52 protein-coding genes (1 of these 52 running past the window's edge) are annotated in these 57,671 nt (G+C 55.3%); 39 read left to right on the top strand and 13 right to left on the bottom strand.

The window, feature by feature from the left end; translation table 11 throughout:
• Positions 1 to 635 carry the 3' portion of a lipoprotein NlpI gene (gene nlpI / locus G5367_RS08165; RefSeq protein WP_005344691.1) on the top strand. Its footprint begins 301 nt before the window's first position, so 635 of the gene's 936 nt are visible here — the last part of the coding sequence; its start codon lies off the left edge, out of view; it ends in the stop codon at positions 633 to 635.
• A gap of 600 nt (positions 636 to 1,235) precedes the next feature.
• Positions 1,236 to 2,213 carry a helix-turn-helix domain-containing protein gene (locus G5367_RS08160; RefSeq protein ID WP_421294119.1) on the top strand — a complete coding sequence of 326 codons (978 nt, stop codon included), beginning with the start codon at positions 1,236 to 1,238 and terminating at the stop codon, positions 2,211 to 2,213.
• 94 nt (positions 2,214 to 2,307) lie between these two features.
• Here the strand turns inward: G5367_RS08160 and G5367_RS08155 are convergent, their stop codons facing one another.
• The 3 genes from G5367_RS08155 to G5367_RS08145 all read right to left on the bottom strand — a co-directional run bounded on the left by G5367_RS08155 (position 2,308) and on the right by G5367_RS08145 (position 7,464).
• Positions 2,308 to 4,689: a beta-glucosidase gene (locus G5367_RS08155; RefSeq protein ID WP_421243951.1), complete on the bottom strand. Its 2,382-nt coding sequence runs from the start codon at positions 4,687 to 4,689 to the stop codon at positions 2,308 to 2,310.
• Positions 4,690 to 5,109: 420 nt separating this feature from the next.
• The gene (locus G5367_RS08150; RefSeq protein WP_421236086.1) at positions 5,110 to 5,571 is read right to left on the bottom strand and encodes a serine protease chaperone; all 462 of its coding nucleotides are present in this window, start codon (positions 5,569 to 5,571) and stop codon (positions 5,110 to 5,112) included.
• 15 nt (positions 5,572 to 5,586) lie between these two features.
• On the bottom strand, positions 5,587 to 7,464 hold the full coding sequence (locus G5367_RS08145; RefSeq protein ID WP_421243950.1) for a S8 family serine peptidase: 1,878 nt from the start codon (positions 7,462 to 7,464) through the stop codon (positions 5,587 to 5,589).
• Positions 7,465 to 7,904: 440 nt separating this feature from the next.
• On the opposite strand from G5367_RS08145, the gene G5367_RS08140 reads away from it, so the two are divergent.
• Complete coding sequence (locus G5367_RS08140; protein WP_216979026.1) at positions 7,905 to 8,717, top strand: MetQ/NlpA family ABC transporter substrate-binding protein; 813 nt, start codon at positions 7,905 to 7,907, stop codon at positions 8,715 to 8,717.
• Positions 8,718 to 8,807: 90 nt separating this feature from the next.
• Here the strand turns inward: G5367_RS08140 and G5367_RS08135 are convergent, their stop codons facing one another.
• Entirely contained in the window at positions 8,808 to 10,658 is a 1,851-nt protein-coding gene (locus G5367_RS08135) for a DUF3413 domain-containing protein (protein ID WP_005344698.1), read from the bottom strand.
• Between the two features lie 48 nt (positions 10,659 to 10,706).
• A complete protein-coding gene (locus tag G5367_RS08130; protein WP_005344699.1) occupies positions 10,707 to 10,934 on the bottom strand; it encodes a YejL family protein in 228 nt (75 codons plus the stop codon).
• Between the two features lie 73 nt (positions 10,935 to 11,007).
• On the opposite strand from G5367_RS08130, the gene yejK reads away from it, so the two are divergent.
• The 5 genes from yejK to G5367_RS08105 all read left to right on the top strand — a co-directional run bounded on the left by yejK (position 11,008) and on the right by G5367_RS08105 (position 17,470).
• Positions 11,008 to 12,057 carry a nucleoid-associated protein YejK gene (yejK, locus tag G5367_RS08125; RefSeq protein ID WP_337073030.1) on the top strand — a complete coding sequence of 350 codons (1,050 nt, stop codon included), beginning with the start codon at positions 11,008 to 11,010 and terminating at the stop codon, positions 12,055 to 12,057.
• A gap of 395 nt (positions 12,058 to 12,452) precedes the next feature.
• Positions 12,453 to 13,634, top strand: a complete 1,182-nt coding sequence (gene malE / locus G5367_RS08120; protein ID WP_005344703.1) for a maltose/maltodextrin ABC transporter substrate-binding protein MalE — start codon at positions 12,453 to 12,455, stop codon at positions 13,632 to 13,634.
• 75 nt (positions 13,635 to 13,709) lie between these two features.
• Positions 13,710 to 15,362: a maltose ABC transporter permease MalF gene (malF, locus tag G5367_RS08115; protein WP_421243949.1), complete on the top strand. Its 1,653-nt coding sequence runs from the start codon at positions 13,710 to 13,712 to the stop codon at positions 15,360 to 15,362.
• A 12-nt stretch (positions 15,363 to 15,374) separates the two neighbouring features.
• The gene (gene malG, locus G5367_RS08110) at positions 15,375 to 16,265 is read left to right on the top strand and encodes a maltose ABC transporter permease MalG (protein WP_041209357.1); all 891 of its coding nucleotides are present in this window, start codon (positions 15,375 to 15,377) and stop codon (positions 16,263 to 16,265) included.
• Between the two features lie 68 nt (positions 16,266 to 16,333).
• Positions 16,334 to 17,470: an ABC transporter ATP-binding protein gene (locus G5367_RS08105; protein ID WP_421243948.1), complete on the top strand. Its 1,137-nt coding sequence runs from the start codon at positions 16,334 to 16,336 to the stop codon at positions 17,468 to 17,470.
• Positions 17,471 to 17,570: 100 nt separating this feature from the next.
• Here the strand turns inward: G5367_RS08105 and ppk2 are convergent, their stop codons facing one another.
• Complete coding sequence (gene ppk2 / locus G5367_RS08100) at positions 17,571 to 18,386, bottom strand: polyphosphate kinase 2 (RefSeq protein ID WP_421243947.1); 816 nt, start codon at positions 18,384 to 18,386, stop codon at positions 17,571 to 17,573.
• A 114-nt stretch (positions 18,387 to 18,500) separates the two neighbouring features.
• On the opposite strand from ppk2, the gene G5367_RS08095 reads away from it, so the two are divergent.
• The gene (locus G5367_RS08095) at positions 18,501 to 19,307 is read left to right on the top strand and encodes an alpha/beta fold hydrolase (protein ID WP_421243946.1); all 807 of its coding nucleotides are present in this window, start codon (positions 18,501 to 18,503) and stop codon (positions 19,305 to 19,307) included.
• A gap of 79 nt (positions 19,308 to 19,386) precedes the next feature.
• Here G5367_RS08095 and G5367_RS08090 read toward each other — a convergent pair whose 3' ends face one another.
• Genes G5367_RS08090 through G5367_RS08080 form a run of 3 tightly spaced genes read right to left on the bottom strand, consistent with a single transcriptional unit; the run spans position 19,387 to position 21,559 of the window.
• Positions 19,387 to 20,193, bottom strand: coding sequence for a MipA/OmpV family protein (locus tag G5367_RS08090; protein WP_421243945.1), 807 nt, complete (start codon positions 20,191 to 20,193; stop codon positions 19,387 to 19,389).
• Positions 20,194 to 20,229: 36 nt separating this feature from the next.
• Positions 20,230 to 21,300: an AI-2E family transporter gene (locus G5367_RS08085; protein ID WP_236346777.1), complete on the bottom strand. Its 1,071-nt coding sequence runs from the start codon at positions 21,298 to 21,300 to the stop codon at positions 20,230 to 20,232.
• A 25-nt stretch (positions 21,301 to 21,325) separates the two neighbouring features.
• Positions 21,326 to 21,559, bottom strand: a complete 234-nt coding sequence (locus G5367_RS08080) for a sulfurtransferase TusA family protein (protein ID WP_421243944.1) — start codon at positions 21,557 to 21,559, stop codon at positions 21,326 to 21,328.
• Between the two features lie 121 nt (positions 21,560 to 21,680).
• On the opposite strand from G5367_RS08080, the gene G5367_RS08075 reads away from it, so the two are divergent.
• Positions 21,681 to 23,135 (top strand): M48 family metalloprotease, encoded by a 1,455-nt coding sequence (locus G5367_RS08075; protein ID WP_367949397.1) that lies wholly within the window; start codon positions 21,681 to 21,683, stop codon positions 23,133 to 23,135.
• Positions 23,136 to 23,235: 100 nt separating this feature from the next.
• Here G5367_RS08075 and G5367_RS08070 read toward each other — a convergent pair whose 3' ends face one another.
• Entirely contained in the window at positions 23,236 to 23,718 is a 483-nt protein-coding gene (locus G5367_RS08070; RefSeq protein ID WP_421243943.1) for a TlpA family protein disulfide reductase, read from the bottom strand.
• Positions 23,719 to 23,778: 60 nt separating this feature from the next.
• Here G5367_RS08070 and arsC point away from each other — a divergent pair, with 60 nt between their 5' ends.
• Positions 23,779 to 24,129: an arsenate reductase (glutaredoxin) gene (arsC, locus tag G5367_RS08065; protein ID WP_108612511.1), complete on the top strand. Its 351-nt coding sequence runs from the start codon at positions 23,779 to 23,781 to the stop codon at positions 24,127 to 24,129.
• The gene (locus G5367_RS08060) at positions 24,126 to 24,509 is read left to right on the top strand and encodes a DUF2069 domain-containing protein (protein WP_107684428.1); all 384 of its coding nucleotides are present in this window, start codon (positions 24,126 to 24,128) and stop codon (positions 24,507 to 24,509) included. Before arsC ends, G5367_RS08060 begins: the two co-directional genes overlap by 4 nt.
• A 28-nt stretch (positions 24,510 to 24,537) precedes the next feature.
• Here G5367_RS08060 and G5367_RS08055 read toward each other — a convergent pair whose 3' ends face one another.
• Entirely contained in the window at positions 24,538 to 25,176 is a 639-nt protein-coding gene (locus G5367_RS08055; RefSeq protein WP_421243942.1) for an ACP phosphodiesterase, read from the bottom strand.
• Positions 25,177 to 25,562: 386 nt separating this feature from the next.
• Here G5367_RS08055 and G5367_RS08050 point away from each other — a divergent pair, with 386 nt between their 5' ends.
• The gene (locus tag G5367_RS08050) at positions 25,563 to 26,345 is read left to right on the top strand and encodes an ABC transporter substrate-binding protein (protein ID WP_005344726.1); all 783 of its coding nucleotides are present in this window, start codon (positions 25,563 to 25,565) and stop codon (positions 26,343 to 26,345) included.
• 66 nt (positions 26,346 to 26,411) lie between these two features.
• Complete coding sequence (iadA, locus tag G5367_RS08045) at positions 26,412 to 27,542, top strand: beta-aspartyl-peptidase (protein WP_421243941.1); 1,131 nt, start codon at positions 26,412 to 26,414, stop codon at positions 27,540 to 27,542.
• 104 nt (positions 27,543 to 27,646) lie between these two features.
• Here iadA and G5367_RS08040 read toward each other — a convergent pair whose 3' ends face one another.
• Positions 27,647 to 28,549 (bottom strand): lysine exporter LysO family protein, encoded by a 903-nt coding sequence (locus G5367_RS08040; RefSeq protein ID WP_005344728.1) that lies wholly within the window; start codon positions 28,547 to 28,549, stop codon positions 27,647 to 27,649.
• A gap of 533 nt (positions 28,550 to 29,082) precedes the next feature.
• Here G5367_RS08040 and G5367_RS08035 point away from each other — a divergent pair.
• The 11 genes from G5367_RS08035 to G5367_RS07985 all read left to right on the top strand — a co-directional run bounded on the left by G5367_RS08035 (position 29,083) and on the right by G5367_RS07985 (position 40,194).
• Positions 29,083 to 29,853, top strand: coding sequence for an ABC transporter ATP-binding protein (locus G5367_RS08035; protein ID WP_005344729.1), 771 nt, complete (start codon positions 29,083 to 29,085; stop codon positions 29,851 to 29,853).
• Between the two features lie 49 nt (positions 29,854 to 29,902).
• On the top strand, positions 29,903 to 30,676 hold the full coding sequence (locus tag G5367_RS08030) for an ABC transporter substrate-binding protein (protein ID WP_181222260.1): 774 nt from the start codon (positions 29,903 to 29,905) through the stop codon (positions 30,674 to 30,676).
• Positions 30,677 to 30,891: 215 nt separating this feature from the next.
• On the top strand, positions 30,892 to 31,632 hold the full coding sequence (locus tag G5367_RS08025; protein ID WP_421243940.1) for an ABC transporter permease: 741 nt from the start codon (positions 30,892 to 30,894) through the stop codon (positions 31,630 to 31,632).
• 93 nt (positions 31,633 to 31,725) lie between these two features.
• Positions 31,726 to 32,418, top strand: coding sequence for an ABC transporter permease (locus tag G5367_RS08020; RefSeq protein WP_005337302.1), 693 nt, complete (start codon positions 31,726 to 31,728; stop codon positions 32,416 to 32,418).
• Positions 32,419 to 32,594: 176 nt separating this feature from the next.
• Entirely contained in the window at positions 32,595 to 33,254 is a 660-nt protein-coding gene (locus tag G5367_RS08015) for a TIGR01621 family pseudouridine synthase (RefSeq protein ID WP_213388810.1), read from the top strand.
• Positions 33,255 to 33,280: 26 nt separating this feature from the next.
• The gene (locus tag G5367_RS08010; RefSeq protein ID WP_213388808.1) at positions 33,281 to 33,949 is read left to right on the top strand and encodes an HAD family hydrolase; all 669 of its coding nucleotides are present in this window, start codon (positions 33,281 to 33,283) and stop codon (positions 33,947 to 33,949) included.
• Positions 33,950 to 34,173: 224 nt separating this feature from the next.
• Positions 34,174 to 35,310 (top strand): 4-hydroxyphenylpyruvate dioxygenase, encoded by a 1,137-nt coding sequence (gene hppD, locus G5367_RS08005; RefSeq protein ID WP_213388806.1) that lies wholly within the window; start codon positions 34,174 to 34,176, stop codon positions 35,308 to 35,310.
• Positions 35,303 to 36,454 carry a homogentisate 1,2-dioxygenase gene (locus tag G5367_RS08000; RefSeq protein ID WP_213388803.1) on the top strand — a complete coding sequence of 384 codons (1,152 nt, stop codon included), beginning with the start codon at positions 35,303 to 35,305 and terminating at the stop codon, positions 36,452 to 36,454. The genes hppD and G5367_RS08000 overlap by 8 nt, the downstream gene beginning before the upstream one ends.
• Before the next feature lie 10 nt (positions 36,455 to 36,464).
• Positions 36,465 to 37,460: a fumarylacetoacetate hydrolase family protein gene (locus G5367_RS07995; RefSeq protein WP_213388802.1), complete on the top strand. Its 996-nt coding sequence runs from the start codon at positions 36,465 to 36,467 to the stop codon at positions 37,458 to 37,460.
• A gap of 139 nt (positions 37,461 to 37,599) precedes the next feature.
• Positions 37,600 to 38,235 carry a maleylacetoacetate isomerase gene (maiA, locus tag G5367_RS07990; RefSeq protein WP_005344739.1) on the top strand — a complete coding sequence of 212 codons (636 nt, stop codon included), beginning with the start codon at positions 37,600 to 37,602 and terminating at the stop codon, positions 38,233 to 38,235.
• Between the two features lie 462 nt (positions 38,236 to 38,697).
• The gene (locus G5367_RS07985; protein WP_421294110.1) at positions 38,698 to 40,194 is read left to right on the top strand and encodes a C69 family dipeptidase; all 1,497 of its coding nucleotides are present in this window, start codon (positions 38,698 to 38,700) and stop codon (positions 40,192 to 40,194) included.
• Positions 40,195 to 40,366: 172 nt separating this feature from the next.
• Here the strand turns inward: G5367_RS07985 and G5367_RS07980 are convergent, their stop codons facing one another.
• The gene (locus G5367_RS07980; protein ID WP_421294108.1) at positions 40,367 to 40,891 is read right to left on the bottom strand and encodes an acyloxyacyl hydrolase; all 525 of its coding nucleotides are present in this window, start codon (positions 40,889 to 40,891) and stop codon (positions 40,367 to 40,369) included.
• A 1,233-nt stretch (positions 40,892 to 42,124) separates the two neighbouring features.
• Here G5367_RS07980 and G5367_RS07975 point away from each other — a divergent pair.
• The 14 genes from G5367_RS07975 to G5367_RS07910 form a co-directional block, all read left to right on the top strand.
• Positions 42,125 to 42,499 carry a hypothetical protein gene (locus G5367_RS07975; protein WP_213388798.1) on the top strand — a complete coding sequence of 125 codons (375 nt, stop codon included), beginning with the start codon at positions 42,125 to 42,127 and terminating at the stop codon, positions 42,497 to 42,499.
• Positions 42,486 to 44,294, top strand: coding sequence for a polysaccharide biosynthesis/export family protein (locus G5367_RS07970; RefSeq protein WP_421243938.1), 1,809 nt, complete (start codon positions 42,486 to 42,488; stop codon positions 44,292 to 44,294). Before G5367_RS07975 ends, G5367_RS07970 begins: the two co-directional genes overlap by 14 nt.
• A 65-nt stretch (positions 44,295 to 44,359) precedes the next feature.
• Positions 44,360 to 45,160, top strand: coding sequence for an ABC transporter permease (locus G5367_RS07965; RefSeq protein ID WP_213388797.1), 801 nt, complete (start codon positions 44,360 to 44,362; stop codon positions 45,158 to 45,160).
• An 11-nt stretch (positions 45,161 to 45,171) separates the two neighbouring features.
• A complete protein-coding gene (locus tag G5367_RS07960) occupies positions 45,172 to 45,822 on the top strand; it encodes an ABC transporter ATP-binding protein (protein ID WP_213388796.1) in 651 nt (216 codons plus the stop codon).
• Between the two features lie 15 nt (positions 45,823 to 45,837).
• A complete protein-coding gene (locus G5367_RS07955; protein ID WP_213388795.1) occupies positions 45,838 to 47,040 on the top strand; it encodes a sugar transporter in 1,203 nt (400 codons plus the stop codon).
• A 270-nt stretch (positions 47,041 to 47,310) separates the two neighbouring features.
• Positions 47,311 to 48,324, top strand: a complete 1,014-nt coding sequence (locus G5367_RS07950) for a hypothetical protein (protein ID WP_421243937.1) — start codon at positions 47,311 to 47,313, stop codon at positions 48,322 to 48,324.
• 17 nt (positions 48,325 to 48,341) lie between these two features.
• The gene (locus tag G5367_RS07945; protein WP_421243936.1) at positions 48,342 to 50,555 is read left to right on the top strand and encodes a glycosyltransferase; all 2,214 of its coding nucleotides are present in this window, start codon (positions 48,342 to 48,344) and stop codon (positions 50,553 to 50,555) included.
• A gap of 28 nt (positions 50,556 to 50,583) precedes the next feature.
• The gene (locus tag G5367_RS07940) at positions 50,584 to 51,258 is read left to right on the top strand and encodes a glycosyltransferase family 2 protein (protein ID WP_421243935.1); all 675 of its coding nucleotides are present in this window, start codon (positions 50,584 to 50,586) and stop codon (positions 51,256 to 51,258) included.
• 35 nt (positions 51,259 to 51,293) lie between these two features.
• Entirely contained in the window at positions 51,294 to 52,460 is a 1,167-nt protein-coding gene (locus G5367_RS07935) for a nucleotide sugar dehydrogenase (protein WP_421243934.1), read from the top strand.
• Between the two features lie 95 nt (positions 52,461 to 52,555).
• Positions 52,556 to 53,458 (top strand): glycosyltransferase family 2 protein, encoded by a 903-nt coding sequence (locus G5367_RS07930; RefSeq protein WP_213388790.1) that lies wholly within the window; start codon positions 52,556 to 52,558, stop codon positions 53,456 to 53,458.
• Positions 53,459 to 53,728: 270 nt separating this feature from the next.
• The gene (locus G5367_RS07925; protein ID WP_421243933.1) at positions 53,729 to 55,567 is read left to right on the top strand and encodes a glycosyltransferase family 2 protein; all 1,839 of its coding nucleotides are present in this window, start codon (positions 53,729 to 53,731) and stop codon (positions 55,565 to 55,567) included.
• Positions 55,555 to 56,580 (top strand): glycosyltransferase family 1 protein, encoded by a 1,026-nt coding sequence (locus tag G5367_RS07920; protein ID WP_421243932.1) that lies wholly within the window; start codon positions 55,555 to 55,557, stop codon positions 56,578 to 56,580. The genes G5367_RS07925 and G5367_RS07920 overlap by 13 nt, the downstream gene beginning before the upstream one ends.
• 26 nt (positions 56,581 to 56,606) lie before the next feature.
• Positions 56,607 to 57,536, top strand: a complete 930-nt coding sequence (gene galU, locus G5367_RS07915) for a UTP--glucose-1-phosphate uridylyltransferase GalU (RefSeq protein WP_213388787.1) — start codon at positions 56,607 to 56,609, stop codon at positions 57,534 to 57,536.
• A 1-nt stretch (position 57,537) separates the two neighbouring features.
• The coding region (locus G5367_RS07910) for an NAD-dependent epimerase/dehydratase family protein (protein WP_421294176.1) at positions 57,538 to 57,671 on the top strand (134 nt) is incomplete at its 3' end.

Below are 57,671 nucleotides of genomic sequence, written 5' to 3'. Positions count from 1 at the left end.
CCCTGCGGGAGAAACCGGATTTCGCTGAAGCCTACAACTTCATCGGTGTCTATCTGGTACAGCAGCAGAACTACGACGAAGCCTATGAGGCATTCGACTCAGCCCTCGAGCTGGCACCCGATTATGACTATGCCTACCTTAACCGCGGTATTGCCCTCTATTACGGTAATCGTCCCGAGCTGGCAGCGGCCGATATGAAGCGTTTCTACGAAGCGCAGCCGGAAGACCCTTATCGGGTGATCTGGCTCTATCTGGCCGAGCAGAAGCTCAATCCCGCTGCGGCCATGAGCCGGATGCGCGAGCGCCTCAACAAGTACGATGACGATGCATGGAACTGGGATCTGGTGCGTCTCTACACCGGTGAGATCAACGCGTCCCAGCTGATGGGCAATGTGGTGAAAGGGGTGAAAGATAACCGGGAGCTGGCCGAGCGCCTGTGTGAAACCTATTTCTATCTGGGCAAGTTCGAGTTGGGCAAAGGCAACCGCAAGGAAGCCATCAGCTACTTCAAGCTGGCGCTCTCCAACAACGTCTATGACTTCATCGAGCACCGCTATGCTCTGCTCGAACTGGAGTTGATGGCGCGCAAACCCTTGCCGCCGGGTGCCCAGAGCAAAGGCGAACAGCCCTCCTGAATGGAGATGGCGATTACCCGGTGATAAAAAACCTCGGTATGAGGCTAATGCCAGTCAGTAAAGCCTGACTGGCATTGTTTTTATCTGCTTTTTCACACCCACTCCCGTGGCTTGGCTCCATGTCACAGTGAGCTTCGTGTCGCTAATCCACACAACCCCACCAGTTTTTCCAACTCTGCCGCCCGCCTCTGAATAATGAACGGGCACATCTGATCCATGCAGCTCAACAGATGGATGGGGCCGACTCCGTGTGAAACCCGGTCGGCTCGTCGTATGCCTCCTGATATGGGTGATTCTCTTCCCTATCGCGGTGGGCGACTGGTTGACTATCGCTGCTCTTGTCCGATTCCTGCCGGACTGCCTCTCTCATAATGGGTGAGGCTGACGATAGGGAGTAAATATGCGTGCTGGCCCGTGCTTTTACACTCCGTTACATCTGCTCGTCCTGTGACCGCCCCATAATGGTCCCTGGTCTCCTAACCCTGTTCGATGGGAGGTGGATCAGTAGTCGATAAAGTGGAGATCACGAGCAATTTCCTGTCAGCACGGAGGCCTGGACGACGGATGTCACAGAGCGTATCAAACCAGGTGATCAGACGAATGCTGGGAGCCTGCCAGCAGCAGGGAGGCGATCCCGATGCCATTCTGATGGCGGGGGGCCTTACGTCGTTCGACATCGAGCGGGAACAGGGCCGGCTGCCGGCCCACAGCCACTACCGGATGCTGCAACTGATGCAGCCCTATCTGGCCAGTTTTCACGAAACCATCCTCTCCTACGACATCGGCCAGCTCTACCAGCACTATCCGCCGCTCATCAGCCTGTGCCTGAACCAGCCATCGCCGCGGGCGGCACTCGAGGTGCTGCTGGCCTATCGCCCCATCATCGGCAGTTGTGACGAGCTGCGGGTACGGCGGGGGGCGCAGGCCAGCCAATACCTGTATGTCAATCAGGGGCCCGCCAGCCTGGGGGCGAGTCAGGCTATCCCCAACTTCATCATCCTCTACCGGATTTTGCGGGTCTATCTGGCGGATCCCCGGGTCTCGGTGGGCTTCACGGGGCGGCCGCCACCGCGCCATCAGCTGCTGGATCAGTTCTTCGCCACTTGCTGCCGCTGGGAGCAGGGGGAAAACACCCTGACCATCGACAATGCCCAACTCGACTGCCCCAGCCACTGCTACAACGAGCCGCTGGGTCATCTGCAACTGGCCCAGCTGGCGCAGATCTGCGCCGACATCGCCGAGCGGGCCCCCTTTGCCTATCTGGTGGGGGAGCGGATCCGCCACAAGATCCGGGAAGGGGAGCTGGAGAGCGACGAGAGCCTGCTCAAGGAGGTGTGCGCGGCCATGAACGTCAGCCGCTGGACTTTGAATCGCAAATTGCAGGGGGAGGGGAGCAGCTTCTCTACCCTGCTGAGGGAAGCGAGGGTGAGCGAAGCTTGCCGCTTGCTGGGCGAGGGGGATCAACCGCTGCAGAACATCAGTGATCGGGTCGGCTTCTCATCCCAGAGCGCCTTCAACCGCTTCTTCAAGGCCAACACCCGGATGACGCCGCTGGCCTATCGCAACGCCCGCCAATAAGAACGGGACCGGCGCAAGGCCGGTCCCGTGTCGGGTCATTGCTGGGCAACTGTCGGGCAAGGCCGGGCTGGGTGCCCGGCCGTGCCTGCCTCTGTTAGCGGGTGACGGTGGTGACGCTGGCGGGATCCACCCCGGCCGGCAGTGCCAGCGCCCCCGGCGTGGTGTTGCTCACCACGATCTCCTTGCTCACCGTGAAGCTGACCGGCGTGCTGGCGGAGACATCCGACGAGGGGCTGATGTAGGCGCTGTAGCGACCCGGCTCCACGATCCACTGGTTGCTGGCTTCATCGAAGCTGGCGAGGATGCTGGCCGGAATGGTGAAGCTCAGCTGTTCGCTGGCCCCCGGTGCCAGTTGCGCCGTCTTGGCAAAGGCCTTGAGTTCGATGAGCGGTTTCTTCAGCTTGACCTCGGGGGCGGTCACATAGACCTGGGCCGCCTCCTTGCCTGCCACGGCGCCGGTGTTGGTGATGGTGGCGGTCAGCACCAGGTTGCCGGCGCTGCCGTCCGCTAGGGTATTGCTGGCGATGGCGGGGCTGGTGTAGCTGAAGCTGGTGTAGGAGAGACCGAAGCCGAACGGGTAGGAGACCGCCTGCTCGAAGGTGCTGTAGTAGCGATAGCCCACGTAGATCCCTTCGTTGTAGTAGAGATCGTCCGGTTCGCCGTCCCCGTCGGTGTCCTCGCCCGGGAAGGTGCCGGCGGAGGGAACGCTGGCGTAGCTGTGCGGGAAGCTCTGGGCCAGCTTGCCGCTCGGGTTGACCGCGCCGGAGAGCACGTCCGCCACCGCGTGGCCGGTCTCCTGGCCAGCCATGTAGGCCAGCAGGATGCCATCCACCTTGTCGCTCCACTGGGCGGTATCGATGACGCCGTTGACGTTAAGCACCACCACCACCTTCTTGCCCTGGGCGTGGAAGGCGCTGCTCACCGCGTCGATGAGGGCGCGCTCGTCATCGCCGAGCAGATAGTCCCCCTTGCCACTGCTGCGATCCGCCCCTTCTCCGGCCTGGCGGCCAATGCTGATGACGGCGGCTTGCTGGGTGGCGGCCGCATTGGCGATCAGCGCCGCCAGCTCGCCGCTGATCGGCGCCTCGGCGCAGGTGTAGTAGCCCTTGGCGCCAAATTGCCCCTCGTGATAGACCTTGTTGTTCTCGTAAAAATCGCGGTAGTAGCTCTGCAACGCCTCGTTGACCGGGAAGCGTGCTGCCAGTCCCTGCGCGATGGTGGTGGTGCTGGCGGCGTTCACATCCCCGCTGCCGGTGCCGCCCTTGTAGGTGTTGATCTGATTGATGCCGAAGCTGGCCAGGGTGCTGCTTGCCGCCAGCGGCAGGGCCGCGGCCTCGTTGCGCAGCAGCACCATGCTCTCGGCGCCGGCCTGACGGGCCAGTTTGGCATGGGCGGTCAGATCCGGGCTGTTGCTGATGGCCAACTGGCTGTAAGAGGGGCTCTTCATCACCTGGGTCAGGATGTGGATGGCGGCCTCGTTCACCTTGGCCTCGTCGAGATCGCCGTGCGCGATGGATTGCTGCAACTGCTCCTTGACGTTGCCCGGCTCGATCAAATCTTGCCCCGCCAGCACCTGCTTGTAGGCGTTGTTGGCCACGTCGCCGGCAAACCAGTCGGACATGACTAGGCCGTCAAACTTCCACTCGCCGCGCAGCAGGTCGGTCACCGCATCCCTGCGCTCGTTGACATAGGTGCCGTTGACCTTGTTGTAGGAGGTCATCACCGCCCAGGGCTGGGCCTCGTCTACCGCTATCTGGAAGCCGCGCAGGTAGATCTCGCGGAAGGTTCTCGGTTCGCCGATGTCGTTGATCTGGTTGCGGTTGGTCTCGGAGTTGTTGCCGAAGTAGTGCTTGATGGTGGTGCCTACCCCGTTGCTCTCCACCCCGTTGACCATGGCGGCGCCGATTTTGCCGGTGAGCAGGGGGTCTTCCGAGTAGTACTCGAAGTTGCGGCCATTGAGGGGGTTGCGCTGGATGTTCATGCCCGGGGCCAGCAGGATGTCGACCCCGTACTGGCGCACCTCGTCCCCCATGGCTTCGCCGACGGCCTTGACCAGCTTGACGTCCCAGCTGGAGGCGAGCAGCGAGCCGATGGGCCAGGCGGTAGCGTAGTAGCTGGCGCTGTCATCGTCGCGGTTGGCGTTGATCCGCACCCCGGCCGGCCCGTCCGCCAGTTTGAGGGCCGGAATGTCGATGCCGTCCGCGCTGCGCAGCACGCCGTTGATGTAACCCGCCACGCCGGGCACGTCCTGCTTGACGTTGATGGCGCCGTTGGCACTGCCGTAACCGGGGCCGGAGAGCAGGTCCAGCTTCTCGCTCAGGGTCAGCTTGGCCACCATGGCCTCGGCCTGGCCACGGTAATAGGCATCGTCCTTGACCAGGGGATCCGAGTCATTCTGGTTGCAACCGACCAGCAGGCCGGCCAGCGCCAGGCTGACACCCAGTGAAACCGCTTTCAATTTTGTGGTGATAGGCATGAAGACGTCCTCGTAACTGTCTGAATAAAAATAAAAAGGAGATATCGACACCGGGTGGAAGGCATCCGCCCGGGCTGGGCCGCTCTGCTGGCGGCTGCCATTGGATATCGCAAGGAAGGCCGAACGGACCCGTGGGCTGGCGTTTGGCTGCAGGCAGGTTAACAAGCCGGGCGAGGGCCGCCTTGCCCCGGGGGAGCGAGAAATGTGCCGGCGGGAGCAAGGGGGCCGAGTTGTGAGCTAGGTCGCATCGAAAGGCGGTGCCAAACCAAGGGTGGAAGGTGGCAAGAGGGGAGAAGGGCAGGGGAGATTGGGAAAACGGGTGGCCTGATGGCCAATGAAGATGACCGCGGGCAACACGCGAGGGGGCCGGCGGCCCCCTCGAAGATCAGCTGATATGCCCGGGCAATGGCCCGGGACGGCTCACTTGGGCTGTTTGAGGGCCCCGGCGAGTTCAATCTGCACCTTGACCCCCTCCTGCTTGAGCGCCGTGGCGACGGCGTTCAGATCGGTACCCGGCTTGGCTTCCAGCAGGGCGATGCCGCCGCTGCTCTGCTTGAAGCGCAGGCCGTGACGGCTGGCCAGTGCGCTGGCCTGGTCGTCATCGGCTTCCACCAGCAGGGTGCCGCTGACGGTGAGCTCGGGGCTGACGGCCCCCTGCATCAGCACATCGCCACGGTGCAGGGTCTGCAGCGGTTCCTTGCCATCGAGACTGCGGGTGGTTCGCGACTTGCTGCCATGGTCGGGGATGAGGTAAGTCTGGCCATTTACCTCTATAGTGCGGTACTGCTTGCCCTCCAGAGTCACGGCTTCTGCCGCCACAGCATTAAGCACGAGGGGGGCCAACAGGCTGGCCAGCAGTAAGGTAACCGGTTTGTTCATGATAAAATTCCTCGCTTGTTAGCTGTGGTTGGCGTTGTGGCCAAGGATCCGCAAGGACCACTCGATCAGCTTGCCTGGCTGGCGGTTGTTGCGCTCGGTCAGGGTGGTGCGCTCACGGGTCTGGAGACTGAGCAGAGAGACCTCGCGATTACCGTTGGCAACGTCGGTTACTTCCAGTCGCCAGGCTCCTTGTGCCGGTTCACCATAAAACTTGTGGGAGAGCAGGCGCATGTCACGCAAGCCCTTGGTGCGCACATAGCCCATTTTTTGCAGATCGAGCGACTGGCCAACCAGGCTGTTGAACGGGTTCAGCAGTATGCTGCGGGTACCGGCGGGGGAAACCAGTTCGATCAGCAGATCGGGCAGACGCTGGTGATCCAGGCTGACCGTGACCTGTACCGCTTCGACGGTCAGCGGGGTTGCGACTGTGGCGGTCGAACTGGTCGGGCTATTGCCCACATCGGCAATGGCAGAGGAGGCGCGATCCACCGGTTTGACCTTCAGCCATGGCAACTGAACCAGTGGCGGCAGTGGCTGGTGAGTGGCCGCCAGCGCGAGAGCCTTGTTGACATCGATCAGGCCAAAGCCATAGGTGGGACTGAACCACATGCCGGCGGCATTGCGCTCCCACCCTTCCAGTCCCTTGACCTCACGGCGTTTTCCGGTGCTGCTGGTGTAGCTCACCATGACCGGAGGGTGTGCGGCATCAACCCGGGTAGCACTGCGTGCCAGCAGATCCCGTTGGTCCCGCACCGACAGATCGGGATAGGCAGACATTAGCAGCGCCATGGCGCCAGCGGTGCTCGGGGTCGCCGAAGAGGTGCCGTTCATCACACCGTTGTAGTCACAGCTGGCATCCAGTTGCAGGTTGCCGTGCAGCCGGTTGCTACTGGGATCATCGGTACGGTTGTAGCCCATGTCGCAACCGGGTAGATCCGTGGTGACCATGGCGGGGGAGTCGGTGCCATATTCGCCACCGGTGGCGCTCAGGAAGACGTTGCTGCCGACGCTGGAGTAGGAGGATCTGACACCATCTGCGTTGAGCGCACTTACCACCAGGTTCCAGAAGTTACTGTTCGAGGGGTCGATATTGCTGTTTTCAAACGGCAATTTGGGGCCGCTGCCGGTGCGGTTCAGCACATAGCCACCTGCCGCTATTCTGTTGAAGCCGTTGCCGGCAGCCTTGATATAGGCCGCCCCTTGCCGCTTGAGGGTCTGTTGTTCGAACAGACGATCGAGTTGCACCTGATCGAGATCGTTGGCCGGACGGGGATCCACCAGGCTCATGCCGTAGCTCTGGTTGAAGACCCGATTGTCGCGGCTGGCCTCGCTGTCGCCAAGGGCGTAGAGCCAATCCTGCTGTAGCTGTTCACTCTCGTCATCAAGCAGATTGAATCCCTGCAACTGGGCGCGGGGGGCGATCCCCTTGGTGCCTATGGTGTTGTCCACCGCGGCGATAATGCCCGCCACCGAGGTGCCATGGGCGGTATCCGGATTGGTCGGGGTCGGGTCATCGCTGCCGGTTACCACATTTTTTGAACCCGGACGCACGTTGTCCGCCAAATCCGGGTGGCCGATGGCCAAGCCATCATCCACTACCGCGATATTTATACCCTGTCCCAGCACGCCGGTACGGTGTGCCCACCAGAGGTTGAGGTCATTGCCTGCGATTCCTGCCCTGGCACTGAAGCCATCCTGGCCGCTGTTGAGCAGATACCACTGCTGATCCTGCAGCGGGTTGATGCCGAGCAGGCAGCGTTCCGTGCTGCTGCGGCCAGTATCCAACCCGCTCTCCTTACCGCTGAGCGGGACACAACTTTCACTTGCCTGAACGAGTGCAACTGGCAGTGTCGACAGCAGCGCTGTGACCGTCAGCGCTAACGATGTTTGCTTCATTATTTTTAAACTCCATCTTATAGGGCACCTTCCTGGGTGCGAATGGAATCTACACATGGATAATGAAGAGTCAAAAGAGCTCGTTTTCATAAGTTTGATAAGATTCAAAGAAATCTGATCTTTTTTGTGGTAGGTATTCCATTGAGGCTTTCAGTGTGCTCTATTGAGAGCATTTATCATTTGCAATTATTGATCTTTCTGTAATTAACTGGCGTGGGTTGCAACCTGCTTTCGTGACTGTCCGATGCGCCGGCTGTGTGGGCATCATCTTGGCTCCCTTCTCTTTATCACCTGGCTTATTACCTTTCTCGTTTTTGTTGCTTGGCACCGGGCGCTGACTCTGATAGCTTGCTTTAAATGGCCGTTTAGATGTCTGGATTTCCATTTTCGACTCTGACAATCCGGCATCACTCGATAAATCTGCAGACAGGGAGTCTTTTATGTTGCGTGGTACCTTCCGCTTTTGTTCCGTATTGTTGCTGGCAAGCAGTCAGGCCGGCATCGTCCTGGCAGCCGATCCGGCCAAACAGGAGATTGTGATTGGCACTACCGTGGGGGATTTTGCCGACATGGTGACCGACTCCATCAAGCCACAGCTGGAGGCCAAGGGGTACAAGGTCAAGCTGGTGGAGTTTACCGACTATGTCTCCCCCAATATTGCGTTGGCCGACGGGTCGCTGGATGTGAATTGTTTCCAGCACAAACCCTATCTTGAAAGCTTTGCCAAGGATCGGGGGTTGTCGCTGGCACCTATTACCCAGGTGCCAACAGGCCCGATGGGGCTCTATTCCGGCAAGCTGGTCGCTCTCGACAAGGTGAAAGAGGGGAGTACAGTGGCCATCCCCAACGATCCCACCAATCAGGCGCGGGCGCTGTTGATGCTGCAGGATCTCGGCTGGCTTACTCTCAAGGAGGGGATCAATCCGCTCAAGGCGAGCGAATTTGATGTAGTGCGCAACCCGCACAACCTCAAGCTGGTACTGCTTGAAGCTGCACAACTACCTCGCGCTCGGGAGGATGTGGATTTTGCGGTGATAAACGGCAATTTCGCCGCCTCCAGCGGTATCCCGTTCACTGAAGGTCTCTTCCTGGAGCGTAGCTACGACTTTATCAACTGGGTGGTGGTAAAAAGTGCCGATGCGGACAAGCCCTTTGCCAAAGATGTGGCAGCAGCCTACAACTCGGCGGCCTTCAAGGACTATGCGATAAAGCGTTTCGTCGGCTACAAGTACCCGCAAGGGTGGGGGGGCTAAAGCCGGTCAGGGTGGAACGATTACGATATGGCATAAAAAAACGCCCCGGATTCGGGGCGTTTTACTGGGACAAAACCATCAGTGCCAAGGTCAATGATTGCGATAGAATCGGTTCAGCTCGTTCATCACCTGGATCATAGCGCCCATATCGGGAGTGCCATGTTTGATCGGACGATAGCTGTTGCGCTCCAGCAGTTCGAAGTCACCCTGTTTGTTGAAGTGGGTGATGGTGTCGCCTTCATAAATAGCGAAGTCGTTCTGATCCCCGGCCAGTAGCCAGTTACGCGGGCTGGTGTCGAACAGAGAGCGCCCCACACTGTAGTCCCGTGGCGGGTTGCGCACGCCCAGCAGGCTCTGCATCAGGGTCGGGGCCAGATCGAGATGGCTGCTCGGTCGCTCCACGACCTGGCTGCCACGTCCCGGCCAGGCAATTACCATCGGCACCTGAACCTGATAAAGGGAGTAGTTGTTGCCAGCGCCCCAGCTGTTGCTATGGGTATCGTTGAACTCCTGGCCATGATTGGAGGTGATCACCACCACAGTATTGCTGTCCATCCCCTGCTGTTGCAGCTTGGTCAACATATCTTCCAGCAACTGATCGGTATAGAAGACCGAGTTTTTGTAGCGATTCTCCAGTTTCTGCAGGTTTTCCGGCCGATAGGCGGTGGCCGGGTTGAAGTTGGTCAGCTCAGGCTGGAACGGCCCCTTCATGGTCGCGGGAAGTTGATAGTCGCCCGGGCTGGAGAGGTAGACCAGCGAGAACCAAGGGCGCTCCGGGGTGCGCTTCTCCAGCCACTGCTGCCAGTCGATCAGCAGCTTGCCATCATCGACCTGTTCGGAGACAAACACCTGTTTACGCAGACCGGAGAGGATGCTCTTGCGATACTTCTGGGCATCTTCCATCGCACCGAACAGCCCGAACTGGTAATCCTGGCGCAACATCTCGTCAAACAGCACCGGTGGACGCTTGTCGCTGCTGATCTCTTTGTAGTAGTGGCCGGGCAGGCCGTAAAAGAGGCCGAACATGCCCATCAAGTCGTCGTTTCCGGCACTGAGGTGATTGCGGAACGTCAGATGCTGATCCGCATAGCGCTGCAGATTGGGCATGTTGATGTTGTTGAGCATGTCAAAGCGCAGGGAGTCGACCACCACAATCAGTAGATTGCTGTGGGTCTGGGGGGCATTGACATTGAGCGGGCGCAGTGGGTAGTGCATCCTGCTGTCGCCTTCATCTCGCTGGGAGGCCGCCTGCTTCTCGTACTGATCCAGATCCAGCCAGCCATGTTTGGCCAGGAAGGAACGGGCCGTCATGGGGTAGGAGAGCGGGAAGTTGGCGCGCTGCATGGTGATGGGCTGATAGAGAGTGGCATCCGCCCAGCTGTTGACCACGTGGGTCAGGATAAAGCAGATCAGCAAGGCCAGCCCCACCTGATTGCCGTACTGACGGCGTTTGCGCTTGTTGATCTTGCGCCAGACATAGGCCGACAGCAGCAGCTGCAGCAGGAAGATGGTGGGGACGGCAATAAAGATAATGCTCCAGATCGAGCCCTCTTCGGTCTGGGCTTGATCCAGCAGCAATTGCCACACCTGGGCATTGAGGTGGAACTTGAATAGCCGGAACACCTGGGTGTCGATCAGCAGCAGCACCAGTGCCAGTGTCGCCACAATGGCGGAGATGAAACGCAGCGGTTTCTCTTTGGGCAGCAGGAAGCTGAGTGGGAAGATCGTCAACAGGTAAGTGACAAAACTTAAAAAAGAGAAGTGGCCAATCCAGCTTACAACGAGATAGACCACGCCAAGCGTGGTCGACGGCCAGTTGATGGCACCCAGATAGCGGGTGGCAATCAGCATGGCCAGAATGATGTTGAAGAAGGAGAACCAATGCCCCCAGGTGATCAGGCGAGAGACATTATCACGATAGGGGTTACCGGTTTCGACCATAGTGATCCATCTGCGTTGAGAAACGTCAAATCAACAGAGTCGCAGGACTCAGTGTGTGTCATGGCGGTTATCGACCGATGCGGTCAGGGCCTGGACAAACTTTTCTGTGATGGCCTGGCGTTGTGCCGGAGCCATACCATTGATGATATTGGTGGTCAGGTTGCCGAGCACCATCAGACTGAGATCCACCGGCGCTTTATGCTTTTCCAGGGCGGTGATCAGGTCGTTCATCAGGGCGTCAAACTGCTCGTTATTGTACTTTGATACGATGGGCATAATCTTCAGTTCATCTCGGTTCAAAGCGCCTTATAATACTTCACCCTTTCGGCTAACACTATGGCTTTGTGACATGAGTCTCGATATCGACAAGATCATTCTTCACTCCCTGCGCCAGGGCGGCGATGGTCAACCTCACGCCGACACCCGCAGCCAGCTTCTGCCTGCTGACGAGGCAGTACAGGGGCTGATGGCGGAGCTGCACCGCATTTACAATGGCAAGGGGGGCAAGGGCTTTGGCTTTTTTGCAGACCCCGAGGCCGCCGTCGCCGAGCTGGCTGACGGTGAAGAGGCTCCCAAACAGCCTTCTCCCCTGTTTCGCATTGCGCTGGAAAAACTGCTCGACGAGCAGCTCGAATTCGTCCCCTTCTCGGTGGAGATGACCCAGCTGCTGGTCAGGCAACTGGTGGAGCACGCCCTTGACGAGCAGGGGGTACTGCTGTTTGCCAAGTACAACTACGTGGGGGTTGACTACCTGATGATCGCTCTGCTGGAAGGCAAGGAGAGCGTCACCGTCAGCGAAGCGCTGGAGTTGCGTCATATCCAGTATCTCGATATCGGCAAACTCAATCTGGTGGCTCGTATCGATTTGACCGAATGGAAAACCCAACCGGATTCGCGCCGCTATATCACCTTCAGCAAGGGACGTATCGGTCGCAAACTGGGCGATTTCTTTATGGATCTGCTGGGGGCCCGTGAGGGGATGGATGCCAAGGTGCAGAATAAAGGCTTGCTGCAGGCGGTAGAAGATTATTGCGACAGTCGCCAGCTCGAACCGACCGAGCGCAATGACTATAAAAAGCAGGTCTTCAAATATTGCTCCGAACAGGCGAGTGCCGGTGAAGAGATCGAGATCAAGGAGCTGTCAGCAGAATTGCCCGGCGATGGCGATCTCGATTTTTACAGCTTTATCGGTCAGGAGTATGAGCTGGAAGAGCGTTTCCCGGCTGACCGTTCCACCCTGCGCGGCTTGACCAAGTTTGTCGGCTCCGGGGGCGGCCTGACCCTGAGCTTCGAGCAGAAACTGTTGAACTGCAGGGTGTTTTATGACCCGCAGACCGATACCCTGACCATCAAGGGGGTGCCGCCAAATCTCAAGGATCAGCTGCTGCGCCAGTCATAATGTGATCCGGCCTTCATTTTTGGCAAAAAGACACCGCAGTTCGCTGCGGTGTCTTTTTATTTAATGGGGCAGGGGGCAGCGAAACCAACTCGGTGCTTTGTTAACAAATTAAACAGAATTATCCATATGAAAGGGTTTTCAATGAGGTGAAAACCCTTTCAATCGTGTTTTTTTATTTCTATTTGGTAATTTAATTTCTTGCATTGGCGAGAAATATGCCAATAAATGGCGCTAACCCCCTGAAATAAGAAAATGTTTTCAAAACTTTCTGGAAGGAAATACGTAATTGCATTTCAAAAATGCGAGTTGCGTCATGTGAGCCGTTTGCCGCTTGGGATAATATTCATCTCGCACACAATGCTCTTACAGCGCGGAACTAATACAAGGAAAGGCTCATGAAAAAGAAATTGCTGTCATCCCTGATCGGTCTGGCCACTCTTGGTGTCGCTTGCTCTGCTACTGCTGCCATCGATGAAGGCCAGCTGACCATCTGGATCAACGGTGACAAGGGATACAACGGTCTGGCTGAAGTGGGTAAGAAGTTTGAAGCAGAAACCGGCATCAAGGTTACTGTGGCTCACCCGGATCAGGTTGAAGTGAAATTCCAGCAAGCCGCAGCCACTGGCAACGGCCCGGACATCTTCTTCTGGGCTCACGACCGTTACGGTGAGTGGGTCAAAGCCGGTTTGCTGGTCCCCGTGACCCCGAACGCTGCCACCAAAGGCAAATTTGAACAGCTGGCATGGGATGCCATGACTGTTGATGGCAAAACCTATGGTTACCCGGTTGCCATGGAAGCGGTCAGCCTGATCTATAACAAAGACCTTCTGCCCGAGCCGCCGAAAACTTTCGAAGAGATCGCCAAGATTGACGAGACTCTGAAGAAAAACGGCAAGCGCGCCATCATGTGGGCTTATGACACCCCGTACTTCAGCTACCCGCTGGTGGCTGCCAACGGTGGTTACGCCTTCAAGAAAACCGCTACCGGTTATGACGTTAAAGATACCGGCGTGAACAATGCGGGCGCCAAGATGGGCGTGGGTTACATCTCCGAGATGATCAAGTCCGGTCACCTGGAAAAAGGCATCGACTACGGTGTGATGGACGCCAAGTTCAATAAGGGCGAAGTGGCCATGATGATCAACGGTCCCTGGGCTTGGAGCAACCTGGACAAGAGCGGCATCAAGTACGGTGTAGCACCGCTGCCGACCTTGAATGGCAAACCGGCTAAAGCCTTCGTTGGCGTACTGGGTGCCACCATCAACGCCGCCAGCCCGAACAAGGATCTGGCCATCGAGTTCCTGGAAAACTACCTGTTGACCGATGCCGGTCTGGCGCCGGTTAACGCCGACAAGCCGCTGGGTGCAGTCGCGCTGAAATCCTTCCAGAAGACCCTGGAATCCGATCCGCACATCAAGGCCACCATGCTGAACGCCCAGGCTGGCGAGCCGATGCCGTCCGTTCCCGAGATGAGCCGTTTCTGGTCCTCCTTCGAAACAGCCCTCAAGAACGTGACCTCCGGTCGTCAAAGTGTTGATGAAGCACTGGATACCGCTGCCAAGCGTATCGTTCAGTAAGCTTGCACCACCCGGGAGGCCGCAATGGCCTCCCACTCTCTCAAATCTCTCTTGGCGTTATAAAGGTTAATTGGCATGGAAGTAGTACCTTCTGTTGAGTCCTATGCCGGTCCGAAGGATAAGCACACCTGGCTTAAGTGGACCATCGCGGCCCTGGTCGCCATCCTCAACGGCTATGCAGCCGTGATGATGTACGCCAGTGGCGAGTGGGTATTCGCGCTGCTGGATCTGGTGGTGGTATCCGTCGGTCTGTATGTCTTCATGAACAAGAAGACCTATGCCCATCGCTACATCTTTCCGGGTGTCGCGGGCATGGTTGTATTTATCATCTTCCCTCTTGCCTACACCATTGGCATTGCCTTCACCAACTATTCGGGATCCAACTTGCTCTCCATTGAGCAGGCGCGGGACTACCATCTGAAGAAAACCTACAAGGTGGCGGGCGGTGAATTCGATTTTACCCTGCTGGGTGGCGACAACGGCCAGTTCCAACTGCTGCTGACACAGGAGCAGCAATCCTATCTCAGTCAACCGCTGGCTCTGATGAACAACAAGGCTCGCGAGTTGGCAGTGCGTGAGGGTAGGGTTCAGAACCTTGCCCAGGAAGTCCGGCTCGAGCCCGTTACCGGCGACGTCACCGGTAAAGCGACACCGATCCGCGCCATCGTTGACCATCGCACCCATCTGAGCGCGCTCGATCTGGTGCTGCCTGATGGTACCACTCATCTGACCCTGAGCAGCCTGCGCAAGTTTGCCGCCCAGAAGCAACAGTACAGCCGTCTGACGGATGGCGCCGTGCTCAAGTCCGGCGTGGTGATCAAGGACAGCAACTTGCTGCGTGACAACCAGAGCGGTGAGCTGATGCTGCCCAATGGCGAGACCGGTTTCTATCAGTACATCGATGAACAGGGACAGTTTGTCGGCAAAAGCGTGGCTCCGGGCTTTGTGGTGAGCGTGGGGTGGAAAAACTTCGCCCGCATCGTGACGGACCCGGGTATTCAGGCGCCGTTCCTGCAGATCTTCGTCTGGACCGTGATCTTCTCTGCCTGTTCCGTGGCGTTCACCCTGGCTATCGGCATGGTGCTGGCCTGCCTGGTGCAGTGGGAATCTCTCAAGGGACGCGGCTTCTACCGGGTCATGCTGATCCTGCCTTATGCCATTCCGGCGTTTATCTCCATCCTGGTGTTCAAGGGGTTGTTCAACCAGAACTTCGGTGAGATCAACATGTTCCTGGAAGCGGCGTTTGGCATCAAGCCGGACTGGTATACCAACCCCTTCCTGGCCAAAGTGATGATCCTGATTGTCAATACCTGGCTCGGCTACCCCTACATGATGATCCTCTGCATGGGCCTGCTCAAAGCCATTCCGGAAGATCTCTATGAAGCGTCCGCCATGGACGGTGCCGGCCCGGTGCAGAACTTCTTCAAGATCACCGTGCCGCTGTTGATGAAGCCGCTGACACCGCTGTTGATTGCCTCGTTCGCCTTCAACTTCAACAACTTCGTGCTTATCCAGTTGTTGACCAACGGTGCGCCCGACATCATCGGCGCCAGCACCCCGGCCGGTACCACCGACTTGCTGGTGAGTTATACCTACCGGATTGCGTTCCAGGGATCGGGTGGTCAGGACTACGGTCTGGCCAGTGCCATCGCCACAGCCATCTTCCTCATCGTAGGTGCGCTGGCGCTGCTCAACCTGAAATTGTCCAAAGCCGACAAGCAGCTGTAAGGAGGCTTCAACATGGCAATCGTACAACCCAAATCAGTCAAATACCGGGTGTGGGCAACCCACCTGGTCATGTGGGGCTTCCTGGCGTTGATCATCTTCCCGTTGATCATGGTTATCGCCATCTCGTTTCGTAACGGTAACTTCGCCGTAGGGGAGATCATCCCCTCCAATCCGACGCTGGATCACTGGAAGCTGGCACTTGGCATCTCCATCACCAACGCCGACGGCAGCATCACGCCGCCGCCGTTCCCGGTGCTGACCTGGTTGTGGAACTCCATCAAGATCGCCGGCATCACTGCCCTGATGATCGTGACGCTCTCCACCACCTGTGCCTACGCCTTTGCCCGCCTGCGTTTTCGTGGCAAGTCCACCATCCTGCAGGGCATGCTGATTTTCCAGATGTTCCCGGCGGTACTGGCGCTGGTGGCTATCTACGCGCTCTTTAACAAGATTGGTGACTATATCCCCTGGCTCGGTCTCAACACCCACGGTGGCCTGATCCTGGCGTACATGGGCGGTATTGCCCTCCACGTCTGGACCATCAAGGGCTACTTCGAGACCATCGACTCCTCCCTGGAGGAGGCGGCGGCCATCGACGGTGCGACCCCGTGGCAGGCATTCCGTCTGATCCTGTTGCCCCTGTCGGTACCCATCTTGGCGGTAGTGTTTATTCTGGCCTTTATCGGTTCCATTACCGAGGTGCCCATGGCCTCCATCCTGTTGCAGGATGTGAACAATCTGACCCTGGCGGTCGGGGCCCAGCAGTACCTCTATCCACAGAACTACCTGTGGGGTGATTTCGCGGCGGCCGCAGTGCTCTCCGGTTTTCCCATCACAGTGGTGTTCCTGTTGGCACAACGCTGGCTGGTTGGCGGTCTGACTGCCGGTGGTGTGAAAGGTTAAGTTTATGGCCGGGGGAGCTGACTCCCCCCGCTATCACGATTTGCAAAGATTCAAGAGCGGAGCTCGTCATGGCTGAAGTAGTACTCAACAACGTTCGCAAAAATTACGATCCGGCTGTTCACAAGGACACCCTGCGCAACATCAACCTCTCCATCAAGGAGGGCGAATTCATTGTCTTCGTCGGCCCGTCCGGCTGTGGTAAATCCACCCTGCTACGGATGATCGCGGGTCTCGAGGACATCACCAGTGGTGAGTTGACCATCGGCGGTCGCTATATGAATGACGTGCCGCCAGTCGAGCGTAACGTGGGCATGGTATTCCAGTCCTACGCCCTCTATCCCCACATGAACATCTACGAGAACATGGCCTTCGGTCTGAAGCTCAAGAAGATGGACAAGGAGAACATCCACAAGCGGGTGATGCGCGCCGCCGAGATCCTGGGTCTTGAGCCGCTGCTGGACAGAAAGCCCAAGGCGCTCTCCGGTGGTCAGCGTCAGCGGGTTGCCATCGGTCGCTCCATTGTGCAGCAGCCGCAGGTGTTCTTGTTTGACGAGCCGCTCTCCAACCTGGATGCCGCGCTGCGGGTCAAGATGCGGATCGAGATTGCCAAGCTGCACAAGGAACTCAACTCCACCATCATCTACGTGACCCACGATCAGGTGGAAGCGATGACCCTGGCCGACAAGATCGTGGTGCTGAGTCCGCTCAAGGCCGATGCCGCCAGCAACCTGGAGCAGTTCGGTTCACCGCTGGATCTCTACCACAACCCGGACAACAAGTTTGTGGCCGGTTTTATCGGTTCGCCCAAGATGAACTTCCTGGCCGCCGAGCTGATGGAGATTGGCGAGCTGGAGTGCGTGGTCAAACTCTCTACCGGCGACAGCGTGCGGGTGCGGGTCGATGCCCGTCGTGGCGCGGTGGGTGACAAGGTTGAGCTGGGCATCCGCCCGGAGCATCTGGTGCCGCTGAGCCACGCCCATGCCGACAGCAAGCTGAGCGGCGTAGTGCAGGTTGCCGAGCATCTGGGGGCCGAATCATTCGTCTATATGGATGTGGATGGTCACGACTTTACCGTCAAGACCACCTCCGACGTCGATGTGGCGACCGGTCAGAGCTATAGCGTGGGTATTCCGGCCGAAGCCTGCTATCTATTTGATGCCAAGGAGCAGGCGTTCCCGCGCACGGCCAAATATATCCGTACCTGATTTTTGTTGTGCCGGTTTTCCTTTCTTAATAATCAATGCCTTTTTGCCGGTCGTCAGACCGGCTTTTTATTATCTGCTCGCCGCAAATGGCGAGTGTCTGTCAGGTCTCGAGGTCGGCAGTGATATCCGGTACGAAGTGCTGGCTGGTCAGGGGCGGGCGCTCATACCCTTCGGTCTTGATGGGGGGGAGGCTGATGGGCTCATAGTGGATCACCTCATAGGGCACCTTGCCCAGCAGGTGGGCGATGCAGTTGAGGCGGGCACGGCGCTTGTCGTCCGCTTCTACCACGAACCAGGGGCAATCCTCGGTGTCGGTGTAGGTGAACATGTCATCCTTGGCGCGGGAGTATTCGACCCAGCGCGAGCGGGACTGCAGGTCCATCGGGCTGAACTTCCAGCGCTTGATGGGGGTGTTGATCCGCTCCTTGAAGCGCTTCTCCTGCTCCTCATCGGAGACCGAGAACCAGTATTTGATCAGGGTGATGCCGGAGCGGATCAGCATCCGCTCGAACTCGGGGCAGGCGCGCAGAAACTCGCGATACTCGGCGTCGCTGCAAAAGCCCATCACCCGCTCGACCCCGGCCCGGTTGTACCAGGAGCGGTCAAACAGCACCATCTCGCCAGCGGCGGGCAGGTGGGCGACATAACGCTGAAAGTACCATTGGGAGCGCTCCCTGTCTGAGGGGGCGGGCAGCGCGGTCACACGGCAAACCCGGGGATTCAGGGGCTCGGTGATCGCCTTGATGACGCCCCCCTTGCCAGCGGCGTCCCGTCCCTCGAACAGTACCACCACCTTGAGCCCCTCATGCTTGACCCACTCCTGCAGCTTGACCAGCTCCTCCTGCAGGTGGGCGAGGTGGTGTTCATAACATTTCTTGTCTAGGCGTGGCCGCTTCTTGCTCTTGTCCTTCGGCATCTTCTTCTCCTCTTTGAGTCCCTTCTTGCCGTCACTTCAGCTTGCACCAGGGAGAGTCGACTGCCAAGGGGGACGTGATACACTGCCCGCCCATCGCTGGCAACAGGAGATAACATGAAGCATTTTATGGAGATAGCGGGCCGCCGGATGGCCTATCTGGATGAAGGGCAAGGGCCGGTGCTGCTGTTTGGTCATAGCTACCTGTGGGATAGCGCCATGTGGGCGCCGCAAATCGAGGCGCTCAAAGGGAGTTATCGCTGCATCGTTCCCGAGCTGTGGGGCCACGGCGATTCCGATCTGCTTCCGGAAGGCGCCTGCACGCTGGCAACCCTGGCGCGCGATCATCTGGCGCTGCTCGATGCCCTCGGGGTCGACGAGTTCGTGCTGGTGGGCCTCTCCATCGGCGGCATGTGGGGTGTGGAGCTGGCGCGCATGGCACCAGCTCGCCTCAAGGGACTGGTGCTGATGGACAGCTTTGTTGGCCTCGAGCCGCAGATCACCTGCGAGCGCTACCTCGGCATGCTGGCGATGATCGAGCAGCTTGGCACTGTGCCGGCGCCTATCGTCGAACAGGTGGCGCCGCTCTTTTTTGCCAATCAGCCTGATGAGGCGCTGATGAGCGGTTTCAAGGCGCGCCTTGCCGCCTGGCCAAAGGATAAGATTGCCGCCATGGTCGCGGTGGGCCGCAGCTTTGTGACCCGTGAAGATCGCATCGAGTGGCTGGAGGAGATCAGCACTCCTGCCTTGGTGATGACCGGCTGCGAGGACAAGGCGCGCCCGGTGCTGGAGGGCTATCTGATGGCCGAGGTGCTGGGTTGCCCGTTCAGGGAGATCCCGGCAGCCGGCCACATCTCGTCGCTGGAAAATCCGGCCTTCGTCAATCAGCAGCTGAGCGGGTTTCTGGCGGCGCTATCAGCCTGAATGGGCAGCCTGAAGATGGTCGTGAAAAAGGGAGCCGAAGGCTCCCTTTTGTTTGTTCTTATCTCACAGCGCATCACCGTTACCAGATATAGCCGAGCGCAAATCCTGCATAGAGTTCGCCATCGTGCTGGACGATGGGGCTGTTTTTGATGTCCCGATCATACAATTCGTAGTTCATGGCGAACATGCCAATCCAGTTGGGACTGAAGCGGTAGCTGGTGATGAGGGCCGCCATCGGGGAGAGGGTTGAGCCCGTATCCCAGGCTGGACGCTGGGCTGTGGCCTCGCTCTCGGAGATGCCGCCGAAGTAGTAGTTGGCCATCTTGTCGCTGCGCAGCATCACCCCCATCCCCGGCATGATGAGCAGGTTGTTGCGCTGGATGGGGAAGTCGGCCCACAGCAGCAGCTCCTGACCCTTGCTGCGGCCGGTGATATCGCTGTTGGCCCGCACGGTCAGCAGGGCGTAGGGGGTGATGATGTTGCCACCGATCCCGCCTTCCAGCTGCCATTTGCGCTGTTCCATGCCGCTGAAGGCGGGCGAATCCTCGGGATCCAGATTGCCAAAACGCACCCGGCCATAGCCGTACAGGGCGAGGTTCTCATCTTTGTGGAAGTAGTAGCGCGCCCGATCGCCGAGAAACATGAACTGCTTGCCGAAGTAGATAAAGCCTGGGATGGCGTAGGTAGCATTATCCTGCGCCTCATAGCGGGCCTGTCCTCCGATGAGCGCCGCTCCAGCGACAAAGCCTTGTGGCACCGGGCTGGTGGGGCTGTCGCTGGTGAGCAGATCCATGGAGCCAAGGTCGATATCGGCGCGGGCGGGCAGGGCGGCAGCGAGGAGCAGGGCCGTCAGCCCTACCGCTCTGATTTGACGAAAAAAGGTCATGGACACTCCGTTGTCACGATTGCATGGGGAAGCGGGTTATTTTGCGGCGCTCGGCAGATCTTCGCGTTTTGGCCAGGCATTGATCACTGCCTTGACCAGGGTGGCGAGGGGAATGGCGAAGAAGACCCCCCAGAATCCCCACAATCCGCCAAAGACCAGCACGGCGATGATGATGGCGACCGGATGGAGGTTGACCGCTTCCGAGAAGAGCACCGGCACCAGCAGGTTGCCATCGAGGGCCTGAATGACCAGATAGGCCACCATCAGCCAGGCGAACTCCGGGGTGAGGCCCCACTGGAACAGGGCCACCATAGCTACCGGCACCGTCACCACGGCGGCGCCGATATAGGGGATCAGCACCGAGAAGCCGACCGAGACCGCCAGCAGCACCGAGTAGCGCAGCCCCATCAGGGCGAAGGGGACATAGGTGGCGATGCCGACGATGAGGATCTCGATCACCTTGCCACGGATGTAGTTGATGATCTGGTTGTTCATCTCGACCCACACCCGGTTGACCAGGGTACGGTTGCGCGGCAGGAAGCGGCGCAGGCTGCCCATCAAGACCCGCTTGTCTTTGAGCATAAAGAAGACCATCAGCGGTACCAGAATGAGGTAAATCATGATGGCGACCACGTTGACCAGCGAACTGAGGGAGGCGCTTACCAGATGCTCGCCGCCACTGAGGATGCGCTGGCGAATATTGTCGATGACGGTCTCCACCAGACTGACGTCGATGAGCTCGGGGTATTTGTCAGGCAGGGTGCGCACATAATCCTGAGCGTGGGTCAGCATGGCCGGCGCCTCTTTGGCCAGATTGATCCCCTGGCTCACCAGCGTCGGGATAAGACCCAGCAAGGAGGCGACTGCTACCGCAATAAAGAGGATCAGAATGACGCTGGTGGCCAGGGTGCGCGACAGCCCCGCTTTTTGCAGCCGAGCGACCGGCCACTCCAGCAGATAGGCCATTACCAGCGCCACCAGCAGGGGGGCCAGCAGATCGCCAAACAGCCAGATGATGGTGAAGCAGAACACCAGCAACAGGAAAAGGGTAACGGCATCGGGATCGGAAAAACGGGTCTGATACCAGCGCTTCAATACTTCTAACATGACGGCATCCTTACATCACTGGGGCTCAAGATGGTTGTTTCGCCCCGACAACCAACTGCAAAGAGAGGGTATTGTCCGCTTCTTGCTGCATCTCGACATGGTGGCCCTGACGGTGCAGATAGGCTGGAATATCCTGCCGAGAGCCCGCATCGGCCAGCCGGATGGCGACGGTTTGACCGCTTTGGGCCTTACTTAACCATAGCTTGAGTCGGATCAGCGGCTCGGGGCAACGCCAGGGGGTCAGGTCGAGAACTTCCATGGGGGCTCCATCAGGCAGGTGGCCGCTATTATGGCCGTGATAAGGGCGTGAAACAACGCTTGTAGCCCTTGATGGGCAAGGGTATTCTGCCGAGGCCCTTTCTGATGGAGATAGAGATAACGTGGCACGCTTTTCCCCCCTGATGGCATCGCTTCCCCTGCTGGCTTCCCTGATGGGCGCCACGTTTCATGCCGAGGCCAACAATCAGCTTCCCGACATCGGCACGGCCGGGGTGGCGGCCCTGCCTATCGAGCAGGAAGTGCGTTACGGCAACGCCTTTATGCGTTTTGCCCGTGCCGGCTTGCCGATCATCGATGATCCGGTGCTGAGCCAGTACATCGACGATCTGGGTCAGCGACTGCTGACCAACGCCGATGGGGTGCGTTTCCCGTTTACCTTCTTCCTCATCAATGATCCCAGCATCAACGCGGCCGCCTTCCTCGGCGGGCGAGTCAAGGTGCACACTGGTCTATTCCTCTACGCCGACAGCGAGAGCGAGCTGGCCTCGGTACTGGCCCACGAAATCACCCACGTGACCCAGCGCCATATCGCCCGTTACATGGAGGCGCAGGCGAGTAGCTCGGCAGTGACCCTGGCCGGTCTGGTGGGCTCCATCGCGCTGGCGGTGATCAACCCGACCGCCGGTATCGCCGCGCTGCAGACCACGCTGGGCCTCTCCATGCAGTCCGCCATCAACTACACCCGTGACAACGAATATGAAGCGGATCGCATCGGCATGAAGACGCTCTATGATGCCGGTTTCGATCCCATGGGGATGGCCAATTTCTTCCAGAAACTGGCTGCCGAGTACCGTTACGCCAGCAAGCCGCCGGAAATGCTGCTCACTCACCCGCTGCCGGAGACCCGGATCAGCGAGGCCCGCGCCCGTGCAGGCAGTTATGGCCGCCGCGACTTGCCGCCCAGCCTCGACTTCTGGCTGGCCAAGGTACGTATTCAGGTGCGTTTTGGTACCGATACCCCGCAGGGGCTGCTGAGCTACTTCGATACCCGGATCCAGAAGGGGGATTACCCGCTCAAGGATGCCGCCATCTATGGCAAGGCGCTGGCGCTGATCCAGCTCAAGCGCACTGACGAGGCGGATACTCTGATGCAGGAGCTGGCGGCCCGTCATCCGGAAGATCTCTTTATCGTCGATGCCCAGACCGACATCGATCTGGCCAAGGGACGCAGTGCCCAGGCCATCGCCCGGCTCGAGAAGTTCCGCAGCCGGATGCCGGATAACGAAGTGGTGGTGGTCAACCTCGGCAACGCCTACCTCGAGAGCGGCAACTACAAGAAGTCCATCGCCATCCTCGACCCCTATGCCCGTGCCCATGAAGAGAACAATCTGGCCTGGAATCTGCTCTCCGACGCCTATCGCAAGGCGGGCAGAATGACCGAGCTGCATATGGCGCGGGCCGAGATGCTCTCGCTGCGCGGGGATTATCAGGCGGCCATCGACGAACTGATCGTGGCGCGCGGTACCACTAGCGACCGGATGACCCTGGCTCGTCTGGAGGCGCGCATCACCGAGCTGGAGCGGGCCAAGAAGGATCTCGACAGCCTCAAGGGCTAACGAAACCTGGCATTGACCTATCAAACAAGGGCGCACCACGGTGCGCCCTTGTTGTTTATGGCGGTGGCGTGATGTACATGACGGTGATAGCAGCGATGGGCTAGTGACTCATGCTGCTGGCGGTCGCCTTGAGCATCTCGATCTGCTGCTGGTCGAGCTCGCCGACCAGCGTTTGCTTGAGCTTGCCCTCGCTATCAAGCAGATAGCTGGTGGGCAGGCCGCTTGGGCGAGGGAAGGGAAGCTTGGCATCTTCATTGGCAATCAGCAGCGGCACCTTGATCTCATATCGGGTTGCCAGTTGCCCCAGCTCTGCCGGCGTGGTCGGGTCGTAGTTGATCGCTACCACAGCGATCTCGCCTTCCTCCGCCAGCGCGTTGAGGCGCGGCATCTCCCGCAGACAGGGGGCGCACCAGGGGGCGAAGTAGTTGACCAGCAGCGGCTTGCCGGCAAAGTGGCGCAGGCTGACCGACTGCCCTGTTGCATCGGTAAATTCGGGGGCGGGCGTGCAGGCGCCCAGCAGGCCAGCCACAATCAGCCAACAAATTCGTTTCAATTCCTTTCCAATGCCGCTTACCCTGACCATCACTTTCCCCTACAATAGCGCCGTTTCTAGTCCCATCTTGCGATTAATCAGGGAGTTACCATGAGCGAGACCCAAATCTACCACAATCCGCGCTGCTCCAAGAGTCGCGAAACCCTGGCCCTGCTGGAACAGCACGGGATCGCCCCTGATGTGGTGCTCTATCTGGAGCAGGCCCCGAGCGAAGATGAGATCCGCAACCTGCTCTCTCTGCTCGGTTTTAGCGATCCGCGCCAGCTGATGCGCACCAAGGAAGATCTCTACAAGGAGCTGGGCCTCAGTGAAGTGAACGGCGACGCCCTTATTCGTGCCATGCACCAGCATCCCAAGCTGATCGAGCGCCCCATTGTCATCAAGAATGGACAGGCCCGTATTGGTCGCCCGCCGGAGCAGGTGCTGGAGATCCTCAAGTGAGCACCCGCTTCGCACGTTGGCTGACCCTGGTCGGCTTCTTCGGCCTGCTGGGCTGGGTCATCCTCTGGCATCTGTGGCTGTCACCCCATCCTGACCTCAACCCCTGGCTGCTGCCGGTGATCTGGACGGTGCCGCTGCTCTTCCCCCTCAAGGGGATAGTGCAGGGCAACCCCTACACCCACGCCTGGGGCAACTTCGTGTTGATGCCCTATTTCCTGCACGCACTTACCCTGATCACTACAGATGAGGGGGAGCGGTGGCTGGCGGTGGTGGAGCTGCTGTTCACCACCCTCGCCTTTGTCGGCACCATCTATTACGCCCGACTGCGTGGTCGGGAACTTGGCCTCAGCATTCGCAAAAAGAAAGACGAAGCCAACTGATGACAAACGCCCCGCAAGGGGCGTTTTTTTATGGGGAAGCAGGCCTATCCAGAGGGATCACTGTGCCCCTTTGCGCTGCCCGATATTGGGCCAGCTGTTGCTGGCTAAAGTCCATCAGCTGGGGATAGAAGCGCAGAAACCCCGCCTCGCATGTTTGCCACTGCGATTCATCGAGGGTCAGCAGCGCCTCTCCCAGTGGTACCGGGCGGCGCAGGCGGCGACCGATGCCATTCAGCGCTTGCCCCAGCCCCTCCCTGTTGCGGTAGGAGGCGATCCAGTTCTGCTCGGCCATCCGCTTGAGGGGGCGTGGCAGTCCATCCGGCAGGCGTGGGTGATCCGCCAATAGCTGGTCATAACTGCGTTGCAGGAAGCGGGGCAGGGGCTCGGTGCTGAACAGCCCCCAGTGCTGGCTCAGCCAGTGGTCGTAGATCATATCCACCACTATGCCGCCAAAGCGGCGCCAGGGGGCCTCGAAACAGGCGACGGCCGCCTTGTGCTCGAGATGACCATCGGTGAAGGCGTCAATTTTGCGGTGTAGCCAGATCCCCTCATCGAAGTGGGTGGCAAGCCCCGTGGGCAGCGTGCCTTTGACGAAATCGCCGAGCAGATTGCCGGTGAGGGAGCTTCGGGTGTGGGCAGCCAGATGGAGATGGGCCAGAAAATTCATCGGTAGCGGTGGGTCTGTTATGGAATGGCAAGGTGCTTCGAGCCTAACGGATCCCGCCCGCCTTGGCCATGATCGGGATTTTGCTACTGCCCGGCGGCTGCCTCTTGCCGGGCAAAATTCGGGCGTGCTAAGGTGATGCCATCTTTGTCACAGGACGCGACAAACCACCATGATGCGCAAAGCCAGAGGCTTTTTTCTGGCCTTCTACTTCAAGCCTTTCTACCTCTCCGAGTGGTTCGACGAATAGATCGACCCCCTGGAGCAGTTCACTGACGCCCGCTCGGGCGTGATCTCGCTCATCCAGATTTTGCCGCTTTTGGTCATCGCATGCATTCGCCTGCGGTGCCTTGTCCGCGCCTGTGCGCTTTTTATGTAATGGAGTACTCATGATGAAGATCAGACTGACCCTCTCAGCCCTGTTTGTTGCCAGCCTGCTGGCCACCCCCGCCATGGCCAAGGAGTGGAAAACCGTGCGCTTCGGGGTGGAGGGGGCATACCCGCCCTTCTCCTGGACCGATGCGTCGGGTGAGATCAAGGGGTTTGATATCGATCTCGCCAACGCCCTGTGTCAGCAGATGGCGGTCAAGTGCGAGCTGGTGGCGCAGGATTGGGATGGCATGATCCCGGCCCTGCTGTCGCGCAAATATGATGCCATCATCGCCGCTATGTCGATCACCGACGAGCGGCGCCAGAAGGTCGATTTCACCGAGAAATATGCCCATATTCCCAATCGCTTTGTGGCGGCCAAGGGGACCGAGCTGACGTTGACCCCGGAAGGCATGGCGGGCAAGCGCATCGGGGTGCAGCGGGCCACCACCCACGACAAGTACCTGACCGACAATTTTGGCTCGAGTGTTACCATAGTCCGTTACGGCAATGCCGATGAGGCCTATCTCGATCTGAAAGCGGGTCGGGTACTTGCCCTGTTGGCCGATGCCTCGGCCATCGAGCAGGGGCTGCTTGGCAAAGAGGGGGGCGACAAGTTCGACTATGTGGGGCCCGCCCTGACCGATCGCCAGTGGTTTGGTGATGGGATGGGGATCGCCGTGCGCAAGAGCGATAAGGAGCTCAAGGGCAAGCTGGATGAGGCGATCAAGGCCCTGCGTGCCAACGGCACCTATCAGCAGATCAACCAGAAGTACTTCAAGTACGATATATATGGTGGTTGACGGGGGGAGGGAGCTTGCTCCCTCTCTTTTCATTGGGCAAGCGACAATCGTGCAAGGAGGATCGCCATGTTGACCCTGATCGAGGGGGCCGAGATCTTCAGCCCTACCCACCTTGGCCAGCAGGATCTGCTGGTGGCCGATGGCCGTATCGCCTGGATGGGCAAGGGGTTGACGGTGCCCGCAAACTGGCCGCTGCATTGGGTCGATGGTCGAGGCCGCTATCTGGTGCCCGGGTTGGTGGATCCGCTGGCCCATATTACCGGCGGCGGCGGTGAGGGGGGCTTTGCCTTTCGCACCCCGGAGCTGGCGGCGAGCGAGGCGCTTATGGCCGGTGTCACCACCCTGGTGGCGGCGCTTGGCACCGACAGCCTGACCCGCACTCCTGCGCAGGTGCTCGGCAAGGTGCGCGAGTTTCGCGCCGCCGGGGTGAGCGCCTTTATGTATACCGGCTCCTACCATCTGCCGGTCAAGACCCTGACCGGCACGGTGGAGTCGGACATCATCCTGATCCCCGAGGTATTGGGGGTGGGGGAGGTGGCCATCTGTGACCACAGATCCAGTGCGCCGACCCACGACGAGCTGGCCAGGCTTGCCAGCGAGGCGCGGGTGGCCGGGCTGCTTGCGGGCAAGAGCGGGGTCAGCTTCTTTCATGTCGGGGATGGCAAGGGGGCATTGGCGCCTCTGCGCACCCTGCGTGATGAGACCGATATCCCGCTGCGCCAGCTCTATCCTACCCACTGCAACCGCAACCCCTGGCTCTTCGCCGAGGCCATCGAGTGGGGCAGGGAGGGAGGCTGGGTAGATCTCACCACCTCGAGCTTTCCCGATCTGCTGGAGGATGGCGAGCGGCTTGCCGCCGATGCGCTCCTCGAGCTGTTGGCCGCCGGTGTGCCTGCCGCGCGCATCACCTTCAGCTCGGATGCCAACGCCAGCCTGCCGCGCTTTGATGGCGAAGGGCGGCTAATCGAGATGCGCTGCGGCCAGATTGCCAGCCTGTGGCAGCAGTGTGTGCGCGCGACCCGGCTCGGTGTCTCGCTGGAGACGGCACTGACCGTGGTAACGAGCAATCCGGCGCAGGCGCTGGGGCTCGGCAGCAAGGGGCGTATCGGGGTCGGGCAGGATGCGGATCTGCTACTGGTGCACGCCCGGACGTTTGCTATCGAGCGGGTGATGAGTGGCGGCCAGTGGCGCGAATAAGGCTGCGGGCAATATCGCAGCCAGAGTGAGTGCGTGGTTGATCCAACCAGCAAAAGCCCGACAACAAGGTCGGGCTTTTTTTGTCTGCAGTGGGGAAATAAGGCTTAGATCGCCAGAAACCCGAGGATCAGGATGGGGCCGAGCAGGCTCAGGATAAAGCCGGAGACGATGGCTACCGGTACCACCTGAATGCCCCCTGATTTCTGGATGACCGGCAGGGTGAAGTCCAGCGCTGTGGCGCCGCCGTAACCGATAGCCGCCGAGGGGTGGCGACGCATCAGAACCGGGATGATCAGGATGGCGATAAGCTCGCGCCCAAGATCGTTGATAAAGGCAGCAGAACCGAGCACCGGCCCCAGTTTGTCGGCCACCAGAATGCCGGAGAGCGAATACCAGCCGAAGCTCGAGCTCATCGCCAGACCATGGGCAAAGGGCATGCCCAGCAACTGGGCCGCCAGCAGGCTTCCCAGCCAGCTGCTGAGGATGACGGTGGCGGCTATCTTCATCCCCCAGGGGTTGAGCAGGATCTGGCGCAGCCGCATGCCGGAGTTGCGCATCTGCACCCCGATGAGAAACAGCAGCAGCATCAGGGCCCACTCGCTCCACTTGTCGATGGGCAGTGCGCGCAGATCCACCAGCAACCCGAGCAGCACACCGCCGAGCACCACAAAGCAGAGCTGCAGGGATTCCCACAACAGGTGTAGCTTGCTCGGCATCTTGCTATCACTCGCCTCGTGGGTCGGTGGTGTGCGCTTGTCGAGCCACCAGAGGGCCAGCAGGTTGCAGACCGTGATCGCGGTCAGCATCACCCCGGCGACCTTGAAGATCACCGCCAGATTGCTGCCCAGGTTCTCCACATAGGCAAGCCCGAGACCCATCAGAAACAGAATGAGGTAGACCATCTTGCCCAGACTCTGGTTGACCAGCTTGATCAGCCGGGCAGAGGAGAGGGGAACCAGATAGCCGATTGCCAGTGGCAACAGGATCAGCAATACATTGAGCAGCATCGAGGCCTCGATCACAAAAACTGATAAAAACACCACCTTATCATTACTTATTGGCTCTGTGTCACATATCTCTCGCTTTCATGGTCAAAAACAGCCCTTTTGGGGGCTAATTGTTACTTTTTTGCCACAACCGCTCTGTTTGATAAGGCTCTGTGCGAGCCCGAGTGCACCAATAAAATCAAGTTGATCCGATCTGGGGGTCTGATATTTCGTTCTGCAAGGGTGTGCATAAAGCCATTTTGGTGCCGGTTTGGCACACATCACGCTTTTCTCTTGCCACTGATATGATTGGGGTATAAAAAGGCGTTATCGGAACAGCTATTGAAACGGCTGTTTATGCAAACAAAGTGCTGAAAAATACGCAAAGAGCGAATAAAAATAGAGCGAATCCTCTGAAGACCTTCGTTCTGTATTGTTTTTTCACTATCCGGGTGATATTTTCGCTGAAGGTTGCCATCGGTTAACTTTTTGTTAAATGGACGATGGTTGAGTCACGCCCCTGCGGCGTCTAGGGACAGACAAGGTTGTAATGGATGAGCGACGTTGCCGCACTGGAAGTACGTGATCTGCACAAATATTTTGGCACCCACGAAGTGCTCAAGGGCATCGACATGACCGCCCACAAGGGGGATGTGATCTCCCTTATCGGCTCCTCCGGCTCGGGGAAGTCGACCTTTCTTCGCTGTATCAATCTGCTCGAAACCCCCTCATCCGGCACCGTCTCGCTCCATGGCGAGTTGATCCGGATGAAAACCAGCCGCGCCGGCGAGCGGTTGCCCGAGGATATGCGTCAGGTGGAGCGGATCCGCAGCCGACTGGCCATGGTGTTTCAAAGCTTCAATCTCTGGTCACACATGACCATCATGCAGAACATCATCGAAGTGCCGATCCAGGTGCTCAAGGTCCCTCGCGCCGAAGCGATGGCCAAAGCGGAGCTCCTGCTCAACCGGGTGGGGTTGTGGGAGCGGCGTGACTACTATCCCGGCCACCTCTCCGGTGGTCAGCAGCAGCGGGCCGCTATTGCCCGTGCGCTTGCGGTGGATCCCGAGGTGATGCTGTTTGATGAACCCACCTCGGCACTGGATCCCGAGCTGGTAGGCGAGGTGCTCGGCCTGATGCGCGAGCTTGCCGAAGAGGGGCGCACCATGCTGGTGGTGACCCACGAGATGTCTTTTGCCCGGGATGTATCGAACAAGGTGATGTTTCTGCATCAGGGGCGGGTGGAAGAGGAGGGTAATCCCAAGGAGATTTTCGCCCATCCCAAATCCGAGCGGTTCAAGCAATTCATCTCCTCCATCTACTGATGGCGAGATGCCTGGTTACCCAACCCACTGTTTTATCAAGGAGAGATACATGAACAAGCTGATGCTGGCGACAGCCATAGTCACTGCCCTCGCGTCCGGTAGCCTGATGGCCAAGGAGTGGAAAGAGGTCCGGATCGGGGTTGAGGGTGCCTATCCCCCCTTCTCCTGGACCGAGCCCAGTGGCGAGGTGAAAGGCTTTGATATCGACATCGCCAACGCCCTGTGCGAAGAGATGAAGGTGAAGTGCACCCTGGTCAAGCAGGACTGGGACGGCATCATTCCAGCGCTGCTGTCGCGCAAGTTTGACGCCATCATCGCCACCATGGATATCACCGAAGAGCGCAAGAAGAAGGTGGACTTCACCCAGAAGTACCAGCACATTCCGGCCCGCTTTGCCGCCAAGAAGGGCACTGACGTGCAGCTCGACAAAGCCTTCATGGAAGGGAAAACCGTAGCGGTACAGCGTGCGACCTCCATGGATACCTTTATTACCGACAACTTCCCGAACGCCACCATCAAGCGTTACGGCACTGCCGATGAAGCTTATCTCGATCTGAAGTCTGGCCGTGTCGACTATGTGCTGGCCGACTCCGCCGCCATCACCGACGGTCTGTTGAAGAAAGAGGGGGGGGATGCCTTTGAATTCGTCGGCCCGAAACTGACCGATCCCAAGTGGTTTGGTGAAGGTGCCGGTATTGCGGTGCGCAAGGCTGACAAGGATCTGAAAGAGAAATTCAACGCCGCCATTCTGGCGCTGCGTGCCAATGGCAAGTACAAGGAAATCAACGACAAGTACTTCGAGTTCGACGTATACGGCGAGTAAAAACCGGAGCCGTGTACGGTGAGTCATTCGCCACATAGATAGCGAATAACAGGCCGACCGGCTCACCTCGTCAGTCGTCATCGGGCCCGTTCTCTCCGTGTGGAGCGATGGGCCCTATTAATTGCAATGGAGCTGCATCTGACCGTGTTAGGGATGTGGGTTCTCTTGTTGTTCAGAGGCATCAGCCCACTCGATAAGTTGCAATGGAGCTGCATATGTTTGATTTGAAAGGATACGAAGCCTCGCTGCTGGAGGGCGCCTGGGTCACCCTGGAAGTAGCGCTGGCCTCCCTGCTGCTGGCTCTGCTGCTCGGCATGCTGGGGGCGCTGGCTAAACTCTCCCCCTACAAGTGGGCCAGGGCTATTGCCACCGGTTACACCACCATTATTCGCGGTATCCCTGATCTGGTGTTGATGATGCTGCTCTTCTTTGGCGGCCAGGTGCTGATCAACGGCATCTGCAGCTGGGTCAACGAGGCTTACAACAGCTTTTTACTTGAAGGCAATCCCAATCAGGAGTGGGTCTCCCTGCTCCCGGATTATGTGGATATCAGCCCCTTTGTGGCCGGTGTCGCGACCATAGGCTTTATCTTCGGCGCCTACATGACCGAGACCTTCCGCGGTGCCATTCTGGCGGTAGACAAGGGTGAGCTGGAGGCCGCACGTGCCTTTGGCATGCGGGCAACCCAGGTGTTTCGTCGTATTTTGTTTCCGCAGATGATGCGCCATGCCCTGCCTGGATTTGGCAATAACTGGCTGGTACTGCTGAAAACTACCGCGCTGGTCTCCATCATCGGCCTTGATGACATGGTGCGTAAAGCCTCGCTGGCTGCGGGCTCGACCCAGCAACCCTTCACTTTCTACATGGCCGTGGCGCTGATATTCCTGATCTTCACTGCCGTCTCCACCTCGGCGCTCAAGTGGGCCGAGCGTAACTATGCCATCAAGACGAGGTAAGCCATGTCGTACTCAATGCAGTCATCCGTTTACTGTGGGCGTCGCGGTGCCAGTGCCGAGCGTCACTACATCACGATGAAGACGAGGTAAGCCATGGATTTCTCAATCATTCTCAAAGAGTGGCCCACCTACTGGGAGGGGCTCTATACCACCGTCTGGCTGGTGGCCCTCTCTCTGATCCTTGGGTTGATGCTGGCGGTGCCCATGGGCATCCTGCGCAACAGCCGCAACTGGCTGATCAAGGGGCCAATCTGGGCCTATATCTACTTCTTTCGCGGCACCCCGCTGCTGGTGCAGCTCTTTATCATCTACTACGGCGCCGCCCAGTGGGAGTGGCTGAAGAACAGTGCCGCCTGGTCGCTCTTCTCCGAAGCCTGGTTCTGTGCGCTGCTGGCTTTCACCCTCAATACCGCTGCCTATACCGCCGAGATTGTGCGCGGGGCGGTACACAATATGCCGCGTGGCCAGATTGAGGCTGCCAACGCCTTTGGCATGACCCGCTGGCAGACCCTGACCCGGATCATTTTGCCCAACTCGTTTCGTCGAGCGCTGCCGGCTTACAGCAACGAGGTGATCTTTATGCTGCAGGGCTCGGCGGTGGCGGGCATCATCACCATCGTCGATCTGACCGGCGCGGCGCGGATCATCAACTCCCGCTACTACAGTCCGTTCGAGGCCTTTTTGACCGCCGGGCTGCTCTATATGCTGCTCACCTTTGTCATCGTCTGGCTGTTCAAAAAGTGGGAAGCGCGCTGGCACGCCCACCTGCGCCCGCGCAATGTGTAAGGTGTGATCTGCCAAGATGGCCGAAAATGGCCCCGCCTGTTGCAGGTGGGGCCATTTTTTATCTTCATCGTCTGCCCGCCCGGTTTGCCAAATGGCGGACGAGCAGGGAGAATGCAGCACTCCCGAGCGCCGCCAGTCGTTGGCTGCATGCCTTATTCCCCAGTTCCCGAGGTTTTATGTACCGGATATTGTTTGAGCATCCCGCTTTCCTGGTTATCGACAAGCAGCCCGGCATCGGCATGCATGACGAGAAGGGGGACGGAGAGACGGTCAATCCGGGGCTGGTCAATCGGGTGAAGGCCGATACCGGGCTCACCCTCTATCCGGTGCACCGACTCGACAAGATGACCTCCGGGCTGGTGCTGCTGGCTCGCACCACAGAGGCGAACCGTGAGCTGAGCATGGCCTTTGCGGCCCGCGAGGTGAGCAAGCAGTATCTGGCGCTCTCCGATCGTAAGCCCAAGAAGAAGCAGGGTTGGGTGAAGGGGGATATGCAAAAGGGGCGCGGCGGCAGCTGGATGCTGGCGCGCACGCTGGAAAACCCCGCCATTAGCTGGTTCGATTCGGTCTCGGTGCGGGAGGGGCTGCGGCTCTATCGCATCAAGCCGCAGACCGGCAAGACCCACCAGATCCGGGTTGCCCTCAAAAGCATCGGCGCCCCCATTCTCGGGGATGAACGCTATGGCGGCACGCCCGCAGAGCGCGGCTATCTGCACGCCTGGCGACTGAGTTTTACGCTGGCGGGCGAGCCGTTCGACTTTGTCTGCCCGCCCGATGTGGGGAGTGAATTTGTCACCCCCGAGCTCACGGCCGCCATCGCAGCCCTTGCGCCCTGATGCTGATGCGCCCAGCGTCTGACACAATGATCCATTCAGCGAAAGCGCGTGATCCTGACGGACGTGCACCGCGCTGGATCCTGGCCGACTTTGACGACACCCTGGCCCCCGGCGACAGCCACGCCGGTCTGCTGCGCTATATCCTGCGGCGCCGGATCTGGCCGCTGCTGTTGCTGCCGGTGATTGCGCTGGGTGGGTTGGTCTATCTGGTGCCCAGCCAGCGGCGGCGCGGTATCTCCCTTATCTGGTGGGCCATAACGCTTTGGCTCTCTCCCCTCGGTTGGCGCAAGCTGGTGCGCGCCTATTGCCACACTCGTCCGGGGCTCTTTCGCGAGGCGCATCGGCTGCTTGAAGAAGAAGGGCATCGCTGCTGGGTGATCTCCGCCAGCCCGCGGGCGCTGGTGCGTGCCCAGCTCTATCAGCAACTGCCCGGCCAGTTGCCCCACCGGATTATTGGCTCGCAGATGCACTACCGGTTAGGCGGCCTGATGCCGCGCTTCTACTGCCACGGTCAGCACAAGCTGCTGCCGGAGATCTGCGCCCTTGATACCGAGCTGGCCTTGAGCGACAGCCTGCACGATCTGCCGCTGCTGGGGTTGGGGAAAGAGGCGTGGTTGATCAATCCGACGCCCACGCGACTGCAAAAAGCCCGTGCCCGCTTGCCCCATCTGATGGTCAAAAACTGGCAACTGTAAGGCAAAGCTGACAGCCATGCGGGTCGTCACACTTTGATCCGCAAGGCTACGGCTTGAATGTCACAATCCATTTACATCTTTTGCTGCCAGCTGCGAAAAACTATCTGCAACCTGCCTCTTCTCTTCCTGCTACGCCCTGCCTCTAATGAAACAAGTTGTTAACACTTGCTGCGCCGCTGCGTGCCGCAATCCGTTTTAACCGAATCAAGAGCAAGGAGCGCCCGATGAATGCCACCTCTTCCGCCACCCATACCATCAATCCGTTAGGCACAGATGGCTTCGAGTTTGTCGAGTACACGGCGCCCGATGCCAAAGGGATTGCTGCCCTCAAGAGCCTGTTTGTGTCGCTGGGGTTTGCCGAGGTCGCCAAGCACAAACACAAGCAGTGCTGGCTCTATCGGCAGGGGGATATCAACTTCGTGGTCAATGCCGAGCCCCACTCCCAGGCGGAGCAGTTTGCCAGCCTGCACGGGCCGAGCGTTTGCGGCATGGCATTTCGGGTGAGCGATGCGGGCAAAGCCCAGCAGTTCGCCATCGCCAAGGGGGCCAAGCCCTTTATCGGCAAGATTGGCCCCATGGAGCTCAATATTCCCGCCATCTACGGTATCGGCGAGAGCACCCTCTCCTTTGTCGACCGCTATGGCGACAAGGGCTCCATCTACGATGTAGATTTTGTCTTCTACCCCGACTGGCAGGCCCGGATGGCGGAGGTGGATGCCGGTCTCATCGAGATCGATCACCTGACCCATAACGTCCATCGCGGCAATATGGATGTCTGGTCCAATTTCTACGAGCGGATCGGCAACTTCCGTGAAATTCGCTACTTCGATATCGAGGGCAAGCTGACCGGGCTGCATTCACGCGCCATGACCGCCCCCTGCGGCAAGATCCGCATTCCCATCAACGAGTCGGCGGATGACAAGTCGCAGATCGAGGAGTACCTGCGCCAGTACAAGGGGGAGGGGATCCAGCACATCGCCATGGCCTCCAGCGATATCTACCAGACTATCCGCACCCTGCGCAGCTGCGGTACCGGCTTTATGCCGACCCCGGATACCTACTACGAGAAGGTGAACAGTCGGGTTGAGGGCCATCAGGAAGATCTGGCAGCTCTCAAAGAGCTGCGCATCCTCATCGACGGTTCCCCTACCAAGGATGGCATCCTGTTGCAGATCTTCACCGATACCGTGATAGGCCCGGTCTTCTTCGAGATCATCCAGCGCAAGGGCAACGAAGGGTTTGGTGAGGGCAATTTCAAGGCGCTGTTTGAATCGATCGAGCTGGACCAGATCCGCCGTGGCGTGCTGGATGGCGGCGAGGATGAGAAGGGTGCCCGCAAAGAGGGAGCGAGCAATGCGTAACTGGATTAACTTTCCCCATCGGGAGGGAACCCACTCCCGGCAGGCCCATGCCGACCTGCCCGAACAGGCCATCTATGAGCGCGAGCTGGGAAGAAGCGGCTTTTTCGGCCCAGCTACCCACATGCACCACAAGCATGCCCCCACCGACTGGAGCAGTTGGGAGGGGCCGCTGCGGCCACGGCTGTTTGACCTCAATGCCCTCCAGGAGGAGGTGAGTTCCCTCTCCCCCTGGGTGGCTCCCGACATTCTCAGCAACCCCCACTGCCGCTACCGAGTCTGGCGGCTCTCCGAGGCGATGCCGTTTCTGGTGCGCAATGCCGACGGCGACGAGCTGCTCTTTATCCACGAAGGGAGCGGCGAGTTCTTCTGCGACTATGGCCACCTGACTCTGCGGGACGGCGACTATGTGGTGATCCCCCGTGGCACTATGTGGCGCATCGAACCCTGCACCCCCATGTTCATCCTGATGATCGAGGCGACTAACGATAGCTATCAGCTGCCGGACAAGGGGCTGGTGGGCAATCACGCCATCTTCGACCCGGCAGCGCTGGATGTGCCCGCCATCAACGAGCGCTTTTTGGCCCAGCAGGATGAGAATCCCTGGTCGCTGCAGGTGAAACGGCACGATCAGGTGTCGGTCATCACCTGGCCCTTCAACCCGCTGGATGCACAAGGGTGGCACGGCGACTTGTGCGTGGTGCGCCTCAACTGGCGGGATATCCGCCCGCTGATGAGCCATCGCTACCATCTGCCGCCGTCGGCCCATTCGACCTTTGTGGCGAGCCGCTTCGTGATCTGTACCTTCGTGCCGCGCCCCATCGAGAGCGATCCCGGCGCCCTCAAGGTGCCCTTCTATCACAGCAATGACGATTACGACGAGGTGCTCTTCTACCACGCAGGGGACTTCTTTAGCCGGGACAATATCGAGCGGGGCATGGTCACCTTCCATCCCGCCGGTTTCACCCACGGCCCCCATCCCAAGGCGTTTGCGGCAGGGCAGGCCTATGCCAAGAAGTTCACCGACGAGGTGGCGGTGATGTTAGATACCCGCGATGCGCTGAACGTCGGCAGTCTGTGCGAAGGGATCGAGAACACCCGGTATGTCTCCAGCTGGCAGCGCCCGGACGCGGCTGCCGGCAAATAAGGAATCGCTTATGAAATTGGCAACATTGAACAATGGCAAGCGCGATGGCGCTTTGGTGGTGGTGAGCCGGGATCTGAGCCGGGCGGTGCGGGTGAGTGACATTGCCCCGACTTTGCAGGCCGCCCTCGACGAGTGGGCCGAGGTTGCCCCCAGGCTGGAGGCTGTCTATCAGCAGCTTAACGAGGGCCGTGTGGCCGAGGCGTTCCCCTTTGACGAAGCGTCTTGCCTCTCTCCGCTGCCGCGTGCCTATCAGTGGGCCGATGGCAGCGCCTACGTCAACCACGTGGAGCTGGTGCGCAAGGCGCGCGGCGCCGAGATGCCGGAAAGCTTCTGGCACGATCCGTTGATGTATCAGGGGGGCTCCGACAGCTTTCTCGCCCCCCGTGGCCCCATCGTGATGGGCTCCGAGGAGTGGGGGATCGATTTCGAGTCTGAAGTGGCCATCATCACCGACGATGTGCCGATGGGGGTAAGCCCGCAAGGAGCCGCCAGTCACGTCAAATTGCTGATGCTGGTCAATGACGTGAGCCTACGCAACCTGATCCCGGGGGAGCTGGCCAAGGGCTTTGGCTTCTTCCAGTCCAAACCGTCCAGCGCCTTCTCGCCGGTGGCCATCACCCCGGATGAGCTCGGCGATGACTGGCGCGATGGCAAAGTGCATCTGCCGCTGCTGACTCACCTCAATGGTGCGCTGTTTGGTGCGCCAGAAGCCGGGGTGGATATGACCTTCAACTTCTTCGAGCTGATTGCCCACGCCGCCAAGACCAGACCGCTCGGGGCGGGCTGCATCATCGGCTCGGGCACCGTCTCCAACTACGATCGCAGCGCCGGCTCATCCTGCATCGCCGAGCGTCGCATGCTGGAAATTCTTGATTGTGATCAAGCTATAACCTCCTATTTGCAGTTTGGTGATAGAGTGTCGATCGCGATGGAAGATCGCTCTGGCCAAAACCTGTTTGGCACCATCTCTCAACAGGTGGTGTCAGCGAACGGTCAGGGAGGTTGATGACCAGCGCCGGTTGGCGGCAAACCTATTCGGGATATGTCCGGATCACGACGAGCCCTCAACCGGTGCCGGATACACAAGGAGGCAGGTGGCGAGCACCTGCCGGGCTTCGGGCCCAGATAAGATGCAGGGACAGATTATGTTGCAGTTGTTTGGCTATTGGCGTTCGTCGGCAAGTTTTCGGGTGCGGATCGTGTTGCAGCTCAAGGGGCTCGCCTACGAGCAGCACCCCATCAATTTGCGGCAAGGCGAGCAGAGCGAGAAGGCCTATCGCCGGATCAACCCGCAAGGGCTGGTGCCGTTTCTGGTGGATGGCGATGTACAGATCGGTCAGTCGGTTGCCATCATGGAGTACCTTGATGAAATCTATCCCGCCTACTCTCTGATGCCCTCAGCGCCCGACGCGCGGGCCCGGGTGCGCCAGATCGTCAACATGATCGCCTGCGATATCCACCCCCTCAACAATCTGCGGGTACTCAACTATCTGGAAGAGCACTTCAGGGTCAACAACGAGCAGGAGGCCCGCTGGTATCGCCACTGGATTGACGAGACCTTCACCGCCCTCGAACAGCTGTTGATGACTACCGCCGGTGTCTACTGTGTTGGCAACGAAGTGACTCTTGCCGACTGCATGCTGGTGCCCCAGGTTTACAACGCCCGCCGCTACGACATGACGCTGGACGATTACCCCACCATCCGCCGCATCGTCGCCAACTGCGAACAACTGCAAGCTTTTATCAAGGCGGCCCCCGCCAACCAGCCGGATGCGCAGTGACAACCTGACTTAACGAACATCGCGGGATGGCATCAACACGCCATCCCGCGCGTCACATCTCCTCATCTCTTTATTCCCCCTCTCTGTGTGCTTTGTGTTCTTCGTGTTGACGGCTGAATGTCGCCAATAATCCTTCGCTTGTCACACTTATCAACATTTTGCATCGATTGAGTCTTTATTGTTGGTGTTTTGGGCTGCCAGTCACACTCAAGTCAGTTGATTGGGCCTAGTATCGCCACGCCAGCGGGACAACGGAAAGCAGAGATGCGAACAGGTCGTCTATCAGGGGGCCTTGGCTACCTCTCTGGTTTCCACGGTTTATCCGCACTGCTTTTTACGTGTTTACGGTTTGATGGCCCGCACTGCCCGGCCCGTGTCACCGCGCAGCTCCCTTGTGACAGCGGCAGGTTGACTGGCGAGCCACCGCTTATTTGCAACCACTCTGTGCAACAAGGAGATCTCATGCATTCCTTCAAAAAGTGCGTCGTCGCACTCTCCATCAACCTTGCTTTCTTCTCGTCGGCGTTCGCCTGTACCACCTTGCTGGTCGGCAGTGAAGCCAGCGCCGATGGCTCCATGATGGTGGCCCGCAGCGCCGACAGCGATGCCCTGAAAGCCCAGCATTTCGTGATCCATCCGGCCAAGCAGGGGCAAAGTGGCGTTCACAGTTCCAAGGCTCACAACGGCGCCAATAATTTCAGTTATCCCTTGCCGAAAAACTCCCTGCGCTATACCACAGTGCCGAACTGGAAGACCCAGCTGCACGGCGCCACCGGATTTAATGAGAAGGGGGTCGGGGTGAGCGGTACCGAGTCTATTTTTGCCTCACCCGAAGCGCTTGCCTTCGACCCCTATGTGGAAGAGAAGGGGATCACCGAGGATGATATTCCCGATGTGCTGCTCTCCCGGTCTACGTCGGCACGCGAGGCGGTCGCCTTGCTTGGCAACATCATCGAAACCATAGGGGCAGGAGAGGGATTTGGCGTCGCCGTGGTGGATGATACCGAGCTCTGGTATCTGGAGACCGCCACCGGCCACCACTGGATGGCGCAGCGTCTGCCGAAAAATCACTATTTCGCTACCGGTAATCGGGGCCGCCTGCAGCAGTACGATCCCGCCAGTGCCGACATGATGGGCTCGAAAAATCTGATCGAATTTGCCACCGAGAAGGGGCTCTACCATCCGCAAAAGGATGGGGCGTTCAACTTCTCGAAAGCCTATACCCGCGATGACGAGCGGGACCGCACCTATAACGATCCGCGAGTCTGGACTATCCAGCAGATGTTCAACCCCTCGCTCAAGCAGGCGGTGGATGCCGGTCGCCAGTTCCCGGTCACCCTCTCCCCCGAGAAGAAGATGACGCTGGAGGAGGTCAAGGCAGTGCTGCGCAATCATTATGACGGTACCGAGCATGATCCCTACAGCAAGGGGCTGAACGGTCAGGAGCCGTGGCGCCCTGTCAGTGTGTTTCGTACCTATGAGTCCCATGTGATGCAGGTTCGCCCCTGGATGCCGCGTGAGGTGGGGGAGGTGACCTATGTTGGACTCGGCATGGCAGACTTGACCGCCTTCGTTCCCTACTACAGTGGTCTGGAAGCCTATCCGGCCCACTATGCCATGGGCAGCGACAAGGCCGACAGCGACTCCATCTACTGGAAATATCGCAAACTGCAGACTTTGGTAATGACCGATTACCCCAAACTGGCCCCCATGGTGAAGCAGGCTTACCAGAGCTGGGAGGCGAAGATCGCCAAAGAGCAGAAAGAGATGGAAGCCAACTATCTGAAAACGGTCAAGACCGACAAGGCCGCTGCCAACAACATGCTCAACGACTTCAATCTGCGAGTCATGAAGGAGGCCGAGGCGTTGACTGAAGAGCTGACCAACCAGATCTTCACTGTGCGCACTCAGGATATTCAGGCCGATATCTTCTTCGCCAACAAGGCGAAAAAGGACTGATTGCCACCCCCATGATGTGGTGAAGCGGCAGAGCGTGTCGTCATCCATTTCCTGAGTGTGGTGATCCTCTCACTGCCACCCCGGTTATCAGAAGACGGCATAACGAAAAGCCTTCACGGAAGTGAAGGCTTTTTTGCAGAGTGTTCCGGTGATAGCGACAAAGCCTGTCTGGCTAAAAACGGTACTCGATATGGAGGGTATGGCTGTCCAGCCCCGGGTTCTTGTCATACATATAGGCGTTGGACATGTGCTCATATTGATAACCGATCAGCCAATTCTTGGTGATGGCGTAGCCGAGACCGATGCCCAGAGCGAACTGGAAGGGGCCGCCATAATCCTTGAAGCCGTGGCCGCGTGTGCCAAATTGATGTTGATTGAGCCAGACCATTTCGCCGGGTATCCAGGTCACCCAGTTACCCCATTGGCATTCGATACGGGCGCCGCCTCCCAGTCTTGCGGTCTCTTCATCTTCTACCTTGAGTGTTCCTCCACGCACCCCCAGCCCAAATTGGCAGCTTGAGTCTCCCCAGCGCCAGAACATATGGTGAAACTTGGCGTCGGCGAATTTGATGTCGAGCTTTTCATTGCTGAATGCCTTGCCCAGTTGCAGGGTAAGAATATTGTCATTGGCTATCGCTCCTGCGCTGGTGAGCAACGAAACCAGCAGGCCGATCCTTGATAGAGTGTTAGCGTCCATGCCCCCTCCAATGTCGTTGTGACCCTGTGTCACTGATTCAATCGGACACATATCAGGCATAGTCAACGGACAATAACCCTGTCAATCACGGCCAGAAAAACTAAAAAAAAACATGTTGGTCGATAAATGGGCTATCGCGTTGATGCCCTTAATAAGGTGAGGTCATCAGCATCCCGGCTTAGTTCGTTATTTGAACAAATGTGTAACATGTGACGTGATGATGCTCGCTGGCGTGGACTGGTTTATCGCGCAGGGTGAGGAGTTTGAGAGGGATGTCGGATATGACCTCCTGGGTAAATCGGATTTTTCCTATTTCATTTTCATTGAAAAATCAATATTGTGACTTCACAAAAATTAATTTTTTCTGGCGGGGAAGAGAAATAATTTAGACGTTTCTAAATTAATCTGGAGCATCATCAAAATTATTTACACCATGTGAATACATTTTTTGCCAATGAAAAATGAAATAAAAAATTCTTAAAAAACAGTATTTTGCTGATTTTTTCATCGGGTAGGGATTGCAGGTGGAATTTTTGATTGTTGACCCAATTGCGGCTTATTGGTAGCATTCAAAAAAAACGAGAATAAGTATGATATACGTCACATTGTGACGCTTTCATGCACGGGTTGGGTGCTTACATTATAATCTATCTGCTGGCTTTTTGAGCTGGCAGTCCACGTATTTTGTCCCTCCTGTATTTATTTCACATCCATTTTGTATGCTTTTTATCCGGCAGGATGTCATCGCCGTGCGGTAGCTATGTCTAATTTTTCCTGCACCTCGTGTTGTGCGGTAGCTATGGCCAAACAAGAGATGCTGGCATCATTTGCGTAACACCTTTGCAATATTTTATTTGTGTTACCCGTCTTGAGGTTTATGACTGCTCTGAGCAATACAGACGGTGTACAGCCTGATATCCATCATAACTATTCGCGTTTTACTCGATTTGTTCAGAGCATTCTGCAATGTACGCAGTAAACGCTCATATATTGAGCAAATCACGCTGATCCAGCTTGTATCAACCGCTTTTTCAAGTCTTGACTGATTACCTGTTAATGAGGTAATTCATGGCCCACTTTGGCATATAGAAGATATGAAAATCTTCGTAATGCTGAATATTGCAGTTCTTCTTGGGTCGCAAAGATAACCAGCAAATCGGTAAAAAATTACCAGAGCATAAGACTGTAAAGTTTTAAAAGATTAACATTTGACTCCATGGAAAATATTGACACATGAATTATGCAACCCGGTTATTGGCGATTTCATTAGCCATACAAGTTGGTGGCTGCGCATATGAGCCAAAGCAGGTAGAAGCGTCTCGTCCTCTCGTCAACCCCTCGATTGCTACCGAATTGCATGTCATGCCTCCCGATCTGCAGCAGGCGCTGAATACGCTGCCACAGGGGGCAGCATTCAGTAGAAACAATGTGACCTATACCCTGGGACAACGTTATGTTTCTGCTCTGGGTCTTGAGTGCGTTGAGTTGTTGTTTAACAGTGTGCAAGGCCACTCGCAAAGACGCGCGGCATGCAAGACTGAAGAACAATGGTATCTGATACCTCAACTGGAACAGACCTCTGTCAGCAACCTTCTTGCTGAGCAATAAAATGAAGGCAAATGGTTTGAAAAAAATGAAAATATATCAGCTTGGCACACTTCTGTTCCTCATCAGCACATCCTGTACAACCATGACCCTTGCCGCACCTGATTTAGCGCAAGCAAATGGATCATCATTTGGTTACACCCTTTCAGGAAAAGCTGCTGAGAACAGCGGCTCCCAGCTTGGTGGTCAACCGGCACTGAGTGGGCAGGCAAACACAAGTTCAACGACCGGGAGTTTTACTCAACAGAATCGTCAAGGGATGTTGTTACCCGGTGAGGCAGATGTACGAAAATTACTGCCCCTGGCAGAGGCAGGATTACCTCCTCCTTATGGCGCCAATCTGTTTGCCGGTGGCTATGAGACTGAACGCAGTGATGGTTTGAATGACAATTATCTGATAGCTCCGGGTGACAAACTTAATATCTGGATCTGGGGAGCCGTCAACTTTTCAAATGTAGTGACGGTAGATAATCAAGGCAATATCTTCATCCCTGATGTCGGCCCGATCAATGTCAAGAATGTACCTGCCAGCCAGGTCAATAATCTGGTGACCAGCAGGATTGGTGATGTTTTTACAAATAATGTCAATATCTACGTCAACCTGCTGACAACAACTCCCGTGAGTGTGTTTGTTACTGGCCCGGTAATACGGCCAGGCCAGTATGCGGGTCAATCCTCTGACAGTGTGCTCTATTTTCTAAAACGGGCTGGGGGGATCGACTCGGAGCGCGGCAGCTATCGTCAAATAAAGGTATTACGCCAGAACCAGGTCATCCAAAAAATCGATCTGTATGAATTCATGCAGCAGGGCAAAATGCCCAAGCTCTCTTTTAAAGATCAGGATGTCATCCTGGTAGAGCCACAGGGCCCGATGATAAATGTCGCGGGCAAGGTTCGTAATCCCTTCCGTTTCGAGTTGACTCAGCGTAATACGCTAGGCTCGGAGCTGGTCAACTACGCACTGCCGCTTGCCAAGGTGAGTCATGTCGGGGTGATAGGTGACCGTCCAAGTGGTCCATTCTCCATCTATTTACCTTACAAGGATTTTGCCAGCCTCCAGCTTAAGGATGGTGACAAAGTCTTGTTCAATGATGACATGCATGCACAGGTTTATGATGTGCAGGTCGCAGGTAGCTATATGGGGCCCTCATATTTCACTGTGCGCAAGCAGACCAAGCTGCATGAGCTGCTCAACCATATTCCCATTGACCCACAGCTTGCCGATTACCAATCCATCTATCTGATGCGCAAGAGTGTCGCTGCGCGGCAAAAAGAGATGTTGGAAGAGTCGCTCAACCGGTTGGAACGCAGTGTGTTTACTGCTCCTGCCAGCTCGGATGGTGAAGCGGCGATCCGTGCCAAAGAGGCAGAACTGGTGATGCGCTTTGTCGAAAAAGCCAGAAAAATCCAGCCACTTGGCAAGGTGGTGGTCGCAGACAAGGGGATTGTTGCGAACATTCAGTTGGAACAGGGTGACCAGATTGTCATACCGAACAGAACGGACCTGATCCAGGTCGGTGGGGAAGTATTGATGCCACAGGCTGTGGTCTATAACGCCAATGCGACTCTCGATGACTATGTGGCCTGGGCGGGCGGATTCACCGAACGTGCGAATGACCAGCGGATTGCCGTGGTTCATGCCAACGGGTTGGTGGAGTTTAAAGATAAGGGGAGTGTCCAGCCTGGTGATCAGATCCTGGTGTTGCCCAAGGTCGACAGCAAAACCATGCAATCGGTCAAGGATATTACTCAAATTATCTATCAGATCGCCGTGGCTGCTAACGTAGCAATCAAGTAAGCCGCTTCTTGATGAGAAAAAGCAGACTCGCCAACGGGCGAGTCTGCTATGGGTAAAGCGAAATAATGAATAAACCGATACTTAATCAAACGCCGCGCACATCCCTGCAGGTGTTGCGAGATGTTGTCTTTGGCCTGCTTATTCGTGAGCTTAAAACCCGTTTTGGTAATTATCGGCTGGGCTATGCTTGGGCATTGCTAGACCCATTGTTGATGATAAGCGCATTTAGTTTGATCTTTGGTTTACGAGGTTCGAGTGGTTTTGGCGGCGCACCTGCGCCACTATTTATTACTGCGAGTTATTTACCTTTTCTTTTTTTTAGAAATGTCGTCAGTAAATTGCAATCAGCAGTTAGTGCCAATATGGGCTTGTTCTGCTATAGACAGGTAACGCCGTTTTCTACCTTTATTGCTCGCTTCATGCTTGAAACCATGATTGGAATCATCGTCGGCTGTATTTTAGTCATGGGACTTTTGTGGTTTGGTTTTGATGCTATCCCTGATGACCCGTTGCAAGTCATACTCATTTATTTCTTATTGATGGCATTTTCATTTTCACTTGGTATTATTTTTTGTGTGGTTTGTAATTTGTTTCAAGAGGCCGATAAATTTCTCGGCTTGTTGATGATGCCATTGATGTTCATCTCATGTGTCATGTATCCACTTATGACAATTCCTGCTCAGTATCAACACTGGTTTTTATGGAATCCGCTAGTGCATGCAGTTGAATTGATCCGAAGTGGGTGGCTTGCTGGTTACAGTAGTCCAAATGTTAGCTGGGTATACTTTTCAAGTGTGACACTGATATTGTTAACATTTGCTATGAGCTGCTATCGTTTGAATCATCGTCGATTAATTTCCAGTTAATGTGAAATAATATGATCATTCTTGATAATGTAACCAAGTATTATCCGACAAAATTTGGCCGTAACTATGTACTGCGGGATGTCAGTATTGAATTGCCGCGGGATCGTAACATTGGAATTTTAGGTGTCAACGGGGCTGGTAAATCTACCTTGTTACGCTTGTTGGGTGGTATGGATGCGCCTAATGAAGGGCGTGTTATTCGTCAATGCCGTGTATCCTGGCCGTTAGCATTAAGTGGTGGATTTCAAGGCAGTATGACCGGACGAGAGAATACGCGCTTTGTTTGCCGAATTCATGGTGTACGGGATACCAAGACGGTTGAAGAGTGGGTGAAGGAGTTCTCAGAGATCGGTCAGCACTATGAGTTACCCATCAAAACCTATTCCAGTGGTATGAAGTCAAAATTCAATTTCGCCGTCAGTATGGCCTTTGATTTTGATATTTATCTGACGGATGAGATCACCTCGGTAGGCGATGCACGCTTTAAACAGAAATGTATTGATGTGTTTAATCAAAAACGCGAGACAGCCAGTCTTATCATGGTGTCGCACGATATGAAAAACCTTCGTCAGCAGTGCGATATGGGTATTCTGTTGCGTAATAGCAGACTGGAAGTATTTGACAATATCGACGATGCCATCCGTATTTATCAGAATCTATAATAAGCCAAATTCAACATGACTCAACTTATCAAATCAGAAAAGTCCTCACGCTTTGTGCGTAAGTTGCGCAAGTTAAGCAAAGCGCCTAAACAGTTTTTTATTGACTCCAGCGGTTATCAGATTGCTCACCGTTCTTGGCAAAGCAGTCTCAAATTAGGCAGCTTCTTGTGGGTAGTAGTTTGCTTTGCGATCGCGACAGTCTATTTTGGTTTCATGGCATCTGACCGTTATGTCAGTCGTGCCGAGTTGATCATCAAGCAAGCTGATCAAATCAAGATGTTACCCGATGCCTTGTCCATGCTGGGTATTGGTGGTAGCAATCATCAAGATGTGCTGTTAATTCAAGACTATTTAAAATCATGGGATATGCTAGCCAAGCTGGATAAAGAGCTCGCCCTCAAATCACACTACCAAAGTGGTGCGGCAGATTATTTTTCACGCTTGTCTGATGATGTCAGTCGAGAGGATTTCATCAAGTACTATCGCCAGCATCTGGGATTACATCTTGATGAGTTGTCCGGTGTACTTACCATCGAGTTGCAGACATTTGATCCTCAATATGGTCAACAGGTTGTGGCCCTGATGCTTAAAGAGTCAGAACGCTTTATCAATAAGTTGGGGCATCAGGTGGCTCTCGATCAGCTTGCTTTTGTCGAAAAGGAAGTCGATCGGGCTTATCAACGGTTGCAAGATGAAAAAGCCAAGGTGCTGGCCTTTCAAAACAGCCATCAACTTATCAGCCCAGAGTCGACCAGTAGCGCACGCTTGGGAGTGGTCAGCCAGATTGAAGGCGAACTGGTGCGCCAGCAGGCCGAGCTGAAACAACTGCGCAGCTATATGAAGGATTCCGCTCCCGCCGTTGTCTCGGTACAGAGCCGGGTTGATGCCTTGACCAGACAACTTGAGCAGGAACGAGCCAAGCTGACCGGCCAGGACAAGGACGCCATGAATGAAATCACCGCCGGCTATCTGGATGTGCAAACCCAGGCGACCCTGGCGGCAGACCTCTACAAAACCGGTCTTATCAGCCTGGAGCAGGCCAGGGTTGAAGCATATCGCAAGTTGAAGCACCTGTTGGTAATTACCCAACCGACGTTGGCTGAAGATGCCGAATATCCGCGTCGCCTCTATAACCTTGCTACCGTGGGCGTACTGCTTTGTCTCTTCTATGGTCTGATCGTGATGGGGTTAGCGACATTACGTGAGCACCAGGATTAATCACTGCATGATAAAGATGACATTGGAGTTTTGATATATTTTGAAATCAGGGCATACCTAATGCTTTCGGCAGTTATTGGTACCTACTGAGCGCCAGTTAATAAATCTAACAAGTTATACATTTTATTTTCATGATTATGGAATAAGTTTTTTTGGGAAAAGTATCTATTTACCATGGCAGCAAATCTATTGGTAGTAGATAGAGAGGATGTCATCTTTTTCCAAGTTGATATCCATTCACTATAAGTTAAACCAACAAGAGCATGGGATATGCGAAAAACAATACCTCGAGTAACAAATAATAACTCATTGCACGAAATTAAAAATGAGCTGGCAGTGCTGAAACAGGCTTTAGTTGAAAAAGATAACCTTCTGAATACAGTAAATGAGAGCTCGTTTGCCTTGCAAGTTCAATTAGAGATCTGTCAAGGCAAGTCAGCTCGACTCACCGCTGATAATGTGGCATTGAAGGCCCGCATTAAGGGGCTTGAACAAGATCATCAAACTAGAAACGCTGAACTGGCCACGCTCAGCAAGTTGATCTTGAAATCTGATGAGACCGCTCAACAGAGTGCTGCACAGTTGAAAAAGAGTCATCTTGAACTGGATGGTTGTAAAAGTGAACTCAGCAAGACTAAAGCGGCTTTAGATATATCTCAAACAAAATTAAAGAAAGCTGAGTCAGAACTTGGTCTATTGAAACAGTCACACAACAAGACCAAGCAGGAACTTGAGAACGAACTCGGTAAATTTAAGTCTCAATTAGTTAAAGAGAAAGAGTTAAATCATTCACTTTCCTCCCAGCTAACAAATTTGCAAGATAATTTGAATGTCAGATTCAGTGAGCTGGCTAAACTTAGTAATATTTTAGAAGTAAAAGAGCGGAAGCTGCTGGCTAAAGATAATGAACTGTCTATATACAAGGAACAGCTAGATAAACTGAAAGCCTCCTTTGCATGGAAAGCGGCAGCTCCCGCACGTGCATTGAGTAACAAATTTAAAAAGAAAAATACCAAAAGTATGTTACGTCAGCATGCCGAGGTTGTTCAAAACTCAGGCTTGTTCAGCGTTGACTGGTATAGAAAAAACTGTCCTGAGATTGATGAACTTTCCATTTCTCCGGTCGAGCATTATTTGACCATAGGTTTTAAAGTGGGTTTGACTCCCAGTGAGCGTTTTGACGGAAATGATTATTTAGCGAGGTATCCCGACGTACAACAAGAAGGGGTCAATCCTCTTTTACATTATCTCATGTTTGGCAAGAATGAAGGCAGAACGATCTAATTTTGCGGGATTAAAAAATGAATAACTTCGATGCTCAATGGTATTTGAATAATTATAAAGATGTCGAACTGTCCGGCATGGACCCGTATCAGCATTATCAAAAAATCGGTAAACTGATCGGCCGTCATCCTATGGACCCAAATAAAATAGCGGCCAACACGGCACAAATTGCCAAGAGTGCAGCAAAGCCAGCCCCTGTCGGTAATAAAGCTATCCGCGGTGATTTCAACCTGAAAGCAGGCGGGAGTGGCGAACTCTATGGCTGGCTGGCCGAAATCGGTGATCCGGCCCCCCGTGAAGCGTTAATCAGCATAGATGGTAAACAGTATAAAGTACTGGCCGATGTCAAACGTGAGGATTTGGCCAAGAACAAGATCAACAATGGTCAACATGGTTTTCGCTGGAGCGTACCTGCTGAATTTATCGATGGTAAAACCCATCAACTAGAACTGATTGATGCCAAAACCGGGCAGTTGCTCAAGCAGGCAACCACCTCCTGGCAGCATAATCGCAAGTTTACCTGCTTTGATGAGTTTTTGGCCGAGTCAATGGTCAACCCGATGATCTATGCCCCCTATCGGGAAGAGGACAAACGCTGTTTCGCCATGATGGAGAATACGCGTCGTTCGCTGGTCACCTATACCCAAACAAATAATCTCGATGCGTTAGTCAGCATCATCATGCCGGCATACAACCGGGAAGATACCATTCCTGCCGCCATTACCTCTGTTCTGGCACAAACGTACCCATACTTTGAACTGATCATTGTCGATGATGGCAGTACGGATGGAACCATCAAGGTGGTTGAGGAGTTTATGGATGAACGGGTTCGTCTGCTCCGCGGGCCTGGTCGTTCTGGCGTCTCTGAAGCTCGTAATATCGGTTTACGGGCAGCGAAAGGTGAGCTGATTGCTTATCTGGATTCCGACAATACCTGGCAACCTGAATACCTCAGCGCCATGGTCGCCGCCCTGCACAAGAGCCCTCATGCCCAGGCTGCCTATTCTGGCCAATATCTCTATCGTGGCACGCATCCGGAACCGTTTGCGATCCGCTTTGCCAGTTTCAATAAGGGTCTGCTGGAAAACCGTAACTATATTGACCTGAACTGCTTTATGCATAACAAGAAGGTCTTTAAAAAGACGGGAATGTTTGACACCCAGTTGAAGCGGTTTGTAGATTGGGATCTGATCCTCAAGATCAGCAGTGAATTCACCATTATTTCGGTGCCGGTGATCCTCTCCAACTATTTTTATGAGCTGGCAGAAAATGCCATCACCAATGATAACACGCTACATGGATATATCGATATTGTGCGAGAACAGCACAATACCCGTGAATTTATCAAGGGGCGGGCCCTGTTGCGTTATGGCCAGAGCGAACCGGTCAAGCATCGCTTGCCCAAGCCAAAACTGGCACATCACGTCACCATCATTATCCCGAACTATGAATCGCTGGAGGATATTCAGGATTGTCTCTCTTCCATTCGCAAGTATTACGATAGCAAGCAGGTTGATATCATAGTGGTCGACAATGCGTCAGCCATGGCAGTCAGAACCTATTTGCGGGAGCAGGCGGTCAAAGAGTTTGATATTACCTATATCGAAAATGAGTTTAATGCCGGTTTTACCTATGCGGTGAATCAGGGGATCAAGGCGGCCAAGGCCGGCAGCGACATTGTATTGCTTAACAACGATGCCTTGCTGACGCGTACCGCACTGGTAGCCATGCAGCAACTGGCCTATCAGGATCCCAATATCGGTCTGGTGGTTCCTCGTCAGGTACTGTTTGCCAATACCAAGACCATTACGACCCATGTGCCGTTTGCCAACCCCGGCATAGATTGCGATGTCAACCTCTCGCAGCATCACAAGAATATTGCTCGGGTACCCTTGCTGCACGACGGGGAGCAGGTGGAGATCAGCTTTGCCCCCTTCTTCTGCACCTATATGCGCCGCGAGATCGTCGATCAGGTTGGTGGACTGGATGCCGAATTTGGTCGCCACTATCGCTCGGATCGGATTATGTGTGACTATCTGCGCCACTTGCTGGGAATGAAGATCTTCTATACCAGCCAGGCAGTGGTCTACCATAAATTGCAAAAAGCCACTGACGGGATGCGTAAAAGCGATAAAAAGAGTACCGAATTTGAACTGATGTTTAAGAAAAATCAGTGGTCGGACACTGAATTAAAAAGCTTGTGTTTTAATAAAGCCAATTGGGATATTTAAAGTTACTAACTCGCTATAGGGGAAATAAATGATTGTTGATGTTATTACCGTGACTTGTGGTAGAGATTTTTATCTAAAAAAGTCATTGATATCCTTATCTAAGCACAAAGACCGGATTCATCACATAATGATTTTGAATGCATGTGAAGTTTCGAAAGAGATATTGGATATTTTAAATTACATCGGTAGTACTATTCTTATTCAAGAGCAAAGAATATCTATTGGTGAATGTCTTAATAAATACAAAAAGTTATTTAAATCTGACCTGGTTTTAAAACTGGATGATGATGCTGTAATTCAAAGTGATAACTTTTTCGAACATGCTATAGAAGTGCATAAGCATTACCCTGAAGCTGTATTTTCACCATTCCCTGTAGGATTAATTAATAACTTTGGCGGGCCACAAGCTGTTGCCAGAGAGGTTATATATAGCGAAAATTTAGATACATACTATACATTAAGAGAAGTTAAGCATGTCGGTGGTTTTGCCAGATTTACACCATTGTCAATTTATGATGAAGTTAATTTTGGTGAGGCTGTTCACAGTGAAGATAGTGAATTATCAAAGTGGTGTGGCTTGAATGGGAAAAAGATGTTTTATCTTGATAATGCATTGATAGTTGAACACTCTGAGTCAACTTTAGGGCAGATGGCGAGAGATAAAAGTTATTTTTCTAGAACACGAGACTGGATGAAAAAATAAAGTTTTAGATGGTTTCATAAATAGAGATTTTTATTATGAATATAACAATTGCTGGCACCGGCTATGTCGGTCTTTCCAACGCGGTATTGCTGGCCCAGCATCATCAGGTCATTGCACTGGATGTGGTGCCAGAAAAAGTCGAACTGCTTAATTGCCGTCAATCTCCCATCGTCGATAAGGAGCTGGAAGAGTATCTGGCCAACAAGCCGCTAAATCTTAAAGCGACGCTTGATAAATACGAAGCGTATGAGGCGGCCGAGTTTGTGATTATTGCCACGCCCACCGATTATGATCCCGAGACCAACTACTTCAATACCAGTACTGTCGAGGCGGTGATCCGCGATGTGATGAGCATCAACCCCAATGCGGTGATGGTGATCAAGTCCACCATTCCGGTGGGCTTTACCGAGCGGATGCGCGAAGAGCTCGGTACCGAGAATCTGATCTTCTCACCTGAGTTCCTGCGCGAAGGCAAGGCACTGTATGACAACCTTCACCCTTCCCGTATCGTGGTGGGGGAGTGCAGCGAACGGGCCCAACGTTTTGCCGACCTGTTGCAAGAGGGGGCCATCAAGCAGGATATTCCGGTATTGCTGACGGGCAGCACTGAGGCGGAAGCGATCAAGTTGTTTGCCAACACCTATCTGGCGATGCGGGTAGCCTATTTCAACGAGCTGGATACCTATGCCCAGTCTCACGGTCTCGACAGTCGCCAGATTATCGAAGGGATTGGCCTGGATCCCCGTATCGGCAGCCACTACAACAACCCCTCCTTCGGTTACGGTGGTTACTGCCTGCCCAAAGATACCAAGCAGTTGCTGGCCAACTATAACAAGGTGCCCAACAACCTGATCCGCGCCATCGTCGATGCCAATACCACCCGCAAAGACTTTATCGCCGACAGCATTATTCGCCGCAACCCCAAGGTAGTGGGTATCTATCGTCTGGTGATGAAGGCTGGCTCGGACAACTTCCGCTCCTCCGCCATTCAGGGGATCATGAAGCGGATCAAGGCGAAAGGCATCGAGGTGGTGGTCTTTGAACCGACTATCAGGGAGGAGCATTTCTTCCACTCTCGTGTTATTCGCGATTTGAACGAGTTCAAGGCTGTGAGTGATGTGATTTTGTGCAACCGGATGGCCGCTGAATTGAGCGATATGGCGGACAAGGTTTACACCAGGGATCTATTCGGTTCCGACTGATATCTGCAATAGCGTATGGGGCTGGGGTCTGTTTTCCCAGCCCCGGCATCATGATGTATAATCCTGCAGTTTTTCATCCTGATTGAGAACCCGCCTTGAAATTATTTATTGCTGCAATTGTCAAAAATGAAATAGATGGATTGCTCGAATGGATCGCTTTTCACCGGGTACTCGGTGTCAGTGGATTTATTATTGCAGATAATGGGAGTAACGACGGTTCGCGTGAACTGCTCGGCTCTCTGGCCAAATTAGGGGTGGTTACTGTATTTGACCATCCAACTGTGGGGCTGCAGAAACCGCAGTTACCTGCATACGATAAAATTTTGCGCACTTGCCCGCGTGATGTAGATCTGTTGGCATTTATCGATGCTGACGAGTTTTTGTTGCCATTGGAGTCAAATGATTTGCGTCCGGTGGTCACACAATGGTTTGCAGATAATAGTGTCAGTGCCGTTGGATTGAATTGGTCTAATTTTGGCTCCAATGGTGAGACCTTTGCAGGTGAGGGGCTGGTGATTGAACGCTTCACGCAGCGTGCCCCCCTTGGTTTCAATGTGAACCACAACTTCAAGAGTATTGTGCGCCCCTCCCGGGTTGACAGCTTTTTCAACCCCCATTTTGCCAATTTGCGTTATGGACGTTATATCGATGCCAATGGTAGTGATATGGCATTACATGCCAAACACGGTAATGGTGTGAGTGCTCAGGTCATCTGGAATGGCATACGAGTCAACCATTACGCAGTTAAATCATTGGAAGAGTTCCTGCTTGGGAAGCATTTGCGTGGTAGTGCGGCAACGGCTAATCGAGTCAAACATAAGGCTTATTTTCAGGCGCATGATCGCAATGACGAGCAATGTCTGCTGGCCGCTGCTCTGGCCCCCCAAGTGAAGGCCGAGATGATGACACTGAGTGAACAATTAGCCGCCCTGCCTGCAGAAAGAGAGGTGTCCAATCACTCCTGGTTAGCGAGCAGCATTAAAAAGCTGATTAAATAACTGCTGTTACTTATTAATTCTATTCTTCATGGTCTGTCACTGATGTGGCGGACTATTTCAATGTCCCCTCAGGTTGTAAATTCATATATGTATAACGATGGTCATTGGCAACCTCTGGCATTGCCTGACGCTTTTTCGTGCCACTCTGGCTGGCTCCTGATCAGGGGGACAATCGTGGCGAGCCAACCACGAGGGGAGACTCGTCTGTGCTGGCAGTGCGGGCAGGGGAGATGGCACGAACAAGTGTTGCCGGTCACTCGCCGTGGCACCTTGCAGGAGCTGGTCTATCTGCCCTCGGGAGCCTGCAATCTCTCTTTGCTGGCCAGCAGCAAGGGGGCGGATTGCCATGTAGAGATTAGCGAGCTTCGTTGTGTCTCTCCCACTGAGAGTATCTGGCGTCGATTGCGCCGGGTCTTGCCCTTTTATCGACGCCTGACGAACACCAAACGCAAGAGATTGGGTCTCTCATGGCATTTGTGGCTCACGGATCTGCAGCAGGCTTACCAACTTGTCGGTAGAGTACGTGACGACAAGCCGCTCGATAGCTATGAAGAGTGGCTGGCAAACTTCGACGCTCTGGAACCCGCAGAGTACAAGCTGATTGAACGCCTGTTGGCACGTTGGGACTCATTGCCACGTGTCTGTTTTCATCTTGTTGGCGAAAAGAGTGAGCAGAGTCGCCAGCAGACCCTGGATAGCATCCAGGCACTCTGTTATCCGGCAAGTCATATCAGGCTACAGGAGCATGGCGCATCCTCAGATATCCCCAGTCAGCCTGGCGACGAGTGGCAGTGGGCGTTGCCTGCGGGTGCCCTGGTGTCCCCCAGCGCCCTATTCTGGGTGGCCCATCAGTTACGCCAGGATCCGGATTGTTTATGGCTATACGGGGACCACGACCTGCTTGACGAGAGAGGCAAACGTCACTCTCCCAACTTTAAACCTGACTGGAATGAAACACTGCTGCAGAGCCAAAACTATATTGGCTGGTGTGGCTTGTGGCGTGAACAAGGCGCAAGCCAAATCCCCTTTGATGCGGCGGCATGCTATCAGTGGTGGCTACAGTTGGCACAACAGTGTGAGCCAAACCAGATTGCCCATATTCCGTCATTGATGATGCATCTGCCTGCAAGTGCGTTGCTTTCAAATGATTATGACTCACTGAAAGCGAAAGAGAATTTACTGCCATCAGGAGTGAGCATTGGGGCTGCACCTCATGGTATATGTCGTTGGCACTGGCCATTGCCAACGCAATTGCCATTGGTCTCTGTGATTATCCCCACCCGAAATGGTCTCGCTCATTTACGCCCCTGTATTGAAAGCCTGATCCACAAGACGCAATACGCCAATATGGATGTCATGGTGATAGATAATCAGAGCGACGACGAGGAGACCCTTGCTTACCTTGCCCATATCGAACTGGTTTATGGCGTCAGGGTGATTTCTTATGATCATCCGTTTAACTATTCAGCCATCAATAACCTGGCGGTAAGCAAAGCACGTGGTGATCTGGTCTGCTTGCTGAATAACGATACCGAGGTGATCAGCGCTGACTGGCTGGATGAAATGGTTTCCCATTTATTGCGCCCTGGTGTGGGCGTCGTCGGTGCAAAGCTCTATTACGGAAATGGATTGATCCAGCATGCCGGCGATGCTGTCGGACCTGGCGGTTGTGCAGATCACCTTCATAATGGTTTGTCCGGAAACGATCCCGGATACCAGCGGCGGGCTGTCAGTGCTCAAGAGTTGTCAGCTGTGACGGCTGCCTGTTTATTGACTCATAAAGATTTATATATTGCGCTCGGTGGACTTGATGAAACGCATTTGCCGATAGCGTTTAATGACGTCGATTATTGCCTCAGAGTCCGAGAGGCCGGCTGGCGAGTAGTCTGGACGCCCTTTGCTGAACTGTATCATCATGAGTCTATTTCCCGTGGTAAAGATGTATCAAAACAACAGCAGAGACGAGCAAAATCTGAGTTGCGATATATGAGAACGCGATGGGATGGTGTGCTTAAACACGATCCTGCCTATAACCCCAACCTGAGTTATGAACGTCCTGATTTCTCTCTAAGCAGAGCTCCTAATATGGTGTTGCCATGGATGAATTAATTCGCAGGAAACTATTCAAGCCCTATCTTAAACTCAATAAACAGAGTTATGGCAGCCAGCAAAACTCTGAAATTGACAGTGAGCGATTGTTTATATTGCATGAAGGAAAATCCCCTACGTTGGCCTATTTTGAATCGGCTATTGCCAGTCGATTTCCTGATGCAAGATGTCAATGCGTTGACATTCTTTTTTCCCCTGAAATACCTATTCCGGAAGGATCTGCTCTGGTCATTATTCGATTTATCTCTCCGAAGTGGCAACAGCATATAGAAAGATATATCGACAGATGCTCTCGAATAGTTTATTTCATGGATGACGATCTGTTTGATCCGATGGCGCTATCTACGCTGCCCAAAGAGTATCGCAGCAAGATAATAAGGCGCTCGGCGGCTCAACATCGATGGATCACGCAGTATTGTGATGATATCTGGGTATCTACAGCTTATTTGGCTAAAAAATATTCCCACCTTAACCCGGAAATAGTTTCCGCAAAACCATCGCCATTACTTCTTGAAAAAAGAAAACCAGTGAGAATAGCTTATCATGGTTCAAGCTCTCATCGGGAAGAGAAGTACTGGCTGCGGCAAATCGTCGAGGGGGTATTGGAAGCCTGCCCTAGTGCCAGCTTTGAAATTTTTGGCGAGCATGATATCTATAAACATTATCGCGACCTGCCAAGAGTTTCAGTGCTGCATCCAATGAGTTGGCAAAATTATCTTGCGTATACCAAGACCCATCAGTTGGATATCGGATTGGCGCCGCTGCTTGAATCTGATTTTAATTTGGCACGTGGTCCCGTAAAATTTTATGACTTTGTCAGAATGGGCGCTGTGGGTGTATATAGCAATTGCGCTCCCTATAACGATTTTATCGAACAAAATATCAACGGCATTCTGTTGGAGAACGACCCCCAACGCTGGGTTGATGCAATAACATTACTGATTAATAAAGAAAAGAAACGAGCTGAGCTAGCCAATAATGCGAAACTATATGCTTATTCTTTGGCAAACTGATAACTATAACCTGCACGAGATAATACATGCCTAATAATAATTTTTTAGTGCGAAAAGCTGTTATACCTGTAGCCGGTCTTGGCACCCGAATGTTGCCTGCCACCAAGGCTATCCCGAAAGAGATGCTGCCGATCGTGGACAAGCCGCTGATCCAATATGTGGTCAATGAGTGTGTGGCAGCGGGTATCAAAGAGATTGTACTGGTGACCCACTCTTCAAAAAATGCTATCGAAAACCATTTCGATACTTCGTTTGAACTGGAGGCGACCCTCGAATCTCGCGTTAAACGAAAGCTGCTCGACGAGATTCAGAATATTTGTCCGAAAGATGTGACCATCATGCATGTGCGTCAAGGAGAAGCCAAAGGATTGGGCCATGCCATTTTGTGTGCCTATCCGGTCATCGGTGACGAACCGTTCGCCGTTGTTTTACCCGATGTCATTCTGGATGAATATACTGCCGATCAACACACCGAAAACTTGGCTGCCATGTTGGTGCGTTACAAGTTGACTGGACAAAGCCAGGTAATGGTTGAGCCCGTGCCACTGGCTGATACCGATAAATATGGGATAGCTGATTGTAATCAGGTCAAGTTACAGCCAGGTCAATCCGCACCCATCACTGGGTTGGTTGAAAAACCGGATATTGATGAAGCCCCCAGCAACCTGGCCGTCGTTGGTCGTTATGTGTTGAGCAATAATATCTGGCCCTTGCTCAAAAAGACGCCTCCCGGAGCTGGTAATGAGATCCAGTTGACCGACGCGATTGCCATGTTGATTGAGCAAGAAACGGTTGATGCATTCCATATGACAGGGCTGTCCCACGACTGTGGCAATAAGGCTGGTTATATGAAGGCCAATATTGCCTATGGCATGAGGCACCATGAAATTGGTCAGTTTGTGACTGACTATATCAACTCCCTGACCTCACAAAAAATCGAAAAGGCTAGTGTTTAATATGAAAATCCTCGTGACCGGCGGTGCCGGCTTTATCGGCTCAGCCGTGGTGCGCCATATCATCCGTGATACCCAAGATTCTGTTATCAATCTCGATAAACTCACCTATGCCGGCAATCTGGAATCCCTGGCCGA

This window comes from Aeromonas sp. 604282 (genome assembly GCF_049170575.1).
Lineage (GTDB): Bacteria > Pseudomonadota > Gammaproteobacteria > Enterobacterales > Aeromonadaceae > Aeromonas > Aeromonas veronii_A.
This window is presented reverse-complemented; position numbering and strand designations above follow the sequence as displayed.

Bases quoted from the DNA above. Each gene is read 5' to 3' on its own strand.
- G5367_RS07980 (WP_421294108.1), bottom strand. From the start codon at position 40,891: ATGGACGCTAACACTCTATCAAGGATCGGCCTGCTGGTTTCGTTGCTC.
- G5367_RS08080 (WP_421243944.1), bottom strand. From the start codon at position 21,559: ATGGAAGTTCTCGACCTGACCCCCTGGCGTTGCCCCGAGCCGCTGATC.
- G5367_RS08105 (WP_421243948.1), top strand. From the start codon at position 16,334: ATGGCTGAAGTAGTACTCAACAACGTTCGCAAAAATTACGATCCGGCT.
- G5367_RS07920 (WP_421243932.1), top strand. From the start codon at position 55,555: ATGGATGAATTAATTCGCAGGAAACTATTCAAGCCCTATCTTAAACTC.
- G5367_RS08095 (WP_421243946.1), top strand. From the start codon at position 18,501: ATGAAGCATTTTATGGAGATAGCGGGCCGCCGGATGGCCTATCTGGAT.
- G5367_RS07975 (WP_213388798.1), top strand. From the start codon at position 42,125: ATGAATTATGCAACCCGGTTATTGGCGATTTCATTAGCCATACAAGTT.
- iadA (WP_421243941.1), top strand. From the start codon at position 26,412: ATGTTGACCCTGATCGAGGGGGCCGAGATCTTCAGCCCTACCCACCTT.
- G5367_RS08015 (WP_213388810.1), top strand. From the start codon at position 32,595: ATGTACCGGATATTGTTTGAGCATCCCGCTTTCCTGGTTATCGACAAG.
- G5367_RS08130 (WP_005344699.1), bottom strand. From the start codon at position 10,934: ATGCCCATCGTATCAAAGTACAATAACGAGCAGTTTGACGCCCTGATG.
- G5367_RS07955 (WP_213388795.1), top strand. From the start codon at position 45,838: ATGACTCAACTTATCAAATCAGAAAAGTCCTCACGCTTTGTGCGTAAG.
- G5367_RS08160 (WP_421294119.1), top strand. From the start codon at position 1,236: ATGCTGGGAGCCTGCCAGCAGCAGGGAGGCGATCCCGATGCCATTCTG.
- G5367_RS08050 (WP_005344726.1), top strand. From the start codon at position 25,563: ATGATGAAGATCAGACTGACCCTCTCAGCCCTGTTTGTTGCCAGCCTG.
- malG (WP_041209357.1), top strand. From the start codon at position 15,375: ATGGCAATCGTACAACCCAAATCAGTCAAATACCGGGTGTGGGCAACC.
- malE (WP_005344703.1), top strand. From the start codon at position 12,453: ATGAAAAAGAAATTGCTGTCATCCCTGATCGGTCTGGCCACTCTTGGT.
- galU (WP_213388787.1), top strand. From the start codon at position 56,607: ATGCCTAATAATAATTTTTTAGTGCGAAAAGCTGTTATACCTGTAGCC.
- arsC (WP_108612511.1), top strand. From the start codon at position 23,779: ATGAGCGAGACCCAAATCTACCACAATCCGCGCTGCTCCAAGAGTCGC.
- G5367_RS07995 (WP_213388802.1), top strand. From the start codon at position 36,465: ATGAAATTGGCAACATTGAACAATGGCAAGCGCGATGGCGCTTTGGTG.
- G5367_RS07950 (WP_421243937.1), top strand. From the start codon at position 47,311: ATGCGAAAAACAATACCTCGAGTAACAAATAATAACTCATTGCACGAA.
- hppD (WP_213388806.1), top strand. From the start codon at position 34,174: ATGAATGCCACCTCTTCCGCCACCCATACCATCAATCCGTTAGGCACA.
- G5367_RS07935 (WP_421243934.1), top strand. From the start codon at position 51,294: ATGAATATAACAATTGCTGGCACCGGCTATGTCGGTCTTTCCAACGCG.
- G5367_RS08140 (WP_216979026.1), top strand. From the start codon at position 7,905: ATGTTGCGTGGTACCTTCCGCTTTTGTTCCGTATTGTTGCTGGCAAGC.
- G5367_RS08155 (WP_421243951.1), bottom strand. From the start codon at position 4,689: ATGCCTATCACCACAAAATTGAAAGCGGTTTCACTGGGTGTCAGCCTG.
- yejK (WP_337073030.1), top strand. From the start codon at position 11,008: ATGAGTCTCGATATCGACAAGATCATTCTTCACTCCCTGCGCCAGGGC.
- G5367_RS07940 (WP_421243935.1), top strand. From the start codon at position 50,584: ATGATTGTTGATGTTATTACCGTGACTTGTGGTAGAGATTTTTATCTA.
- G5367_RS08145 (WP_421243950.1), bottom strand. From the start codon at position 7,464: ATGAAGCAAACATCGTTAGCGCTGACGGTCACAGCGCTGCTGTCGACA.
- G5367_RS08000 (WP_213388803.1), top strand. From the start codon at position 35,303: ATGCGTAACTGGATTAACTTTCCCCATCGGGAGGGAACCCACTCCCGG.
- G5367_RS08135 (WP_005344698.1), bottom strand. From the start codon at position 10,658: ATGGTCGAAACCGGTAACCCCTATCGTGATAATGTCTCTCGCCTGATC.
- maiA (WP_005344739.1), top strand. From the start codon at position 37,600: ATGTTGCAGTTGTTTGGCTATTGGCGTTCGTCGGCAAGTTTTCGGGTG.
- G5367_RS08010 (WP_213388808.1), top strand. From the start codon at position 33,281: ATGATCCATTCAGCGAAAGCGCGTGATCCTGACGGACGTGCACCGCGC.
- G5367_RS07960 (WP_213388796.1), top strand. From the start codon at position 45,172: ATGATCATTCTTGATAATGTAACCAAGTATTATCCGACAAAATTTGGC.
- G5367_RS08025 (WP_421243940.1), top strand. From the start codon at position 30,892: ATGTTTGATTTGAAAGGATACGAAGCCTCGCTGCTGGAGGGCGCCTGG.
- G5367_RS08040 (WP_005344728.1), bottom strand. From the start codon at position 28,549: ATGCTGCTCAATGTATTGCTGATCCTGTTGCCACTGGCAATCGGCTAT.
- G5367_RS07945 (WP_421243936.1), top strand. From the start codon at position 48,342: ATGAATAACTTCGATGCTCAATGGTATTTGAATAATTATAAAGATGTC.
- G5367_RS08055 (WP_421243942.1), bottom strand. From the start codon at position 25,176: ATGAATTTTCTGGCCCATCTCCATCTGGCTGCCCACACCCGAAGCTCC.
- ppk2 (WP_421243947.1), bottom strand. From the start codon at position 18,386: ATGCCGAAGGACAAGAGCAAGAAGCGGCCACGCCTAGACAAGAAATGT.
- G5367_RS08020 (WP_005337302.1), top strand. From the start codon at position 31,726: ATGGATTTCTCAATCATTCTCAAAGAGTGGCCCACCTACTGGGAGGGG.
- G5367_RS08035 (WP_005344729.1), top strand. From the start codon at position 29,083: ATGAGCGACGTTGCCGCACTGGAAGTACGTGATCTGCACAAATATTTT.
- G5367_RS08085 (WP_236346777.1), bottom strand. From the start codon at position 21,300: ATGTTAGAAGTATTGAAGCGCTGGTATCAGACCCGTTTTTCCGATCCC.
- G5367_RS08030 (WP_181222260.1), top strand. From the start codon at position 29,903: ATGAACAAGCTGATGCTGGCGACAGCCATAGTCACTGCCCTCGCGTCC.
- G5367_RS08090 (WP_421243945.1), bottom strand. From the start codon at position 20,193: ATGACCTTTTTTCGTCAAATCAGAGCGGTAGGGCTGACGGCCCTGCTC.
- G5367_RS08070 (WP_421243943.1), bottom strand. From the start codon at position 23,718: ATGGTCAGGGTAAGCGGCATTGGAAAGGAATTGAAACGAATTTGTTGG.
- G5367_RS07965 (WP_213388797.1), top strand. From the start codon at position 44,360: ATGAATAAACCGATACTTAATCAAACGCCGCGCACATCCCTGCAGGTG.
- G5367_RS07985 (WP_421294110.1), top strand. From the start codon at position 38,698: ATGCATTCCTTCAAAAAGTGCGTCGTCGCACTCTCCATCAACCTTGCT.
- malF (WP_421243949.1), top strand. From the start codon at position 13,710: ATGGAAGTAGTACCTTCTGTTGAGTCCTATGCCGGTCCGAAGGATAAG.